The following is a 56,960-nucleotide window of genomic DNA, read 5'->3' on the forward strand; positions in this document are numbered from 1 at the left end:
CGATCAGCCGCTCCTGCACCAGCGGCGCGGCGGCGCGCACGGTGGCGAGCTGCTGCTCGGTCGGCTCGGCCGGGAGCACGCCGCCCTGGACGAGGTAGGGCACCACGCGGTCGACGAACTCGTCGGGCGCGAGGGCGCGCAGGTGCGTGGAGTTGATCGCGTCGGCCTTCTTCTGGTCGAAGCGCGCCGGGTTGGCGCTGACGCGACCGATCTCGAAGGCGTCCACCATCTCCTCGAGGCTGAACACGTCGCGGTCGTCGGAGATGGACCAGCCGAGCAGCGCGAGGTAGTTCAGCAGGCCTTCCGGCAGGAAACCCCGGTCGCGGTGGTGGAACAGGTTGGACTGCGGGTCGCGCTTGGAGAGCTTCTTGTTGCCTTCGCCCATGACGAACGGCAGGTGGCCGAACTCGGGGGTGAAGTCGGTGACCCCGATGCGCTGCAGCGCCTCGTAGAGCGCGATCTGGCGGGGCGTGGAGGACAGCAGGTCTTCGCCGCGCAGCACGTGGGTGATGCGCATCAGCGCGTCGTCGACCGGGTTGGTGAGGGTGTAGAGCGGGTCGCCGTTGCCGCGCACCAGCACGGGGTCCGGGACGCTGCCCGCGGGGAAGGTGATCTCGCCGCGCACCAGGTCGGTGAAGGCGATGTCGCGGTCGGGCATCCGCAGGCGCAGCACGGGCTTGCGGCCCTCGGCGCGGTAGCCGGCGATCTGCTCGTCGGTGAGGTCCCGGTCGAAGTTGTCGTAGCCCAGCTTGGGGTCGCGGCCCTTGGCCTTGTGGCGGGCTTCGACCTCTTCCGGGCTGGAGTAGGACTCGTAGAGCTCGCCGGCGGCCAGCAGTCGCTGCGCGACGTCGGCGTAGATGTCGCGCCGCTCGCTCTGCCGGTAGGGGCCGTAGGGGCCGCCGACCTCGGGGCCTTCGTCCCAGTCGAGGCCCAACCAGCGCAGCGCATCGAGGATCGCCTGGTAGGACTCCTCGGAGTCCCGGTTGGCGTCGGTGTCCTCGATGCGGAACACCAGGGTGCCCTTGTTGTGCCGGGCGAACGCCCAGTTGTAGAGGGCGGTGCGGATGAGGCCGACGTGCGGTGTCCCGGTCGGCGAGGGGCAGAACCGGGCGCGAACGGTCCTGGCGTCGGCTTGTGCTGCGGCTTCTGGCGTGCTCATAACACATCCAGCGTAGTCATTCGCCGTCGGCGGTTGACGGGCGCATCCGGGGAGGGCATCCTGAGTTTATTCAACACCCGTTGAAAAACTGGAGGGGATCGCAATGGAGCGGACCACCTGCTGCGTGATCGGCGGCGGGCCGGCGGGCATGGTGCTGGGGCTGCTGCTCGCCAGGGCCGGCGTCGAGGTGACCGTGCTGGAGAAGCACGGCGACTTCCTGCGGGACTTCCGGGGCGACACGGTGCACCCCACCACGCTGCAGCTCCTCGACGACCTGGGGCTGGCCGAGCGGTTCGCCGAACTCCCGCAGCGCCGCCTGAGCCAGGTGCGACTGCCGATCGGCCCGGCGGGCGAGCTGTTCACCATCGGCGACTTCAAGTCGTTGAAGGTGAAGTACAACTACATCGCGATGGTCCCGCAGTGGGACTTCCTGGACATGCTGGCCGACGCGGGCAAGCAGGAGCCGACGTTCACCCTGCGGATGAACACCGAGGCGACGGAGCTGATCCGGGAACGCGGCCGCGTCAACGGGGTGCGCTACCGCACCGCCGACGGCGAGACCGGCGAGCTGCGCGCCACCATCACGGTGGCCTGCGACGGCCGGAAGTCGTTCGTGCGCGAGATGCCCGAACTCGGGCTGCGGGACTTCCCGACGCCGATGGACGTCCGGTGGTTCCAGGTCCCGCGGCAGGCCGGTGATCCCGCGGGCGGCATCGGCCTGATCCGGGAACGCACCTTCACCGCCATGTTCGACCGCGGCGACTACTTCCAGGTCGCGTCGATCATCGGCAAGGGCACCGACGCGGAGGGCCGCAGCCGGCCCATCGAGGAGCTCAACGAACGCCTGGCCCGCTTCTTCCCGTGGCTGGCCGGGCGGGACCTGGTGCGCAGCTGGGACGACGTCAAGGTGCTGCACGTGACCCTGGACCGGTTGCGCAAGTGGCACGTGCCGGGCCTGCTGTGCATCGGCGACGCGGCGCACGCGATGTCACCGGTCGGCGGCATCGGCATCAACCTGGCGGTGCAGGACGCCGTCGCGGCGGCCCGCCACCTGGCCGGGCCGCTGCGCGACGGTCGTCTGGAGCGCAAGCACGTCGCGGCGGTGCAGCGGCGGCGCTGGCCGACGACGGTGCTGGTCCAGCGGCTGCAGCGGGTGATCCACGAGAACGTGATCTCCCCGGCGCTGCGCGGGGAAATCGACTTCGGCGACACCGCGCGCCTGCCGCTGCCCCTGCGAGCGGTCTCGAACGTGCCGTGGCTGCGCAGGATCCCCGCGTACGTCCTCGCCTACGGCGCGGTCCGCGAGCGCCCGCCCAAGGCGGCCCTCCGCTGACGACCGGACCGCGGACGTCCGCAATTTCCATTGAGGTTTTTCCAGCCTCGTTTTGGGTGGCGGTGCGGGTGGCGGAACCTCAGAGGCTCCCTGGACTGTGGGTGCCCTGACTGATGTATGCCCAATACACGGCGTCAGGGCCGTCCTCGCCAGGAAACCTCTGAGAACCCGCGGCGGTGCACGTGTCGTAGGTGGGCTATGCGCCTGCGGCGCATGCGACACCCCATCTACGTGCGGCTTTGCGGCCCGCGGCTTCGCGGCCGACCAGGATGAAAAACGCTCATTGCAATCGAACCTTCGATTGCAATGGAAATTGCGGACCCTCGAGACCTGGCGGGGTCGCGTCGGCACGTGAACGGGGCCGGGAACCCGGAATCAGCCCTGCTGGACCGGGTTGGTCAGGGTGCCCAGGCCGTCGATGGAGACCGAGACCTTCTGGCCCGCCTGCATCGGGCCCACGCCCGCCGGGGTTCCGGTGAGGATCACGTCTCCCGGCAGCAGCGTCATCACCCGCGAGATCCACGACACGAGCGCCGCGATGTCGTGGATCTGCAGCGACGTCCGCGAGTTCTGCTTGAGCTCGCCGTCCAGTTCGGTGCGGATCGCCAGGTCCGACGGGCTCACCGAGGTGTCGATCCACGGGCCCAGCGGGCAGAACGTGTCGTAGCCCTTGGCCCGCGTCCACTGCCCGTCGGCCTGCTGCTGGTCGCGCGCGGTCACGTCGTTGGCGATCGTGTAGCCCAGCAGCACCTCGGTGCCCCGTGCCTCCGGCACGTCCTTGCACGGCTGCCCGACGACGGCGGCGAGTTCGCCCTCGAAGTCCACCCGCTCGGAGTTCGGCGGCAGCTTGATGGCGGCGTTGGGGCCGATCACCGTGGTCGACGGCTTCATGAAGATCACCGGGTTCTCCGGCGGTTCCGAGCCCATCTCGCGGGCGTGCTCGGCGTAGTTCTTGCCCACGCAGATGACCTTGGTGGGCAGGATCGGGGCCAGCAGCCGGACATCGGCCATCGGCCACTTGCGACCGGTGAACGTCGGGTCGCCGAACGGGTGCTGGTCGATCTCGACCGCCAGGACCTTCTCCTGCGGTGCGGCCGGATCCGGCTCCAGTGCGACGAAGGACACCCCGTCGGAGTGGGCGACACGTGCCAAGCGCAAGACGAACCTCCGGAATCGAAAGTGGACCGTCACCAGCGTAACGCCGCGAAAGCGAATGCCCGTGCGCGGTTGTCGCGGCAAGAGCCGCGCGAGTGTTCGTGGCGACCACCGTCACTCACGACCGGGTGCGATGTGTCGTGAGTGGCAATGGTCGTCACAGCGACCACAACCACTCACGACCGGATCGCTACCGGGCAGCGGCCGCGTTGCGCCGCAGGGCCTTGTACACCAGCGCGTCGCAGAGCGCGAGCCAGCTCGCCTCGACGATGTTGCCGTGCACGCCCACCGTGGTCCACTCCTCCTCGCCGTCGCGGGATTCCACGAGCACGCGGGTGACCGCGTCGGTGCCTGGCGCGTCGATGAGGATGCGCACCTTGTAGTCGGCCAGCTCAACGGATTCCAGCCAGGGCAGGTGCGGGACCAGCGCCTTGCGCAGCGCCGCGTCGAGGGCGTTGACGGGCCCGTTCCCTTCTGCGGTGGCGATCACGCGCTCCCCCGCGACGTGCACCTTGACCGTCGCTTCGGAAACCGTCTCGCCGTCCGATCGGTGGTCGAGCACGACGCGGTAGGACTCCAGCTCGAACGGCGCCTCGACCGGATCGCCGTCGGCCACGGCGGCCATTTCGCCGCGCAGCAGCAGTTCCAGCGACGCGTCGGCCGCTTCGAAGGACCAGCCGCGCGCTTCCAGCTCCTTCACCCGGCGCACCGCGCCGGTGACGGCGGCCGGCGATTCCGCGAGGTCGAGGCCGAGCTCGGCGCCCTTGAGCTCCAGGCTGGCGCGCCCCGCCATCTCGGTGACCAGCACCCGCATCCCGTTGCCCACCAGCGCCGGATCGATGTGGTTGTACAGCTCGGGGTCCACTTTGATCGCGCTCGCGTGCAGCCCCGCCTTGTGCGCGAAGGTCGACTGGCCGACGTAGGCCTGGTGCGTGTCCGGCGCGAGGTTGGCGATCTCGGCCAGCGCGTGCGAAACCCTGGTCAGCTCGCGCAGCTTTCCCGCCGGCAACACCGGCATCTCCAGTTTCGCGGCGAGATTGCCGATCACGGCGAACAGATCCGCGTTGCCCGCCCGCTCCCCGTAGCCGTTGGCGGTGCACTGCACGTGGGTCGCGCCGGCCTGCACGGCGGCGACGCTGTTGGCCACCGCGCAGCCGGTGTCGTCCTGGCAGTGGATGCCGACGCGGAATCCCGTGCGCGACACGACTTCGCGGACCGTCTCGGCCAGTTGCAGAGGCAGCTGCCCGCCGTTGGTGTCGCACAGCACGACGACGTCGGCGCCCGCGCCGGCGGCGGCGTCCAGCACGCGCAGCGAGGTGTCGGGATCGAAGGCATAGCCGTCGAAGAAGTGCTCGGCGTCGAGGAACACCCGGCGCCCCTCCCCCACCAGGTAGCGCACCGTGTCGGCGACCATCGCGCAGTTCTCGGCCACATCGGTGCGCAGCGCCCGCTCGATGTGCCGTCGGTCCGATTTGGCCACCAGGGTCACCACCGGGGCGCGCGACTCCAGCAGCGCCCGCACCTGCGGATCTTCGTCCACTTTGGTCCCGGCCCGCCGGGTGGCGCCGAAGGCGACGAGGGCGGCGTGCTGGAGGTCGAGTTCCCCTTCGGCGGCGCGGTGGAAGAACTCCGTGTCCTTGGGCAGCGCGCCGGGCCAGCCGCCTTCGATGAAGCCGACGCCCAGCGAATCCAGCAGCCGCGCGACGGCGAGCTTGTCGGTGACGGAGTAGGAAATGCCCTCGCGCTGCGCGCCGTCCCGAAGGGTCGTGTCGTAGACGTGGAAGTCGTCGCCCAGCGGCGTTCCGGCCGGGTTGGTGCGGGTCACTGGATTTCTCCCGTCGGCGTCGGAGATGAGGTGGAGCGGCGGCGCAGGCAACAAAAAAGACCCCCCGCAGATGCGAGAGGTCAGCGCGCCGGGGTGCGGAATCGTCTACCCGGCGCGCTCGCCAATAATGATCACACTGCGGAAAGCCACGCACCCATGCTGCCACAACCCGGCACCGGACCACCAGATGGCCGCGCCTTCCCACCATCCGGGCGGCAACCGGCCTACTGCCCGGATTCGGCGCGGCGCTTGATCGCCGCCAGCCGCCGGTCCCACCGCGCGGCGCGGGACGCCAGCCAGCGCGCCGTCGCCGCCAGCGGCTCCGAGCGGATCGCGAAGCGGACCTCCCGCCCCACCCGGTTCGAGGTCACCAGGCCCGCGTTCTCCAGCACCGCCAGGTGCTTGACGACCGCCTGCCGCGACACCGGCAGCGCGGCGGCCAGCGCCGTCGCGCTGGCCTCACCGCGCTCGCCGAGCAGGTCCACGAGCTGCCGCCTGGTCGGGTCGGCCAGCGCCGCCAGCACCTCGTCGACCTCACCGTGCTCCGTCACGCCTGCTGCTTCTCCACCTTCTGCTTGACCTCGTCCAGCACCTGCTCCCAGCCGCCGGTGTTGTCGTCGACCGCGCCGCGCCGCGCTTCCTCCGATGCGGCGAGCGCGGCGAACCCGCTCTCGACCACGCGCAGCCGGGTCGTTCCGTCCTCTTCGGTCAGGGTGAACTCGACCAGCGTCGAGTTGCCCGCCGCGGGGTCCTCGCCGGGGAAGGCGCTCGCCCAGCGGTAGGCGAGGTAGCGGTGGGGTTCCAGCTTCTCGATCAGCTGCGGGAAGGTGCCGTAGTCGGCGTGCTCCGAGACCAGCCGGCTGCCCTCGCCGACCTCGACGCCGGCCGGATCCGCCTCGCCGAGCCAGAACTCGGGTTCCAGCAGCGCCGCCCACACCTGCTCCGCAGGCGCCTCGATGACGATCTCGCGTTCGATCAGGTCGGAAACCATGTCCACTCCAATCCACGGTTGTGCAACCCCAGGGTTGCACTCCATCGTCCCATGCGCAACCCGCAGGTTGCACGTGAGAGCGACGAAGAGGGCGCCCCACCGGGGACGCCCTCGACGCGATGAACGAGATCAGGACTGCGGGGCGACCTCGCGGGAGGAGACCAGCGCCGCGAGGCGGTCGCCGATCGCGAAGGTCGCACCCGGCGACGAGTGGTCGCGGGTGGCCAGGTCGAACGCCACCGACGCCTCGACCCGCTTGGCGGCCTCGGTCAGGCCGACGTGGTCGAGCAGCATCGCGACCGACAGCACCGCCGCGGTCGGGTCCGCCACGCCCTGCCCGGCGATGTCCGGCGCGCTGCCGTGCACCGGCTCGAACATGCTCGGGTTGCGGCGGGTGGCGTCGATGTTGCCGCTGGCCGCCAGGCCGATGCCACCGGTGATGGCGCCGGCCAGGTCGGTGATGATGTCGCCGAAGAGGTTGTCGGTGACGATCACGTCGAACCGGGACGGGTCGGTGACCAGGTGGATCGTGGTGGCGTCCACGTGCTGGTAGGCCACGGTGACGTCCGGGTACTGCAGCGAGACCTCTTCCACCACGCGCGACCACAAGGATCCGGCGTGGGTGAGCACGTTGGTCTTGTGCACCAGCGTCAGGTGCTTGCGCGGCCGGGAGGCGGCGCGGGCGAACGCGTCGCGCACCACCCGCTCCACGCCGAACGCGGTGTTGATGCTGACCTCGGTCGCGATCTCGTGCGTGGTGTCCTTGCGGAGCAGACCACCGTTGCCCACGTACGGACCCTCGGTGCCCTCGCGGACCACGACCATGTCGATCTCGCCGGGGTCGGCCACCGGGCTCTTCACGCCCGGGTAGAGCCGGGCCGGCCGCAGGTTCACGTGGTGGTCGAGCTCGAAGCGCAGCCGCAGCAGCAGGCCGCGCTCCAGGATGCCGCTGGGCACCGTCGGGTCGCCGACGGCGCCGAGCAGGATCGCGTCGTGCTGGCGGAGTTCACCCAGCACGGACTCGGGCAGCAGCTCCCCGGTCGCGTGCCAGCGCGCCGCTCCCAGGTCGTAACGAGTGATCTCGGTATCCGGCACCACCTCGCCGAGGACCTTGAGTGCCTCGGCAATAACCTCCGGCCCGATCCCGTCGCCGGGGATCACAGCGAGCCGCATCTACACACCTCCCGAGAACCACCCCGACCCGCGGGGCTCGAACTGTTGAGCCGAAGGCTACCGGCACGACTGCGGGCAGCGGCATGCCGGGCCCACCAAGTGGATGATATGTCCCGGAGTGTGGGACACCCATTGGAGTGAGATGACCATCGGTCCCTGGTACGACACGGGGGCCATCCCACATCGTGGAACGGCCCCCGTGTCACTCGTCCGAGTTACTCGAAGCTGACGGTGCGCACGATGCGCGCACCGACCGCAGCGCCGATCGGCTCCAGCACGCCCGGCTCGACCGGACGGTCCACGCGCAGCAGCATGATCGCGTCCGAGCGCTCCGTGGTCTGGCTGACCATCGCCGCCTCGATGTTCACGCCGACCTCGCCGAGCAGGGTGCCGACCCGGCCCATCACGCCCGGCCGGTCCGGGTACTCCAGCAGCAGCACGTTGCCCTCGGCCCGCAGGTCGAAGTGCCGGCCGTTGACCTCGACCAGCTTCTCCACCTGGTTCGACCCGGACAGCGCGCCCGAGACCACGGCGGTGCGGCCGTCCGGCAGGCCCGCGCGCACCGACACCACGCTGCGGTGGTTCGGGCTCTCCGAGGAGGTCTTGACCTCCACCTGCACGCCCAGGTCCTCGGCCAGCTGCGGCGCGTTGACGAAGGTCACCTGGTTCTCCACGGCACCGGCGAAAACGCCGCGCAGCGCCGCCAGCTGCAGCACCGAGACGTCCTCGTCGGCCAGCTCGCCGCGGGCCTCGATGGTCACCGAGCTCGGCGTGCTGCCGACCAGTGCGGCCAGCACCTGGCCCAGCTTCTGGGTCAGCGACAGGTACGGGCGGACCTCCTCGCCGACCACGCCGCCCTGCACGTTGACGGCGTCCGGCACGAAGTCGCCGCGCAGCGCCAGCCGCACCGAGCGGGCCACGTCGGTGCCCGCGCGGTCCTGCGCCTCCACGGTGGACGCGCCCAGGTGCGGGGTGACGACCACGTTGGACAGCTCGAACAGCGGGCTCTCGGTGGTCGGCTCGGTCTTGAAGACGTCGATGCCCGCGCCGCCGATCTGGCCGTTGCGCAGCGCGTCGACCAGCGCGTCCTCGTCGATCAGGCCGCCGCGGGCGGCGTTGACGACCAGCAGGCCCGGCTTGGCCTTCTTCAGCTCCTCGGCACCGATGAGGCCGAGCGTCTCGGCGGTCTTCGGCAGGTGGATGGAGATCGCGTCGGCGCGGGCCAGCAGCTCGTCGAGCGTGACCAGCTCGATGCCCAGCTGCGCGGCGCGACCGGCCGACACGTAGGGGTCGTAGGCGATCAGCTTGGTGCCGAAGGCGGCGACGCGCTGCGCGAACAGCTGGCCGATCTTGCCCAGGCCGACCACGCCGACGGTCTTGCCGTTGAGCTCGACGCCGGTGTAGGAGCTGCGCTTCCACTCGCCGTTCTTGAGGCTGGCGTCGGCCTGCGCGACGTTGCGCGCCACCGCGAGCAGCAGCGCCATCGCGTGCTCGGCGGCCGAGACGATGTTGGAAGTGGGGGCGTTGACCACCATCACGCCGCGCTCGGTGGCGGCGGGCACCTCGACGTTGTCCAGGCCGACCCCGGCGCGGGCGACGACCTTGAGCTTCTTCGCCGCCGACAGCACCTCGGCGTCGACCTTGGTGGCGGAGCGGACCAGCAGCGCATCGGCGTCGGCGACGGCGTCGAGCAACGCCGGCCGGTCGGTGCCGTCCACGTTGCGGATCTCGACCTCGTCCCCGAGGGCGTCGATCACGGACGGTGCCAGCTTCTCGGCGATCAGGACGACAGGACGGCTTGCGTTGGTCACGGGCGAACTCCATTTTGAAGATCACGGTCGGCACGGCGATGTGCCCGGACGGGGTCGAAGTTTAACGGGAGTTTGAGAAAGCGTTCACAAGGGTGTAGCCCGGATCACCGGTCCGGAATCGCCCGCCCGTTAAACCCGATTCTTCGGCATTGTCGCAGATCAACCAGGCCGCGAACACAACGCGCAACGCCGCGGGGACGCGTTGTCACCCATGCGGCTGCCGGGCCACCGGTCGCCCCGAGGCACGGCTACCGCCGGTACGCGCGCCGGCCTCCTGGCATCCAACGTGACCGCCGTTTCTTCTGACGCCTGCACGAGCGAGATTCGCCTTCCGCCGAAACGCATCCGCCGCCGCGACGCCGAACTCCACACACGCGGGACGTACCGCAAGCGGCGCAGCCGCTTAGCCCACCCCCGGAACCGGCGCGGGTTCTCAGAAGTCTTCTCGCGAGGACAGCCCCGACGCCGCGTATCGGTCATACACAAGTCGGGGATCCCACAGCCGAGAAGGCTTCTGTAACTCCCGCAGGGGGGCCGCTACCCGCACCGCCACGCAGGACGAGCCGTTCACTCGAAAGATCACGGCTCGTCGAACTCGCCGTCCTTGGCTCCGGCGACGAACGCGTCCCACTCCTCGGGAGTGAAGACCAGGACCGGACCCTCCGGTTCGGCGCCGTTGCGCATGCCGATGTAGCCGTCCACGAAGGCGATCTCGACGCCCGGCTCGTCCGGGTCGTCCGTGCTGGTGATCCACTCCGCGTCGGTGAAGTCGAGCTGGTGGCGGATGTGCGCCTTGTTGTCGACGATCTCGTTGTCTGCACTCACGATGCGTACCTTATCCCTCACTCGCAGCGATCGGTTTCCCCCTTTGGCAACTGGGAAAGCCGCCCCGGGAACCTACCGGGAAGGCCGAGGCCCGGTGATCCCTCGTGGGGCTCACCGGGCCTTTTCGCATCGGCCGGACGCGCGGTCGGCGCGCCGCCGAGGATCGCGGGTCCTTACTTGTTGGTCCAGGACATCAGCGAACGCAGCTTCTTGCCGACCTCTTCGATCTGGTGGGCGTTGCCCTCGGCCTGCAGCTTGGTGAAGTTCGGGCGCCCGGCCTCGTCCTCGGCCACCCACTCCTTGGCGAAGGTGCCGTCCTGGACCTCGCTCAGGATCTTGCGCATCGACTCCTTGACGTGGGCGTCGATCACCCGCGGGCCGCGGCTGAGGTCGCCGTACTCGGCGGTGTCGCTGATCGAGTACCGCTGGCCGGCGATGCCGCCCTCCCACATCAGGTCCACGATCAGCTTGAGCTCGTGCAGGACCTCGAAGTAGGCGATCTCCGGCTGGTAGCCGGCCTCGACCAGCACCTCGAAGCCGGTCTGCACCAGGGCGCTCGCGCCACCGCAGAGGACCGCCTGCTCACCGAACAGGTCGGTCTCGGTCTCCTCCTTGAAGGTGGTCTTGATGACGCCGGCCCGCGCGCCACCGATGGCGGCGGCGTAGGACAGCGCCAGCGCCTGGGCGTTGCCGGAGGCGTCCTGCTCGACCGCGATCAGGCAGGGCACGCCCTTGCCGTCGACGAACTGGCGGCGCACCAGGTGGCCCGGGCCCTTCGGGGCGACCATGGCGACGTCGACGTCCGCCGGCGGCTGGATCAGGCCGTAGCGGATGTTGAAGCCGTGGCCGAAGAACAGCGCGTCGCCCTGCTTCAGGTTCGGCGCGATGTCGTTGGCGTAGATCTCGCGCTGCTTGGTGTCGGGCGCGAGGATCATGATCAGGTCGGCTTCCGCGGCGGCCTCGGCCGGGGTGAGCACCCGCAGGCCCTCCTCCTCCGCCTTGGCGCGCGACTTGGAGCCCTCCGGGAGGCCGACCCGCACGTCGACACCCGAGTCCCGCAGGCTCAGCGCGTGGGCGTGGCCCTGGCTGCCGTAGCCGATGACCGCGACCTTGCGCCCCTGGACGATGCCCAGGTCGGCGTCCGCGTCGTAGAAGATTTCAACTGCCATGGTGATTCAGCGTTTCCTTTCGGGACTTCTTCGTACCCGCCGCCGAATGCGGTGGTCTTCTCGCCCGGGGTACCCGCCAGGACGGCTCCGCGGACGAATTCGGCGACAGGTTCTTCGGTTTTCGGCCCTGTGGCGGGAGCGCCGGATCAGCGCACTGCGGTGGCCGTGATGGAACGCGGGCCACGCCCGATCGCGATCGTTCCCGACTGCACCATCTCGCGGACGCCGTAAGGTTCCAGCATTCGCAGCAGCGCGTCGAGCTTATCGGCGGTACCGGTGGCCTCGATGGTCAGCGCCTCCGGCGAGACGTCCACCACTTTCGCGCGGAACAGCTGCACCGTCTCCAGCACCTGGCTGCGCACCGACGCGTCGGCGCGGACCTTGACCAGCAGCAGCTCCCGCTGCACCGCGGCATCGGTCTCCAGCTCCACGATCTTGATCACGTTGACCAGCTTGTTGAGCTGCTTGGTGACCTGCTCCAGCGGCTGGTCGGAGACGGCGACCACGATCGTCATCCGGGAGATCTCCGGGTGCTCGGTCGGGCCGACCGCGAGCGACTCGATGTTGAAGCTGCGCCGGGAGAACAGGCCGGACACCCGGGCTAGCACCCCGGGGACGTTCTCCACCAGCACGCTCAGCGTGTGTCGGGTCATGGGCGCAGTCCCGCCTCTCCGAGATTCGCAGTTGTGGTTGCGTCCAGCTCGATCGCTCGTTTCGAGGTTCCTTGTGGCTGGTTCGCGTCACGGTCCCCTGAGGTGCGGTTGAGCAGGACCGGGGTTGCCACGGGGCCGCTCATGCTTCCTCCTCGTCGAACAAGGGGCGGATGCCGCGCGCCGCCATGATCTCGTCGTTTCCGGTGCCCGCGGCCACCATCGGCCACACCTGGGCGTCCTTGCCCACCACGAAGTCGATCACGACGGGTCGGTCGTTGATCTCCATCGCCCGCTGGATGACGCTGTCGACGTCCTCTTTGGACTCGCACCGCAGGCCCGCGCAGCCGTAGGCCTCGGCCAGCAGTTTGAAGTCCGGGATGCGGTGCTTGTGGGTGCCGAGGTCACTGTGTGAGTAGCGCTCGGCGTAAAACAGGTTCTGCCACTGCCGGACCATACCGAGGTTGCCGTTGTTGATGACGGCCACCTTGATGGGGATGTCCTCGATGGCGCAGGTGGCGAGCTCCTGGTTGGTCATCTGGAAGCAGCCGTCGCCGTCGATGGCCCACACGGCCTTGTCCGGCGCGCCGGCCTTGGCGCCCATCGCGGCGGGCACCGCGTAGCCCATGGTCCCGAGGCCACCGGAGTTCAGCCAGGTGCGCGGGTTCTCGTAGCCGACGAACTGCGCGGCCCACATCTGGTGCTGGCCGACGCCGGCGGCGTAGATCGCCTCCGGCCCGACCAGCTTGCCCAGGCGCTCGATGACGTACTCCGGCGACAGGCTGCCGTCGGTCGGCCACTGGTAGCCCAGCGGGAACCGCTTGCGCAGGTCGTCGAGGTCCTCCCGCCAGGCCATCAGGTCCGCGGTGCCGTGCTGCTCGGTGGCCGCGGCGACCGCGTCGATCAGCTCGGCGATGACCTCCTTGCAGTCGCCGACGATCGGCACGTCCGCGTAGCGGTTCTTGGAGATCTCCGCCGGGTCGATGTCGGCGTGCACGACCTTGGCCTCCGGCGCGAACGACGACAGCTGGCCGGTGACCCGGTCGTCGAAGCGGGTGCCCAGCGCGATCAGCAGGTCGGCGCGCTGCATCGCGGCGACCGCGGCGACCGTGCCGTGCATGCCGGGCATGCCCATGTGCTGCGGGTGCGAGTCGGGGAACGCCCCGCGCGCCATCAGCGTGGTGACCACCGGGATGCCGGTGCGCTCGGCCAGCTGCCGCAGCTCGGCGTGCGCCTCGGCCTTGATGACCCCGCCGCCGACGTAGAGCACCGGGCGGTGCGCCTCGGTGATCAGCTTGGCGGCCTCCCGAACCTGCTTGCCGTGCGGCTTGCTGGTCGGCCGGTAGCCGGGCAGCTTCATCTCCGGCGGCCAGGAGAACGACATGGTCGCCTGCTGGACGTCCTTGGGGATGTCCACCAGCACCGGGCCGGGGCGGCCGCTGGCGGCGATGTAGAACGCCTCGGCGATGACCCGCGGCAGGTCCTCGGGGTCGGTGACCAGGAAGTTGTGCTTGGTGATCGGCAGCGTGATGCCGCAGATGTCGGCTTCCTGGAAGGCGTCGGTGCCGATCAGGCCGGTGCTCTGCTGACCGGTGATCGCGACGATCGGGACCGAGTCCATGTTGGCGTCGGCGAGCGCGGTGACCAGGTTCGTCGCCCCCGGGCCGGACGTCGCCATGCACACGCCGACCTTGCCGGTGGCCTGCGCGTAGCCGGTGGCCGCGTGCCCGGCGCCCTGCTCGTGGCGCACCAGGACGTGCCGGACCTTCTTCGAGTCGAGGAGCGGGTCGTAGGAGGGGAGGATCGTGCCGCCCGGAATCCCGAAGACGATCTCGCAGCCGACGGCCTCCAGCGAGCGCACCAGTGCCTGCGCACCGGTCATCTTCACTGGAGCACCGCTGGGCGGCGCGGGCTTGGGACGGCGTCCTGGCGGGGGCGCCGGGACCGGATTCTGCCGAGTATTGGCGCTGGTCATCGGGTCTGCCTCGGGGTCGGGAGTTGGACCGGACACGAAAAAACCCCCGCAGACCCCAATAGGCCTGACGAGGGTTGGCGCGTCGACGCTGCGAACTTCCTAGGCGTCGACGCGCCGGGGAAGTACGAGAATGTCGTGCAGTCGCAGCATGGCAAGGACGTTAATCAAAGCGACCCGCGACGTCAAACCATGCGGGACGATCTTCCCGCATGGTGGACGCCCGGGATGGCCCCGCACTGCCCCGGTCGCGACGATAATCCCAGCTCAGCGATGCCGTCCGGGGTGGTCCGCGCCGTGAGATGTGACGTGCGACGCGTGGGCCGTGCGCGTCGCGACCGTCACGCGGACGGCGGATCGCCGGCGGCCTTCGGCCGCTCACGGCCCCGGGAACCGCAGGTGAGACCATCGGGACGTGAGCGAGACCCCGCAGGAGCCCGAGCAGCCCGACGCCAAGCAGCCCGCCCCGGAGCCGTCCGACACCCAGTCCTCCGACGCGGAGCAGGCCGCTGAGCGCTCCGACGCGGAGCGGACCGCCGAGGCCGTCGACGCGGAGCAGGCCGCCCCGGCGGAGCCCGAGGGCCCGAAGTCCCTGACGTTCCGGATCACGCCGGTGGCGCTGCTGGGCGTGCTGGCGGTCATCGTCTGCGCCACCCCGCTGGCCACCACCGCCGGCACCTGGGCGCTGCTGATCTACCTGATCCCGCTCGGTCTGGCGGTGTGGATCCTGCGCACCCGCACCACGTTCGACGCCCAGCAGGTGGTGGCGCGCACCATGTTCGGCCGCACCAAGTTCGGCTGGGACGACGTGGTGTCGCTGCGGCTGGACGAGAAGCGCTGGCTCAAGGCCGTGCTGCGCTCCGGCAAGGAGGTCCAGCTCCCGGCGGTGCGGGTGCGCGACCTGCCGCGAGTGGCGGCGATCAGCGGTGGGCGGCTGCCCGACCCGACCACGCAGGAGTAATGTCGGCCGCACCGCAATTTCCCGCGCCCACAAGGCGCGGTCCGGGGGCGGGCCCGCAACGCCTCGCCGTCAGGCAAGTGGCGAAGCCACTTCCGGTGGTAGACCGCCGCCGCGACGCCCGACTCGCAAGGCCGAAAGCGGCCGCAAGCGGCGAAGCCGCTTAGCCCACCTGAGCAACTTGCACCGCCGCGGGTTCTCAGACGTCTTCTCGCGAGGACAGCCCCGACGCCGCGTATTGGTCATACGCAAGTCGGGGATCCCGGAGTCGAGAAGGCTTCTGAGGTTCCGCTACCTGCACCGCCACGCAAACCGAGTTTGGAAACCTTCACAATGCCTCAGTTGCGTTCCCGCACTACGACGCACGGACGGAATGCCGCCGGCGCCCGCTCGCTGTGGCGTGCCACCGGCATGACCGACGACGACTTCGGCAAGCCCATCGTGGCGATCGCCAACTCCTACACCCAGTTCGTGCCCGGCCACGTGCACCTGCGCGACCTCGGCGACGTGGTCGCCGCCACCATCCGCGAGGCCGGGGGCGTGCCGCGCGAGTTCCACACCATCGCGGTGGACGACGGCATCGCGATGGGTCACAGCGGGATGCTCTACTCGCTGCCCTCGCGCGAGCTGATCGCCGACTCGGTGGAGTACATGGTCAATGCGCACCAGGCCGACGCGCTGGTGTGCATCTCCAACTGCGACAAGATCACGCCCGGCATGCTCAACGCCGCGATGCGGCTGAACATCCCGGCGGTGTTCGTCTCCGGCGGGCCGATGGAGGCCGGCAAGGCGGTCGTGGTGGACGGCGTGGCGCAGGCACCGACCGACCTGATCACGGCGATCTCGGCGTCCGCGAGCCCGGCGGTGGACGAGGAGGGGCTCTCGGAGGTCGAGCGGTCGGCCTGCCCGACGTGCGGTTCGTGCTCGGGCATGTTCACCGCGAACTCGATGAACTGCCTCACCGAGGCCCTCGGCCTGGCGCTGCCCGGCAACGGGTCCACGCTGGCGACCCACGCCGCGCGCCGCGCCCTGTTCGAGGAGGCCGGCCGCACGGTGGTGCGCATCGCGAAGCGCTACTACGGCGAGGACGACGAGTCGGTGCTGCCGCGCTCGGTCGCGAACAAGAAGGCGTTCGAGAACGCGATGGCGCTGGACATGGCCATGGGCGGTTCCACGAACACGGTGCTGCACACGCTGGCGGCGGCGCTCGAGGGCGAGATCGACTTCTCGCTGGACGACATCGCGGAGACCAGCCGCCGGGTGCCGTGCCTGTCGAAGGTGAGCCCGAACTCCGACTACCACATGGAGGACGTGCACCGGGCCGGTGGCATCAGCGCGATCATGGGCGAGCTCGACCGGGCGGGCCTGCTGCACCGCGACGTTTCGTCGGTGCACAGCGCGAGCCTGACCGAGTGGCTGTCCAAATGGGACATCCGCGGCGAGTCGCCGTCCGCGGAGGCCATCGAGCTGTTCCACGCGGCGCCGGGCGGGGTCCGCACCACGAAGGCGTTCTCCACGGAGAACCGCTGGTCCTCTTTGGACACCGACGCCGAGAACGGCTGCATCCGCGATGCCGCGCACGCCTACACCGCCGACGGCGGCCTGGCGGTGCTCAAGGGAAACCTCGCCGAGGAAGGCGCGGTGATCAAGACCGCCGGCGTCGATGAGGATCTCTGGCACTTCCAGGGTCCGGCGCGCGTGGTGGAGAGCCAGGAGCAGGCCGTGTCGGTGATCCTGAACAAGGAGATCCAGCCGGGCGAGGTGCTGGTGGTCCGCTACGAGGGTCCGGCGGGCGGCCCGGGCATGCAGGAGATGCTGCACCCGACGGCCTTCCTGAAGGGCTCGGGCCTGGGCAAGAAGTGCGCGCTGATCACCGACGGCCGGTTCTCCGGCGGTTCGTCGGGCCTGTCGATCGGCCACATCTCCCCGGAGGCGGCCAACGGCGGCGTGATCGGCCTGGTGGAGAACGGCGACCAGATCCTGATCGACGTCCGCGAGCGCAAGCTGGAACTGCTCGTCCCCGAGGAGGTCCTGGCCGAGCGCCGCGCCAAGATGGACGCCGGCGAGCACCCGTGGCAGCCGGTGGGCCGCGACCGCAAGGTCACGGCGGCGCTGCGCGCCTACGCCCGCTTCGCCACCTCCGCCTCCTACGGAGCGGTCCGCGACGTCAACAAGTGATCGACCTGCCGAACGCGAGGGGCATCCGTCACCGGGTGCCCCTTTCGTTTTGCCCGAAGCGGGCGGCCGCCGCTTTGTACTGTTGATCCGTCCGGTCGCGGTTGGGGAGGTTGCGGTGGTTTCGGGTGAGGTTGCCGAGCTGGTGAGCGCGGCGCGGTCGGGCGACGAGCGGGCGTTCGGCGAGTTGGCCGGGCGCTACCGCCGGGAACTCCGGGTGCACTGCTACCGGATGCTGGGGACACCGACAACGGGATCCGTTCGCTCGACCGGCTCGTCGGCACCTGGGAAGTGAGCGGCGAGGCCACCGGCCGCGTCACCTACTCGTGGTTGCCGGGCGGTCACTTCCTGAAGCAGGAGATCGACCTCGAACAGGGCGGCAGGCGGGTGACCGGGATGACCCGGGTCCGGTAGCGCCTCGCGAAAGACGAAGCGGGGGCGCGCACTCGGCGTGCGCGCCCCCGCTTCCGGGTCGTCCCGCGGTCAGGGGTGGTGGAACAAGATCAGGACCGCTGCGGACGCGGCGACCGCGATGATCAGGGCGATGAACCCGAAGATCAGCGGGCGGCGGAACCACACGCGCCCGTAGTCCAGGGCCACCCGGCCGGGGCCGGTGAACATCAGGCCGAGGCCCAGCACGCCGAGCGTCGCCTCGAACTCGAAACCACCGGAGGCGGCGAAGAACCCGGCGCCGAGCTTGAGGAAGATCGCGTTGCCCATCACGCCGACGATGCCGGCGGCGGCCAGCGGCGTGAACAGGCCCAGCACCAGCAGCGCGCCCGCGCCGAGCTCGGTGCCGCCGGTGACGAGGGCCAGCATGGCGCTGTTCTCGAAGCCCATCTTGCCCAGCGCCATGGCGAAGCCGTCCGGGCCGGGACCGCCGAGGACGCCGAAGAGCTTCTGCGCGCCGTGGGCGAGGAAGATCCCGCCCAGCGCCAGTCGCAGGATCAGCAGGCCGAGGTCGGTGCCCGCGTTCCAGCCGAAGGGCTTGCGCGGGTCGCCGCCGAGGTCGTCGTAGTAGTCGCCCGCTGCCGCGCCGCCGCGCTGGTCGACCATGGACGTGGCTTCGGCGTCGCTGTAGCCGTCATCGTCGTCGTAGTAGTTGTACTTCTGCGCGCTGAGGCTCTGCGTGCTCCGCGCACCGGATGCGCCTTGCGCGGCACTCGGTGCACCCTGCGAACCCGCTCCGGGTTGCTGGGCGTGCGCGCCGTAGTTGCGATCGTCGGGGTAGCCGCCCGCACCGCCGGGGCGATCGTCGTGAATCCTCACGCCGGACGAGGCTAGGGCATGGTCACCCCAACGTGCGAGCCTTTCCGGCAAAAGCTTCCCGACACGTGATTTGTTCGATACTGCGCACACCCGGCTGGGGGAAAATGGTTCGATGGCCGATCAGCTGTTCCGGGAGTTCGACGTTTTCGCAGGTGGCGCGCGGCCCCGGGAATGGGCGTCCGCGCATTGGGCGCCGGAGACCGCAGCGCCGCAGGCGGTTCTGATGTGCCCGGAGCTCGGTGCCGCGCCCGAAATTCTTCCGGTGGATTCGTCGGCCCGAATGCTGGGCTGGACACCGGAGAACAACCATTCCGGCACGCTCGGTGATCAAGTGGACGACGCTTTGGCCGTGCTCGACGACGCGGAGGTGAAGGACTGCACCGTCGTCGGCTGGTCGGCGGGCACGGTGGTGGCGGTCGAACTCGCCCGGCGGTTCCCGGACCGGGTCCGCGGCCTGATGCTCCTCGCCGGGCCGCCGACGGCGGCCGCGGACGCGCTGCTCGGGGCGCTCGGCGTGCCGGAGCTCGCCCGGCGGCTGCTCGCCGCGGGCGGCTCCGCCTCGCTGCAGGTCTTCGGCGGCCTGCTGACGTCGATCACGTCCCGGCTGCCGGTCACGGAACTCGCGACGCAGCTCGTGCGGTGCAGCGGTCTGCTGCGCCCCGAGGCGAACCGGGAGGTCGCCGCGGCGGTGCTCCGGCAGCTGCTGCCCCAGGACTGGCAGTGGCACCTGGCGATGGGCCTCGTGTGGAACGCATCGGCCCGGAACCAGGTGACGGGGCTGAGCTGCCCGCTGACCGTCCTCACTGGACGGCACGACGTGCTGGCGGACTTCGCCGGCACCGCCAGGGCGGTCGGGGCGCTGCCGCAGGCGAGGGTGCGGCAGCTGGCGACGTCGCACTTCATCCCGTTCGAAGCCCCCGACGTGGTGCGCGAGGAGCTGGCCCTGCTGCTGCGCCGGGTGGAAGCGGTCGAGTGCGCCCGGCTCGGCATCGACCCGCCACCGCCACCGGTCCGGCGGATCAGCCTGCGCCTCCCGGAACCGGGCCCGCGCCGCCGCGCCGAACACCCCGACCACTGAACCCTGAACTTCCACATCCCGGAACAAGAGACCCGTTCACCGCAATTTCCATTGAAATCGAAGGTCCGATTTCCATTGAAATTGCGGACCGGCACCGCGGGCCGGAGCCGGGAAGGGTGTTGCGCACCGTCTCACCCTGGGTTCACCCGTCGGCCGATAGGGTCGGGCGTCGTGGCCGCCTCGTTTCGCATGCGTCGTCTTCTGCTGGGCATGACCGCCGTGCTCGGCACGCTGCTGGCCGGCTGCGCGCAGTTCCCCGACGAGCACCCCCGGCCGTGGGGCGACCCGCCCTCGCTGGAGCCGCAGGCCGGCCCCCAGCCCTCCTTCGAGAACGAGTCCTCGCCGCCGCCGGAATCCGGCAACTCGCCGCAGAAGCCGAACGCGCCGGTCGGGTGCGAGGACCCCGATCCGGCCGTGGTGGCCACCTGCCTGGATCCGGTCGGCGCGATCGCGGTGCTGCCCGGCGGCCAGGCCGCGCTCGTCGGCGAGCGCGCCACCGGGCGGGTGCTGCGCGTGCAGCGCGGCACGAAACCCGTTGAACTGGCCCGGATTCCGGTCGATCCGAGCGGCGGTGGCGGGCTCACCGGCCTCGCTCTCTCCCCCACGTACCACGAGGACGAGCTGTTCTACGCCTACGTCACGACCAGCAGCGACAACCAGGTCGTCCGGGTCGCGGCCGGGGACCGGCCCAAGCCGGTGCTGACCGGCATCCCGAAGGGTTCGACGGGCAACGCGGGGGCGATGCTCGACGACGGTCAAGGCTCGCTGCTGATCGCCACCGGCAACGCGGGCAGCCCGGCCAACGCCGCGAATCCGCAGTCGCTGGCGGGCAAGGTCCTGCGCATCGACAGTTCCGGCAAGCCCGCGGCGGGCAACCCGAACCCCACGTCGCCGGTGGTCGCCGCCGGGCTGACCTCGCCGGGCGGGCTGTGCGGCACGCCCGCGCTGGGCATGTACTGGGTGACCGACCGCAGCGGCGGCCAGGACGCCCTGTACCGGGTGCAACTCGGCGAGCCGCTGGGGTCGCCCGCGTGGACCTGGGCGGAGCGGCCCGGCGTGGCGGGGTGCGCCGCCGACCCGGCGCAGGTCGTGGTGGCGCTGACCGACGCCGCGGCGCTGTACACGCTGCACCCGGCGCCGGACGGCAGCTTCACCGGCCAGCCGACGAAGGTCATGGAGAAGACCTACGGGCGCTTCTCCGCCGCCGCGCTCGGCCCGGACGGCCTGATCTGGCTGGGCACGGCGAACAAGGACGGCGGCCAGCCGATCTCCAGCGACGACCGCGCCCTGCGCATCGAGTCGCCGTCCGCCGGCTCCGCGGGCAAGGACTGACCCCGGCAACTCAAGACCCGGCCGGCCTACTTGCCGTTGAGGCCCCGGTGCGTCAGGTCGGTGAGCAGGTCGATGGCCTGTTCGTCCGCCAGCCCTTCGGCCAGCGGGCTGCGTTCGACCAGGACCGCGTAGGCGAACTGGTGCCAGAGCGAGGACAGCGCGAGCGCCGTCGCCTCCGGCCGCTGGGCCGTGCCGCGCAGGTGATCCGCCAGGTGCCGGAGATCCGGTTCGAGCAGCGCTGACAGGCGGTCCGCGAACCGCTGGTCGACCAGCGACGCCTGGTGCAGCGCGATCATCACCGCCCGGTGGCCGCGGAAGAACCGCCAGTACTGCTCGACGTGCCAGCGGATCGCGTCGCGGCCGCCGAGGTCCGGATCGTGCGCAGGGTCGGCTTCGACGGCCTGGTCGCCGGCCGCGAGCATGTCCGCCAGCAGCGACTCCAGCAGCTCTTCCTTGCCGCGGAAGTGGTTGTAGAACGACCCGGCGGCGCGGCCCGCCTCGGCCGTGATGTCGGTGATCTTGGTGTTGAGGTATCCGGCGCGCTCGAACACCCGCGTCGCCGCCGCCTTCAGCGCGGCCTCGGTCTCGGCGGCCTTCGCCTTGCGGCTGCCCGGCATCGCACTCCTCCCACTGCTTGACAGGAACGCTAGCAAGCCGCATTCTGAATTTGAATTCACTGAATCTCAATTCACCAAGGAGTGGCGCATGGACACCCGGGTGCTGATCGCCGGCGCGGGACCGACCGGCCTGACGCTGGGCATCGAGCTCGCCAGGCGCGGCGTCGGATGCCGGATCGTGGACGCGGCGCCGGAACCGCCCAGGGGCTCGCGAGGCGACGGCCTCCAACCCCGCACGCTGGAGGTCTTCGACGATCTCGGCGTGCTCGACGAGGTGCTCGCCGACGGCGCGCCACCGGCCCCGATCCGCGCCCACCTCGACGGCGAGTTCGTCGGCGAGCGGCGGATGGCCGAGCACGTCGAGCCGACGCCGGACATCCCGCACCCCAACCCGTGGGTGCTTCCGCAGTGGCGCACCGAGGAAATCCTGCGGAACCGGCTGGCGCGACTCGGCGTGCGAGTCGAGGCGGGCACCGAGTTCCTCGGCTGCAGCCAGGATTCCCGGGGCGTGACGGCGGAGCTGAGCACCGGCCCGGCGCGAGCCGAGTTCCTGGTCGGCGCGGACGGCGGGCGCAGCGCGGTCCGCAAGAGCGTCGGCATCGACTTCGTCGGCGAGACCGACGAATCCGTTCGCATGCTGCTGGCCGACGTGCGGGTCGCCGGGCTCGACCCCGACCGCGGGCACTGGTTCGGCACCGCGGCGGACCTCGCCCACGGCATCGCCTTCACACCGCTGCCCGGCACGGACTCCTTCCAGTGCGCCGCCCCGCTGCCCGACGACCAGGACGCCGCGCTGCCCGCCCTGCAACGCCTGCTCGACGAGTTCTCCGGTCGCACGGACCTCCGGCTGCACGACCTGACGTGGTCCACCGCGTGGCGGGCGAACATGCGGCTGGCGCGGCAGTTCCGGCGCGGCCGCGTCTTCCTCGCCGGCGACGCAGCGCATGTGCACCCGCCGACCGGCGGCCAGGGTCTGAACACCGGCGTGCAGGACGCCTACAACCTCGGCTGGAAGCTGGCCGAAGGGGATCACGACCTGCTCGACAGCTACGAAGCGGAACGCCTCCCGGTCGCCGCCTCGGTACTCGGGATCAGCACGGCGCTCCTGCGCAAGCACACCGATGGCGACGAGGACGCGTACCGCCGCGGGGCCGAGACCCGGCAGCTGGACATCTCCTACCGCACCGGGCCGCTGGCGCACGACGAGCGGGCGGAGCGCGGCCGCGTGCAGGCCGGCGACCGGGCGCCGGATTCGCCCGTGGGCGACGGCGTGCGCCTCTTCGACCTGTTCCGGGGCCCGCACTGGACGCTGCTGGCATTCGGCGCGGAGCCGCCGGAAACCGGCCCCGACGTGCACGTCCACCGGGTCGATCGGTCCCATGTGGACGCTTGGCGGGCCTACGACGTGGCCGCCGGGGCCCTCGTGCTGGTCCGGCCGGACGGCCACATCGGCCGGATCACCGAGGCCGCGGGCGCTCGCCCATCCGGCCGGTGACGGATCCCGCCGCGCCGTGCCACCCTCCGTTGAACGATCGTTCAGCGAAGGGTGGAGAGATGTTGCGGTTACAGGACAGGGTCGCGCTGATCACCGGCGGTGCGGGCGGAATCGGCCGGCAGACCTCCCTCCGGCTGGCCGCGGAAGGCGCGGCGGTCGTGGTCACCGACATCCAGGACGATGCCGGGGCCGCCGTCGCCGCCGAGATCCGCGACGACGGCGGGAGGTCGCTTTTCGTGCACCACGACGCCGCCGACGAGGCCGAGTGGGCGGCCGCGGTCCGCACCGCCGTCGACGAGTTCGGCGGCCTGGACATCTTGGTCAACAACGCCGGGATCGCCGACCGCGGCACCATCGAGGACACCACGGCGGAGAGCTACGAACGCACCATCGCGGTCACCCAGACCAGCGTGTTCCTCGGCATGCGGGCCGCCGCCGAGGCGCTGCGCGCCTCCGGGCACGCGTCTGTGATCAACATCAGTTCGATCTTCGGCGCCAGCGGCGGCTTCGGCACCAGCCCGGCCTACCACGCGGCGAAGGGCGCGGTCCGGCTGCTCACCAAGAACGCCGCGCTGCAGTGGGCCGATGCGGGGATCCGGGTGAACTCGGTGCATCCCGGCTTCATCGACACCGCGATCCTGGACGGCGCCCGCGGCACCGACCGGGAGGCGGCGATGCTGGCGGTGACCCCGCTGGGCCGCCTCGGCCGCCCGGCCGAGGTCGCGGCGGCCGTCGCCTACCTCGCCAGCGACGACGCATCCTTCACCACGGGTTCCGAGCTCTACGTCGACGGCGGCTACCTAGCCCGCTGACCCCAACCCGCAGTTTCAATTGAAACTGCACCCCAGCCGGGCCTAGGTCCGCAGTTTCCATTGAGCCTTTTTCATCCTGGTCGGCCCGCAGTCGCGGGCCGCAACGCCGCACGTCGATGAGGTGTCGCATGCGCCGCAGGCGCATAGCCCACCTACGACACTCGCACCGCCGCGGGTTCTCAGAGGCTTCCTGGCGAGGACGGCCCTGACGCCGTGTATTGGACATACATCAGTCAGGGCACCCACAGACCAGGAAGCCTCTGAGGTTCCGCCACCCGCACCGCCACGCAAATTTAGGTTGGAAAAACCTCATTGAAACTGCGGAGATGCGAAGTGGGGAACCGGAAAGTTCCGGCTCCCCACTTCGGTTTTCGCAGTTCGCTTCCGGCGCCCGTTACTGGCCGCAGGCCGCGAGGACGAGCTCGCGGACCCGCTTGGCGTCCGCCTGGCCCTTGGTGGCCTTCATGACCGCGCCGACGATCGCGCCCGCCGCCTGCACCTTGCCGCCGCGGATCTTGTCCGCGATGTCCGGCTGCGCCGCCAGCGCCTCGTCGATCGCCGCCTGCAGCGCCGAGTCGTCGGACACGACCTCCAGGCCGCGGGCCGCCACCACGTCGTCCGGCTCGCCCTCACCGGCGAGCACCCCGTCGACGACCTGCCGGGCCAGCTTGTTGGTCAGCTTGCCCTCGGCGACCAGCGCGATCACCCGCGCCAGCTGCTTCGGCGCGATCGCCAGGTCGGCGAGCTCGACGCCGCGGGTGTTGGCCTGCTGCGCCAGGTACGAAACCCACCAGGAGCGGGCGTCGCCGGAGGGCGCGCCCGCGTCGACGGTCTGCGCCACCAGCTCCAGCGCCCCGGCGTTGACCAGGTCGCGCAGCTCCTCGTCGGAGAGGCCCCAGTCCTCCTGCGCGCGCTTGCGCCGCTCCCACGGCATCTCCGGCAGGGTCTTGGACAGCTCCTCGACCCACTTCCTGGCCGGCGCGATCGGCACCAGGTCGGGCTCCGGGAAGTAGCGGTAGTCCTCGGAGGTCTCCTTGCGGCGGCCCGCCGACGTGGTCCCGGTGGACTCGTCGAAGTGCCGCGTCTCCTGCAGGATCGAGCCGCCCGAGGTCAGCACCGCGGCGTGCCGCTGCATCTCGAAGCGCACCGCGCGTTCCACGCTGCGCAGCGAGTTGACGTTCTTCGTCTCGGTGCGGGTGCCGAACTCCGTCGTGCCCTTCGGCATCAGCGACACGTTCGCGTCGCACCGCAGCGAGCCCTGGTCCATCCGCACGTCGGAGACGTCCAGCGCGCGCAGCAGGTCCCGCAGCGCCGTGACGTAGGCGCGCGCGACCTCGGGAGCCCGCTCCCCGGCGCCGACGATCGGCTTGGTGACGATCTCGATCAGCGGCACGCCGGCCCGGTTGTAGTCCAGCAGCGAGTAGTCCGCGCCGTGGATCCGGCCGGTGCTGCCGCCCATGTGCGAGGACTTGCCGGTGTCCTCCTCCATGTGCGCCCGCTCGATGTCGACCCGGAAGGTCTCGCCGTCGTCCAGCAGCACGTCCAGGTAGCCGTCGTGGACGATCGGCTCGTCGTACTGCGAGGTCTGGAAGTTCTTCGGCATGTCCGGGTAGAAGTAGTTCTTCCGGGCGAACCGGCACCACTCGGCGACCTGGCAGTTCAGCGCCAGCCCGATCCGGATGGCGGCCTCCACGGCCTTGCCGTTGAGCGCCGGCAGCGCACCCGGCAGGCCCAGGCACACCGGGCACACCTGGGTGTTCGGCTCGGCGCCGAAGGCGTTGGCGCAGCCGCAGAACATCTTCGTCCTGGTGGACAGCTCCACGTGCACTTCGAGCCCGAGCACCGGGTCGAACCGCGCGAGGACCTCGTCGTAGTCCATGATCTCGGCGACGGCGGTCACTTGTCGTCCTCCCCCTTGCGCAGGGCCCGCACGGCCAGCGCGGTGCCGGTGATCAGGCCGAGCGCGGTGATGACCGCGTCCGCCAGCGCGAGCTTGTCCTTCTCCTCCCGCGCCGAGCGGAAGCTCGCCCGCAGCCCGAGGGCGGCCGACAGCACCGAGGCGAGCTGGAACGCTGCTTTGATCTTCGGGTTCATCGCGCGACCTCCAGCTGGGGAACACGGTTGATGAGCGGGCCGTCCTGGCTGGCGTTGCGCGCCGCCTCGTAGGCCGCGCCGACCCGGTAGAGCCACTCGTCGGCCATCGCCGGGGCCATGATCTGCAGCCCGACCGGCAGGCCGTCCTCATCGGACAGTCCACACGGGACGCTCATGGCGGCGTTGCCTGCCAGGTTGGACGGGATGGTGCACAGGTCCGCCAGGTACATCGCCATCGGGTCGTCGACCCGCTCGCCGATCTTGAAGGCGGTGGTCGGCGTCGTCGGCGACACCAGCACGTCGACCTGCTCGAACGCGGCGGTGAAGTCGCGGGTGATCAGCGTCCGCACCTTCTGCGCCTGGCCGTAGTAGGCGTCGTAGTAGCCCGACGACAGCGCGTAGGTGCCGAGCATGATGCGCCGCTTCACCTCGGGCCCGAACCCGGCCTCGCGGGTCAGCGACATGACCTCCTCGGCGCTGCGCGCGCCGTCGTCGCCGACGCGCAGGCCGTAGCGCATCGCGTCGAAGCGGGCGAGGTTGGAAGAGCACTCGCTCGGCGCGATCAGGTAGTAGGCCGGCAGCGCGTAGCTGAAGTGCGGGCAGGAGACCTCGATGACCTCCGCGCCCAGCGCGGACAGCTGCTTGACGGCGGCGTCGAAGGCCCGCTGCACGCCCGGCTGGTAGCCGTCACCGGAGAACTCGCGGACCACGCCGACGCGCACGCCCTGCAGGCCGCCCGAAGCGCCCTGCTCGGCCGCGGCGACGACCTGCGGCACCGGCTGGTCGATCGAGGTGGAGTCCATCGGGTCGTGCCCGGCGATCACCTCGTGCAGCAGCGCGGCGTCCAGCACCGTGCGCGCGCACGGGCCGGGCTGGTCCAGCGACGAGGAGAACGCGACGAGGCCGTAGCGGGAAACGCCGCCGTAGGTCGGCTTGACGCCGACCGTGCCGGTCACCGCGCCGGGCTGGCGGATCGAGCCGCCGGTGTCGGTGCCGATGGCCAGCGGCGCCTCGAACGCGGCCAGCGCCGCCGACGAACCGCCGCCGGAACCGCCGGGAATGCGCTCCAGGTCCCACGGGTTGCGGGTCGGGCCGTACGCGGAGTTCTCGGTCGACGAGCCCATCGCGAACTCGTCCATGTTCGTCTTGCCGAGGATGACCACGCCCGCCTCGCGCAGCCGGCGCGTCACGGTCGCGTCGTACGGCGGAACCCAGCCCTCCAGCATCTTGGAGCCGCAGGTGGTGGGCATGTCGGTGGTGGTCAGCACGTCCTTGAGCGCCAGCGGCACGCCGGCCAGCGGCGACGTGGTGTTCCCGGCGGCGCGCTCTTCGTCGGCCCGCCGCGCGGCGGCCAGCGCCCCGTCGGCGTCGACGTGCAGGAACGCGTGCACCTCCTGGTCCACGGCGGCGATCCGGTCCAAGTGCGCCTGCGTCACCTCGACCGACGTGACCTCGCCCGCCTGCAGCTTGGCGGCGAGCTCGGATGCGGTCAGCCCGGTCAGGCTGCCGCCGGATGCGGTCGTCATCAGGCCTCCTCGGTCAGGATCCGCGGCACGCGGAACCGGTCCTCTTCGGCAGCCGGCGCCGCGGCGAGCGCCTGCTCGCGCGACAGGCCCGGCCGCACCTCGTCATCGCGGAAAACGTTGGTCACCGGCACGGCGTGGGAGGTCGGCGGGATGTCGTCCGCAGCGACCTCGCCCACCTTGGCCACCGCATCGAGGATCTGGTCGAGCTGGCCGGCGAAGGTGTCGAGCTCGGCCTCGGTGACGGCCAGCCGCGCCAGGCCGGCGAGGTGTGCGACCTCGTCGCGGGAGATCTTGGACACTGCGAAGGCTCCCTGGTCATGTCCGGTTTCACGGGTACAGCTCAGTCTATGGCGGTGCCCGGGTCCGCTCCTGGAGGGGGCGCGGGCGCCGCCTCCGCCACCCGGGCCCGCGGCGATTCCACTGCGGATCAACGCGCCGACCGCCCCCGAAAATGCCGACGACGCGACGGAAAACCGCAGGTACTTCCACTCCGTGGACGCCGGGCGCACCGCGGGGGCGTCGCGTCTGACACAATTTCAACCGCCAGTTCCTCGCACGAGGAGCCGCTGCAGTGCGGCCTCGTGCGGTAGCGAGAGCGCGGCCGGCGAGGTGTCGCGCACGAAACTGGAGGCGTTGAGTCCGGTGTCCTTCCTCATCCGGGTGCAGATACCGGACCGGCCCGGCAACCTCGGGTCGGTGGCGAGCGCGCTCGGCGAGATCGGTGCCGACATCCTCAGCGTCGACGTCGTCGAGCGCAGCAACGGCGTGGCGATCGACGACCTGGTCGTGGAGCTGCCGTCGGGCCGGCTGCCGGACGTGCTGATCACCGCCGCCGAGTCGGTCGACGGCGTGGAGGTCGACGCGGTCCGGCCGTACGCGGGCGTGCTGGACACGCACCGCGAGCTGGAGCTCGTCGAGGAGATCGCGGCCGAGCCGGCGAACGGGTTGCAGATCCTCGCCGAGGGCGTCCCGAAGATCATCCGATCCGGTTGGGCGGTCGTCTTCGGGCACCGCTCGGGCGGCGCGGAGCAGCTGGCGGCGAGCACCTCGGCCCCGCAGGAGGGCTACCTGGAGCTGCCGTGGCTGCCGCTGGCGCGGGCGACGATCCTCGACAGCGACGAGCCGTGGGTGCCGGACACCTGGAAGGAACTGGGCACCGAGCTGGCGGCGACGCCGATCGGCAAGCCGGACCGGGTGCTGCTGGCGGGCCGCCCGGGCGGCCCGATGTTCCGCACCGCGGAGCTGGCCCGCCTGGCCCACCTCGCGGGCATCGTCTCGGTCGTCCTCGACAGCTGACCATGCCGCAAAACCCTTTCAGGTCCGCAATTTCCATTGAAATCGAAGGTTCGATTTCAATGGAAATTGCGGCGGAACGAGTCCGGGCGTCGGCCTGACTTCCGTCGGTCACAGTTCCAGGGCGTAGCCGAGCAGGTGGACGTCGGGTGCCGGGTGCCAGTCCCGGTCGGGGCGGCGCTCGAAGCCCAGCCGCTCGTAAAGGCGCCGGGCGGGCATCACGGAATCCCGCACGCACAGCACGACGCGCTCCATCCCCTCCGCGCGCGCCCGGTCGATCACCGCCTCCACCAGCTCCCGGCCGACTCCGTTGCCCACCACCTCCGGCGCCACGGCCAGCATCCGGAACTCCAGCTCGCCGGGCCGCGCGAGGTCGGCGTAGGAGCTGTCGTGCCGCACCAGCGTGACCGTGCCCAGCACCTCGTCCCCCTTGGCGGCGACGAGCAGTTCGGCGTGCTCCGCCCGCCCGGCGGCGTCGCGCAGCACCACGGTGTAGTCGATGTCGTCCGACAGGTTCCCGCTCTCGGCGTAAGCCCGGGCCGAGATCTCGCCGATGGCCTCGTACTCGGCCGGCCGGGCCGCGCGGATCGTCGTCACGCCGCAGATCGTGTCACCCCCGACCGACAGCGATCACTCCTCCTCGGTCGGCAGCGCGACCTCGGTGGCGGCCTCCGGGCCGTCGTCGAGCAGCACCTGGAACCCGCTCTCGTCGAGCACCGGGACCTTGAGCTGCACGGCCTTGTCGTACTTCGAGCCCGGCGAGTCGCCGACCACGACGAACGCCGTCTTCTTCGACACCGATCCCGCCGCCCGGCCGCCGCGGGCCATGATCAGCTCCTTGGCGTCGTCCCGGGAGAACGTCTGCAGCGTGCCGGTGACCACGATGGACAGGCCTTCGAGGGTGCGCGGGATCGACTCGTCGCGCTCGTCGGCCATCCGCACCCCGGCGTCCCGCCACTTGCGCACCACCTCGCGGTGCCAGTCGACCTCGAACCACTCGCGGACGGCCGTGGCGATCGTCGGCCCGACGCCGTCGGCGGCCGCGAGCTCCTCCTCCGACGCCGCCTCGATCCGGTCCAGCGAGCCGAACTCGCGGGCGAGCGCCTGCGCGGCGGTCGGCCCGACGTGCCGGATCGACAGCCCGACCAGGACCCGCCACAGCGGCTTCTGCTTGGCCACCTCGAGGTTGTCGAGCAGCTTGGCGCCGTTGGCCGACAGGCTGCCCTCCTTGGTGGTGAACAGCGGCGTCTTGAGCAGCTTCGGCTCGTCGAGGTCGAAGATGTCGCCCTCGTCCTCGATCACGCCGGCCGTCAGCAGGGCTCCCGCTGCCTCGTAGCCGAACGCGTCGATGTCCAGCACCTTCCGGCTGGCCAGGTAGAACAGGCGCTCACGGCGCTGCCCCGGGCAGCCCTGGGCGTTCGGGCAGCGCAGGTCGACGTCGCCCTCCTTCTGCTGCGCCAGCGGCCACCCGCACTCCGGGCACACGGCGGGCATGACGAACTCGCGCTCGTCGCCGGTGCGCACGTCGACCACCGGGCCGAGCACCTCGGGGATCACGTCGCCGGCCTTGCGGATCACCACCCGGTCGCCGATCAGCACGCCCTTGCGGCGGACCTCGTCGGCGTTGTGCAGGGTCGCCATCGACACCGTGGAGCCGGCCACCTTCACCGGTTCCATCACGGCGAACGGCGTGACCCGGCCGGTGCGGCCGACGTTGACCTGGATGTCCAGCAGCCTCGTGGTGGCCTGCTCCGGCGGGTACTTGTAGGCGATCGCCCAGCGCGGCGCGCGGGAGGTGGTGCCGAGCCGGCGCTGCAGCGGCACCTCGTCGACCTTGATCACGATGCCGTCGATCTCGTGCTCCGCGGAGTCGCGGTGCTTGCCCCAGTAGTCGATGTGCGCGACCAGTTCATCCACAGTGGACAGGACGACGGTGTGCTTCGAAACCGGCAGGCCCCACGCCTTCAGCGCCGCGTAGGACTCGGACTGGAGGTTCGGCTCGAAGCCGTCCCGCTTGCCCAGGCCGTGGCAGATCAGCCGCAGCGGCCGGCTGCGGCTGACCCGCGGGTCCTTCTGCCGCAGCGACCCGGCGGCGGAGTTGCGGGGGTTGGCGAACGGCGGCTTGCCCGCCTCCACCAGCTTGGCGTTGAGCTCGGCGAACTCGTCCACCCGGAAGAACACCTCGCCGCGCACCTCGACCAGCGCGGGCACCGGGTACTCGTCGGTCCCGGTCAGCTGCTCCGGCACGTCGCCCATGGTGCGGACGTTGAGCGTCACGTCCTCGCCGGTCCGGCCGTCGCCGCGGGTCAGGGCGCGCTCCAGCCGCCCGTCGCGGTAGAGCAGGTTGATCGCCAGGCCGTCGATCTTCAGCTCGCACAGGTAGTGCACGTCGGTGCCCACCTCGCGCTCCACCCGGTCGACCCAGGTCTGCAGCTCCTCGGTGCTGAACGCGTTGTCCAGGCTCAGCATCCGCTCCTGGTGCGCGACCGCGGTGAACTCGGTGGAGAAGGTGCCGCCCACCACCTGCGTCGGCGAGTCCGGCGCCTGCAGCGCCGGGTGCTCTTCCTCCATCTGCTGCAGTTGCGCGAACAGCACGTCGAACTCGCCGTCGGAGACCGTCGGCGAATCGAGCACGTAGTAGCGGAACTGGTGGCCGCGGACTTCTTCGGCCAGTTCCGCGTAGCGCTCGCGCACGTCGGCGGGTACGTCTTCGACGCCTTCCGCCGAGCGGCCGGCGGCCGGGTCGTCGGGCACGACCTCCTCGGCGGCGGCCACTGCGTCGTTCGGGGCGAGATCCACGTCCTTGCTGGTCACGCCCCGAGACTAGCGAGCGCCCCCGACAACGGCACGCACGACGCGTCGTGAGTGATGAATCCGGTAAGAACCGGACACAGCACTCACGACTCGGGCGGCGCGCCCGCGGTGCGGTCCAGCTCGCGGACCAGTTCGCGGAGCTCCAGCAGGCCGATCGCGCCCTCCGGTTCGAGTTCCGCGGTCTCGACCCGGCCCAGCCGGTCGGCGGCCAGCCGCTCGCCGAGGGCGGCGTCCAGCGGCAGGAACGTCAGGGCCCGGCGCGCGTTCTCCTCCAGGCCGCTGAAGCCGGGGTGGTAGACGGCGACGTCGACGAGCCCCTCCGCCTCGTCGACCTGGGCGACGACGCGGACGTCGGCCAGCGGGTACTGCTCGCCCCGCAGGTTCACGGTGACCTCGGTCGGATCGGGCACCGGCGGCACCGAGTCGTGGTACTCCCACAGCGTGTCGCCCTGCGGCGCGGCCGCCATCCAGGCGTCGGTGTAGGGGCGCAGCTCCGGGTCGGCCTGGCCGCTGACGACCAGCGCGTACACGGCCTTCTCGCCGTGCTCGATGGCGAAGGTCAGGTTCGGATGCATCTCGGCGAACGCCTCGGCGACCAGGCTCTCGATCCGCTGCGGCACGCTATCGCCCAGCGCGGAGGCGATCTCCGGCAGCAGGTCGTCCCACCGCTGCCAGAACCGCTCGGCGGCCTGGGCGTGGACATCGACCTCGGCGGCCTCGGCGTTGCCCGGGGCTTCGGCGTCGCGACGACGGAGGAACCTGAACATGCCCACCATTGTGCCGGGCGGGCCGCGGTCTCCGGGCCCGATCCCGCGGACTCACCGAGCCGGCCGGCCACCCAGCTCGGCGGCGACGATGCCGACGAGGTCGCCGACGTCGACGCCGCGCACCTGCCGGGCCTCGGCCAGCGTGCCGACGAGCGCGTTCAGCGGATCTTCGTGGGTCGCCCGGCGCAGCGCGTCCGCAGCGCGCAACTGGTTGCGGATCTTGCTGTTCGGGCGGTCCCAGGTGCTCTGCCAGGCCCATTCCCGGACCACCGCGCAGAGCACGCCGCGGTCGATCGCGGGCCCGCCGCTGAGCGAGGACAGGCCCTCCTGCACGACGGGGTGGTCCGCGCAGTCAGCGGCGACGACGGCGTGCCGCGCCACCGCGGCGACCGCCCGCCGCAGGTCGGTCTGGGTGGCGGTGCCCAGCGCCGCGATCAGTTCGGGCGGGAAGCCGGTGATCTTGTCCAGCGGATCGGGCACCGTCACCAGGTCGTCGGGCCACGGTGCGACCGGGAAGGTCTGGAAGTCGCCGGCGAGCCAGGCCGGGCTCGGCGACAGCCCGGTCAGCCGCCCCGACAACGCCAGCATCAGCGCCACCGGATCGGCCTGGGACCAGGGCAGGTCGGCGCGGGCGGCCTCCAGTTCGTCCGGTCGGCTGCCCTCCCGGTACTCCGGAAGCACTGCCTCGAAGGACGTCCGGACGTCGCCGCGAACCGCGTGGGAGAAGCGCGTGAGGGTGCTCGCGTCCCAGAACACCGACACGGCGGCCTGCCGCGCGACCTTCCGCAGCACCTCCGGCCGCTGCCCCTGCCGGCCGTTGTCCTCGACCACCAGCACCCAGTCGCCGATCCGCCGGAGCGCGATCATGGGGTGTTTCTCCTGGTGGGCGAAGGCCTCCTCGCAGAAGTCATCGATGTCCAGCACCCGGCCGAGCCTGACGACCGCACCGAAGTCCTCGGCCACCTGGCCGATGTCGGTGCCCCGCACGAAGGTCAGGCAAGCGGCCTCCTGGATGGTGCTCCGCCGAATCCAGCCGGCCCGCTCGAGCTCGCTGACGCAATGACTGCCCACGCGTTCTTCCTACCAGCGCAAAGACTTCCGCACTGCGGATTCCGAAAAACACGTCCAGGCAGGAAATCGCCACGGCGACCACGGGCCACCGAGGTCCACTGAGGACTATGCGGACGGCGGCATCTCGGCCACCTGGATCATGTCGTTCCTCCCGCTCCGAACGAACCGCCCCCGCCCCGGCGGCCGCGGCATCGACACCACGCCCGGCAGCAGCTCACCGTCCCGCGAGTCGCCGCCGAGCACCACCGTTGCGCAGCCGGCCGCTCGCAGCTTGCCGAGGAATCTGGTGGTCAGCGCGTCGCCGATGTTGACCGAGTTCCGGGTGACGATCAGATGCACCCCGACCTCGCCGCCCTGCACCAGGTGGTCCGCGTAGCGCTGCAGCGGGTCGGGGCGGCCCGATCGCGGGTCCGCCGAGATCAGCTCGCAGTCCTCGATGATCAGGAAGACCTCGCGCGGCCGCTCGGCTCCGCTGCGGGGCCGGGACAGGCGTTGCTCGATCCGGAACGCCATTTCCGCGAGGATGCGCTCGAACTCCCCGCGCACCCCGGCGTAACCGAACTGCGGACCGTCCGTTTCGCCGAGCAGGCCGCGCTTCGGATCCAGCACGATGATGTCGCACTCGTCCGCCGCGTACAGCCGCTTGATCTCGGCGATCACCAACCGGACCAGATTCGTCTTGCCGGAGCCCCGCTCCCCCAAGCACAACAGGTGCGGATGCGCCGCCAGGTCGAGCTCGGCCCACCGCTCGACACCGGTCACTCGGCCGAGGACGAGGTGCGGGCTCGCCAAGTTCTCGATCTCCCGGTGAGCGACCGCCGCAGGCGGCAGGCTGATCCCGAGAGCGGGCGAGCCCCGCCAATCGTCCGCGATGCGCCGCGCCAGTGCGCGGGTGCTCTTGATCGCGGGTTCCAGGTCGGGGTGCATTCTCGGTTCGGCGGCGCGGAACTCCCGTCCACCGACGGTCCCGGCGGCTTCCTGCGCGCCGCCGAGTTCCAGGTGGGTCGGGCATCGCGCAAGCCAGTCCTGGTCCTCCTCCAGCCAGCGATCGGCCGAGACGATCACGTGCACGCCCCGGTCGGCGCCGCCGCGGATCAGCTTCCGGACGCCGGCGACCAGTCCCGGCAACAGGTCGGCCAGAAAGCTCCACTGCTCGACCACGAGGTAGACCGGCCGGAACGTGCCCCCCTGGTCCGCCCGCCGCGTTTCCACCAGCTCCTGGAGGTGGGCCACGATCGCCGCCGCGAGTTCCTCGTCCCGGGCCTTCGCGACCGAGCCGACGTGCGGCAGTTCGGACAGCGCGTCACCGCAGGCGTGCCCGTCACCCAGGCAGATGAAGTGGAAGCTCACCTCCTCCGGCGTGTGAGTCAGGGCCGTAGCGAGGACGATCGTGCGCGTCACCGCGGACTTGCCGGTGAACGGATCGCCCCTGATCGCGATGTTGCCGCCAAACGGCACGGTCAGCGGCTCGGTATCGCCGATCTCCGGGATGTCGACCAGCCCGATGGGGACCTCCGTGCACCGCTCGTGGCTCGCCGCGGAAAGCCCGCGCTCGGTGGGGACCACTCGCCCGAGCACGTCGCCCAACGCGATCGGGTCCGCCAACGGGCTCCGGAGTGCCGCTGCCCGGGCCGAGGCCGCATTACTGATCCGGGCGGTCTGCTCGTGCCAGCCACCTCCCGGTGGTTCCCAGGCGCGGAACCGGATCGGCCAAGCCCCGGCCTGTTTCAGCGATCCGGCACCCGCCTCGGGATCGGCTCCGTGGTCGATCCGGAAGCGGCAGAGCTCGTCGATCTCCGGGAAGCGGTCCGCCACGTCGTCCCGCGCCAGCAGGATGACGTGAACGCCCACCTCCACGCCCGAGGTCATGATCTCCAGCAGCTGCCCGGCCGCTCCGGGTTGGTGCGACGTGGTTTCCGCGTAGTTGTGGATGAAGACGAAGAGCTCTGGCCGGGGTTCGGCGCCCCGGCGGCGGACGATCTCGCGGCGAACCGCCCTCAGCTCCGGGACCGCGCCGGAGCTCGCGACCAGCGGGTCTTCCGAACACATCGCGACGTGCGGGAGATCGGCCAGATCGTGGAAGGGCGCCGAGGGCGAGCCGGTGAGCAGGACCAGGTTGACATCTTCCGGCGAATGGGTCGACGCCAGCAGGAACACGAGCGACCGCAACGTTTCCCGGGCACCCGTCCCGTGCCGCCCGATGATCAGCCCGTGCGATCCGCCGTCCGGATTCAGGTCCAGGTGCACGGTTCGCCCGAACGCGTCGCGGCCGATCGGGAGGCGCAGCCAGTCGGGTGCGGTTCTGCGCCGCCAGGTGCTCACGGGATCGGAGTCGGCGCGGGGGATCCGCTGCGGATGCAGCAACGGATCGGCCGGCTCCTCGCGGTCGGCGATTTCCGAGACGAGCGCGAGCATTCCCCGGTGCTGCGCCTGGGGTTCGGCACCTCCCGGAGCGGGGACCGCCGCCTGGAACGGCCCGGCGTGCGAGGAGGCTTCCGGGGATCCCGGGGTGAATTCGACGTGTCCGCGCAGGTGTTGGCGAATCGCGTCCGGGATCTTCGACCAGAACCGCGCCGCCACGACCAGGTGCACTCCGAAACTCGTCCCCTGGTCGGCGATCCGCTCGACCCGGGCCACCAGCCCGGGGTTCTCGTCGGCGAATGCCTCCCAGCGGTCGATGACCAGGAAGACGTCCTGGTGGTCGGCGTCGCGCGGGAGTTCGCGGTTGCGCCGCGCAGCCCGGAACGCCTCCAGGGTTTCGATCGCGGCGTCGCGGAACATCGCTCGCCGGGCGGTGATCTTCCGCTCCGCGGCGTACACCAGCTGTTCGACCTCGCTGCGCTGGTCTGGTCCGAGCACAGTACCGACGTGCGGTAGTCGCGCGAAGGCGCCGAACCGGCTCTCGGAGTCGACGAGGTAGAACCGCACCTCGGCCGGATCGGAATCCAGCGCCAGGGCGAGCAGCAGCGTGCGCAGGAACTGGCTCTTGCCGGACTGGGCGGGGCCGATGACCGCCAGGTGGTTCTCGGGTCCGGCCAAGCTCAGCAGGAACGGTTTCCGATCCGCTCCCGTGCCCACCGGCACGTTCAGCGTGCTGCCCGCCGGAAGATTGGTCCCGGGCAGCTCAGCCCGCAACGGTCCGAGCGCGACCGGCCCGGCCGGCGCCGGCTTGGGCCACCGGATCTGCGCCGAGGCGGTCCGGGCGATGAAGAAGTCGCCGGCCATCCGGGTCTCGCGGGACGGGGTCTGCCGTTGCCCTTCGAGCTCGCGGAAAACGTAGTTGTAGAGCTCATCACCGGTGATCAGGCCGTCGCCGTCGATGTCGGCGGCGCCGGTGCGGATGCCCTTGAGCACCGCGCGGGTGAACAGCGACGAAGGCACCGGGTCGCTGGAGGTGAATTCGTTGCCCTCGTAGGCGTACTCGACCGCGCTGGTCGCGGTCATGATGTAGGTGCCCCGGCCGGCCAGCTGGCGAAGGTCGATCCCCTCGGCCGACTTGGGCACCAGGCCGTGCGAGAAGGCCCCGCTGTAGCAGCAGTCCAGCAGCACCACCTTCGTCCCGGCCTGGGATGCGCTCAGCTGGTGCTGGACGAACACCGAACCGACCGCGGAGGACTCGATCCGGTCCAGCTCGGTGTTGCAGGCGGCGAACAGCAACTGGCCACGGTCGTTCTTGATCCCGTGGCAGGACAGGTAGAGCAGCACCAGGTCGTCCGGCCCGGCTTCCTGGAACGCCTCCTCGATGCCGCGCTCGATCTGGCGCTTGGACTCGTTGCGCAACACCTCGACCTGGTCGAAGCCACCCTGCGACCGCAGGACCTGTTGCAGCTCCTCGGCTTCCCCCGCAGGCGCGCGCAGCTCGCGCAGCCCCGGGTCGCCGTACATCGAGGTCGCGATCAGCAGCGCGGTCCGGCGGCCCACCACGCCGCCTACCGCTGGTCCGAGGCGCCGCCGTCGGGGTCCTCGTCGAGGAGTTTCGCCGCGATCGCTTCCACCAGCAGGTGCTGGTCCTTCGCGGTCAGGGCGTCGAATTCGGCCTTCTCGCCGTTCCTTTCGATGCTCACCCGGCGGGCCTTGGCCTGGTCGAAGCGGGCGACCATCACCTTCGCGCACGCCGCGGCAGTGGCCGCGGAGAAGATGCCGCTCAGCACGAGTTGCCCGATCGCCAGCGCCGCCCCGGATTTCGCGCCATCCGGACCCTGACCGCGCACCCGGTCCACCCGGACCGCGCCCAGCTCGCGCAGCTCGGCGAGCAGCCGTTGCGTCAGGTTCTCCAGGCGCTCCGGGGTGTCCTCGGACAGGTCGAAACCGACCAGCCAGCGGGCCATTTCGCCAACCTTCCGCAGCTCGGCATCTCGATCTTCCTCACGGTAGCCGATCGATCACGCTGCGGAGGACGGTTCGCTACTGCTCGGCTTCGTCGGCGAAGAGCTTCGCGAGGTCCCGGGCGAGGCTGATCGCGCGGCGGGACCACGCCGGTGTCGCGCCCGCGAGGCCGCAGGTCGGCGTCGGGACGCTGCGCTCGGCCAGCGCCCGGCGGCCGAAGCCGAGGCGGGAGGCCAGGCCGAAGGCCGGCTGGGCGAGCTGGCGCAGCCGGGTCTCGCCCGCCGGTTCGGTGCTCGGGACCAGGCCTAGGAACAGGGTCGTGCCCTCCTCCCACGTCTCGCCGAGCTCGTCGGCGAAGGAACCGGACACGTCGCCGAGCTTCGTCGCGTCCAGCGCGATCGCCCCGGCGCCGGCGCGACGCAGCAGCGCCACCGGCGGGCGGGCGGCGCAGCAGTGCACGACCACGGGCGAGTCCGTTGCGGCCGCGAGCTTCTCGATCACCTCGGTCAGCAGGCGCTGCGCGTCCGGTTCCGGGACGGCGGGCACCTTGCCGTAACCGGAGGGCGTGGGCAGAGCCCCGGCCAGCACCGCGGGCAGGGCGGGCTCGTCGAGCTGCACGACGACCCGGGAGCCGGTGCGGGCGGCGACCTGCTCGGCATGCCGGATCAGGCCTTCGGTCAGCGACTCGGCGAAGTCGCGCAGCGCGCCCTGGTCGGTCAGCACCCGGTGCCCGCGGTGCAGCTCGACCCCGGCCGACAGCGTCCACGGGCCCGCCGCCTGCACCTTCACCGCGCGCGGCGCGCCCGCTTCGGCCGCCGCCTGCTCGACGGCGTCCAGGTCCCAGCGCAGCAGGTCGATGGCGCGGCGCTGGTCCCGGCCGGGCCGGGAGGCGACCCGGTAGCCGGAGGGCACCACTTCGACGGCGAGGTCGACCAGCAGGCCGGCGGTGCGGCCGAGGATGTCGGCACCGACACCGCGCCCCGGCAACTCCGGGAAGGGCATCAGGCCCGGCAGCTCGCCGACGACCGTGCGCGCCACCTCGACCGGATCGGCCCCGGGCATCGAGCCGATGGCGGTGGCGATCCCGGGACCCCAAGCTGCGTCACTCACCCCGCCATTATCGACGGACCCCCGGCACCCGCCCGACCGGCCACCGCGCCCAGTGCCGCTGCGCACGCCCAGGCCCACGAGCACCGTCCGGCGCAGTCGCCCGCTGAGCTTTCCGGCGCGCTGGTCACCGGCCGTGCGTCTTTTCTGCTGCTATGGCGACACAAAACACGCACGGACCCTGACCTGCGAAAACGCCGCTCCTGGCCCCGAGTCAGCCGGTGAACTTGTCGCGGAGGACGCGCTTGAGGAGCTTGCCCGAGCTGTTGCGCGGCAGGTCGTCGACGAAGCGGATCTCCTTCGGCACCTTGAAGCCCGCCAGGCCGGCTCGCGCGTGCTCCAGCAGTTCCGCCTCCGACACATCGGCCTTGGCGACCACCACGGCCGCGATGCGCTCGATCCACTTCGGGTCGGGCACCGCGATCACCGCCACTTCGGCCACCGCCGGGTGGGTGTACAGCGCGTCCTCCACCTCGCGGGAGGCGACCAGCACCCCGCCGGTGTTGATCACGTCCTTGATCCGGTCGACGACGAAGCAGTAGCCCGCCGAGTCGCGCCGCACGAGGTCGCCGGAGTGGAACCAGCCGCCGCGGAACGCCTCGGCGGTCTCCTCGGGCTTGTTCCAGTACCCGGTGCACAGCTGCGGCGAGCGGTAGACGATCTCGCCCAGCTCCCCCGGCGCGACCTCGTCGCCTTGCTCGTCGACGACCTTCGCTTCCACGAAGAGCACCGGCCGGCCGGCGGAATCCGGCCGCTCGTCGTGTTCTTCGGGCCGCAGCACCGTCGCGAGTGGAGCGATCTCGGATTGCCCGAAGCAGTTGTAGAAACCGAGCTCGGGCAGTCGTTCCCGCAACCGCTGCAGCACCGGTCCGGGCATGATCGAGGCGCCGTAGTAGGCCTTGCGCAGGGTCGTCAGGTCGCGGGTGGCGAACTCGGCGTGGTTGGCCAGCGCCACCCAAACCGTTGGCGCGGCGAAGAACGAGCTGATCCCCTCGTCCTCGATCCGCCGCAGCACGTCGCCCGGATCGGGCACTTCCACCAGCCGGTTGGTGGACCCGATCATCAGCTGCGGCAACAGGAACACGTGCATCTGCGCCGAGTGGTACAGCGGCATCACGTGCAGCGGCCGGTCGTCCTCGCTGAAGTCCAGCGCCACCACGCAGGACACGTACTCGTGCAGCAGCGCGCGATGCGTCATCATCGCGCCCTTGGGCTGCGAGGTCGTGCCCGAGGTGTAGAGCAGCTGGACCAGCGCGTCGTCGGCGACGGCGACCTCCAGCTCCGGCACCGGGCCGTCGATGCACTGCGCCAGCAGCGAATCCGGGCTGTCCCGCAACGGGATCACGCGCTGGACCGACGTCTGCGGGCGGACTTCGCCGAGCCGGTCCGCCAGGGCCGGGTCCACCAGCGCGGTGCTGCTGCCGGACTGGTGCAGCAGGTAGGCGAGTTCGCCGGAGGTCAGGTTGTAGTTGATCGGCACGTGCACCAGGCCGGCGCGGGCGCAGGCGAGGAATCCGATCAGGTAGGCGTCGGAGTTCTTGCCGTAGGCCGCGATCCGGTCGCCTTGGCGCGCCCCGGCGGCCAGCAGTGCGGCGGCGGCGCGGGTGACGGCGGCGTCGAGCTCGGCGTAGGTCCAGGCCCGCTCCTGCCCCGCACCGTCGACGAAGCGCAAGGCCTCGCGATCCGGGACTCGCGCGGCGCTGCGCCGCAAGACGTCTGCGACCGTGCTGGCACGAAGATCGAGCACAGGACCTCCCCGTTCGCGGCGTGATGCCAGACACTAACCGCGAAACCGGTCCCGCACTAGACCGTCAACGACGCCCACAACTCGCGCAGCGCGTCGTTGACGACGTCGGGCTGCTGGCTGTGCGGCCAGTGCGACGCGCCCGGCGCCTGGAGGCGATCGGCGCCGATGCGCCTCGAAGCCCACGGGTTCGAAGTCGAGCCGAACCAGGTCCTCATCGGACAGATCCGGCGGCACCAGGCGGAATTCCCCGGCCAGCGGGAGCTGGCGCCGAACCCCGAATGTCTCGTGCACGGCCCAAGCGCCGGAGCCGTGCACGAAAACCGCGCGAACACCGTCACCCAGCTACGTCACGTGCAGTGCAGTCATGCGCACATCCTGCGGCAGCGCGACTGCGACCGACAAGATCACGAGCCCAGCGCGGCGACGGCCGCTTCCAGCGCGGCGTCGCGAAATTCCTCCACCGGGCCGTCGGTGGTCGCGCAGTCCTGCAGGCCACCGATCGCGACGGTCGCCCGGGCGATCCGGGCCGGCGACGCGCCGGGACCGACCAGCAGGGCGTAGGTCCGTTCGCGCCAGGCGAGCATCTGCCGCATCAGGTCGAGCTGCGCCAGCGCCGAAACATCCCGCAGGACCATCTCGAACACCTGCCGGTACCGCAGCACCACGTCGAAGTAGTCGGCGAGGAACTGCCGCGCGTCGACGTCGGCGGCCGCTTCGCGGTCGGCCAGCAGGTCCTCGACCTCGTCGACGAACGGCTGGACGATGCCGCGCACCAGGTCCGCCTTGGACGGGAAGTGGTAGTACAGCGCGGCTTTGGTGATGCCGAGCCGCTCGGCGACCTCCCGCAGGCTGGTCTTCTCGAACCCCTGGCGGGCGAACAGCTCCGCGGCGACCGCGCGGATCTCGGTGCGGGTGTCGACCCGTGTCCTCGGCATCGGCGTCCTCCTCCCGGCGGATCCTACTACCTGCCGCCCGGTAATTTACTTGCCGACCGGTAAGTAGGCGCGCTAGCTTGGGGCGCATGGACATCCTGATCTCCGGCGCCGGCATCGCCGGGCCCGCACTCGCGTTCTGGCTGCGCAAGCACGGCTTCAACCCGACCGTGGTGGAGCGCGCACCCGCGATCCGCCACGGCGGCTACGCCATCGACGTCCGCGGAGCAGCGGTCGAGGTCGCCGAGCGGATGGGCGTCCTCGCGGACCTGCAGGCGGCCCGCACCGACAATCGCGGCATGACCGTCGTCGACGCACCGACGACACCGAGTACCTGCTGGGCGACTCCATCACCGGCATCGAGCAGCACGCCGACGCGGTCCGCGTGACGTTCGAGCACCACTCGCCGCGCGAATTCGACCTCGTGGTCGGCGCCGACGGGATGCACTCCACCGTCCGGCAGCTGGCGTTCGGCCCGGAAGCCGGCTTCCGCCGCTACCTCGGCTACCACATCTCGATCTTCAGCGTCGAAAACTTCCTGGACCTGGACCGCTGGACCGAGGTCTACAACACGCCGGGCAGGCTCGCCGGGCTGTACCGGGCGCGCACCGACGCCGGGGCGAAGGCGATCCTCGGCTTCAAGTCGCCGGAACTGCGCTTCGACCCCCGCGACCCGCAGACCCAGTTCGCCTTGCTGGACAAGGCCTTCACCGGCGGCTGGGAGGTGCCCAGGCTGCTCGAAGAGGCCCGCCGGGCACCGGACTTCTACTTCGACTCGATCTCCCAGATCCACCTGGACGACTGGGCACGAGGCCGGGTGGTGCTGCTCGGCGACGCGGGCTACTGCCCGTCGCCGCTGTCCGGCCAGGGCTCCAGCCTCGCGCTGGTCGGCGCCTACGTGCTGGCCGGCGAACTGCTCGCGGCCGACGGCGACCACCGGACCGCGTTCCGCCGCTACGAAGCGGAAATGCGCAACTTCGTGACGCAGAACCAGAACGTGGCGACGGACGGCGCGAAGGCGCTGATCCCGAAGACGGCCACCGGCCTGTGGCTGCGCAACCAGATGTTCCGCCTGATGAGCCATTTCCCGCAGCTGAACGGCATGTCCAAGGGAATCCAGAACGCGGCCAACGCGATCAGCCTCCGCGACTACGCACCGACCCCGTGAACAGCGACATCTACCGAAGCGCCCGGGGACGAGACGCCATTGCGCGGTGGTGCACCGAACGGCTCGACGCGTGGCCGGTACCGCACCAACGCCTGATGATCACCGCCGGCGGTGCCGCCACCCACGCGGTCGTGGCCGGCGGAGGTCCACGAACCGTGGTGTTCGTGCCCGGGACGAACTTCAACGCGGCCAGCTGCCTGCCGCTGGCCACCGCGCTGGCCGCGCGGTCCCCGGGGGGCTGCCGGACGTTCCCGGCCAGCCCGGCCTCGGCAGCCCGGTGCGAGTCCCCGCCCCGTCCGCCGGGCACTTGAGCACCGACGAACAGCCGGACCGGATCGCCGCGCTCGCCCACATCAGCGATGAGCCGAAAGCCCCCAAAAGCCCCTTTCCTCAACTCTTGATCAGTACACTGCGAGAGCCGATCTAGAGCGGTAGGGGGAAGACCATGGGCAACACGGACGAGTTCGAGGAAAGACTTGCGGAGCAACGACGACTGCTCCAATCCGTCCGCAACGGAGGCAATGCGGCCGAAGCCGGCGATGTCCAATCCAGCGGCCGGGCCAGCGACGGATCGGTAACGGTGACCGTTCGCAACCATCGGGTCACCGCGGTGGTCGTGCAGCAGACCGTGCCTGGGCGGCCGGCTCCCGAGATCAAGGAACTCCTCTCGGGAGCGGCGAATTCCGCCCTCACCGAATACCGGGCGAAGGCGCCTTCGGACACCGCCCCGCTGCCGGACATCAGCGCCATGCGCGATCAGCTGCGCGAGGTCGAGGAACGCGGCGGGCAGATGATGAGGATGATCGGCTCGGCGCTCGAAGACGTGATGGCCAAAGTCGGCCAGCGGACCGGCATGCACGGCGACCCATCCCCGAACCGCGTGGACCTCTTGTTCAGCGACGCCACCGAGACTCTGCAATCGGCGCAGAACACGTTCGCGGGCCTAGGAGGTCCGCAGGTCACCGGATCAGGCAGCGACGGGGGAAACGAGATCCACGTGGCAGTCGGCCCCGATGGCTTGGTGTCCATCGACTCGCTGACGGCGGTAGCCCGGCACATGTCGTGCGAAGACCTGGGCAACGCAGCGCGCGAGGCGATCAACGCGGCGCTGGACGATTGGGAGGCGCAGCGCCGCGAAGACGCGCGCCCGGCCGGCGACGCTGATGCCTTGCAGCGGTTGTCCGCGCAGGCAACGGCGCTCCGGGAACACAGCATGGAGCACCTCAGCGGGTACACCGCGAACCTGAACTCGATCATGCGCAGCATCGGCAAGCCGTAGCGGAGGGAGAACCATGTCCGGGGAAATTCAGTTCACGGTCGACGCCGTGAGCCAGTCCGGAGAACGCATGACCGGAACCGCCGACCAACTCCGCGACCAGATCACCGCGCTCCAGTCGAAACTGGAGGGCTTCGGGAATCCGTTCGGCGGCGACGATCTCGGTTCCGCGATGCAGATGATCTACGACACGATCCGCGAGGTCGCGATGGAGAGCTTCGAGGACAACGCCGCCGGCGTCGCGGAGACCGGCGGAGAGATCGTCGCGATGGCGGAAACCTATGCGGAAATCGACAGATCCAACAGTGAAATGCTGAGTCGGTTACTGGAGGACATGGGCCGATGACCACTGGAATCATGTTGCCGTCCGAGCTCAGCGGCCTGCTCAACACGCTGGGCTTCACCTGGCCCGAAGGCGACGAGGGCAAGATTTTCGACATGGCCGGCGAATGGATGTCCTTCGCCGACCAGCTTCGACCCACCGTAGATGAGGCACATCAGCACGCCGAAGACGTGTGGAGTCAGAACCACGACAAAGCAATCGAGCAGTTCCAAGCCTTCTGGAACGGCGACGAGGCACCGAAGCAGAACCTCGAAGACGGCTCCACTGCCGCCTCCATGATCGGCGCCGGCCTGTACGTTTGCGCCGGGGCGCTGGTGGCGCTGAAAATCGCCGTGATCGCCCAGCTCGTCGTCCTCGCCGTCCAGATCGCCCAAGCCATCGCCACCGCCGCGCCGACGTTCGGCGCATCGCTGGCGGAAATCCCGATCTTCCGCGAGATCACGAAGATCCTGCTCGACCAGGCCCTCGACGTCGCCATCAACGCGGTGCTCAATGGGTAAGCGCGGAACAGGCAACGCGGGCGTCTTCCGCCCCATCGTCGAATGGTTGCGCAAGTCCATGCGCAAGGGCGGCGGAAACGGCCCGGGGCCCTCGCCGAATGCCCCGGGCCCCGGTCCGCTCCGGTACCCGAATCAGCGGCCCATGCTGGACAAGTACCGAAACGAGACCGACCCGAACAGCGACCCCTTCCTCGGGCAGTCGGTGCGCCGGTTGACCCCGGAACAACTCGAAGCGCACCGCGTGTACATCGACGGCAACGGTCTCATGCGCAACGCCAAAGACGATTTGCCCTTCGACACCGGCAAGGGGACCTCGGTCTGGGGCCAGGACCCCAGAGCGATCTTCGTCATGGACGGACACGGCAACATCTACGCCTCGAACTACCAGAAGGTCGGCGACTTCCACCATTCGACACTCGCCAACGGCGGGCCCGTCGCGGCGGCCGGTGAGCTCTCGGTGACCAACGGACAGGTCAACTTCGCCACCGCGGCCAGCGGGCACTACCAGCCCGAACCGCAGCACATGGCCAACCTCGCCCAGGAGTTCGGCCGCAACGGCATCCGGCCGCCCATTTATGATTTCAACGGCCCCGGCCCGAGCGCACATCCGCTATTCAAGTAGGAGCAACATGACCATCGAATTCCGCGGCGAGATGGATGCGCTCATCTACCCGCTGTTCAGCGCCCCAGGCCTCGGGCAGGAAGCAGCTGCGGCTCTGGTGCGCACCATGCTCGCCGGAGAGTACTTCCCGCACAGCCCAGCGGCGTATTCGAAAGCCATCGAACAGGCTTTGGCGCAGTCGGATCCGGTGACCGAATCCCTGGCACCGCCGTACAGCGAGGCCGAGGTGCGGGATTTCCTGCGCCTCGTCCACGGCGAACTCGACAAGGCCAAGCCGTGGCCGGGCGCGAACGAGTGACCACCGGCTTTCTTCGCCGGCTCGGTGGCTGATCTTCGCGGCCCGGCCGACTTCCCGCCGCCCGATCGGGCGGCGGGAAGTCGGCCGGTGAGACGTCAGCGGGTGGCGGAGATGATGGCGCTGCCGAGGACCAGGTCGCCCGCCGCGTCCGGGCGGTACAGGACGATCGCCTGCCCCGGCGCCACGCCGCGCAGCGGCTGGCGGAGCTGGACGCGGATGCCGTCCTCGTCGGCCTCGGCGACCGCCTCCGCCGTGCCGCCGTGCGCGCGCACCTGGATCACGCACTCCGTGGGCCCGTCCAGCGGCTGCTCGGACGGCCAGATCGGCCGCTTCGCGTCGATCTCGGTGACCGACAGCCGGTCCGCCGAACCCACCTTGACGGTTCCCGACACCGGCTCCAAGGAGAGCACGTAGCGCGGCCTGCCGTCCGCGGCCGGCGCGTCGATGCCGAGGCCCTTGCGCTGGCCCACCGTGAACCCGTGCACCCCGGTGTGCTCACCGAGGACCGCGCCGGTCTCGTCGTCGACCAGCTTGCCCGGCGCCTGGCCGAGCTTGTTCTCCAGGAACTTCTTGGTGTCGCCGTCCGGGATGAAGCAGATGTCGTGGCTGTCCGGCTTCTTGGCCACCGCCAGGTCCTGCTCGGCGGCCTCGACCCGCACCTCGGACTTCAGCGAGTCGCCGAGCGGGAACATCGAGTGCCGCAGCTGCTCGGCGGTCAGCGAGGCCAGCACGTAGGACTGGTCCTTGCCGTCGTCCCTGCTGCGCCGCAGCTCCGGCACGCCGTCCACGATGGACAGCCGGGCGTAATGGCCGGTGCAGACCGCGTCGAAGCCCAGCGCCATCGCCTTGTCCAGCAACGCCTCGAACTTGATCTTCTCGTTGCAGGTCAGGCACGGGTTCGGGGTGCGGCCCGCGGCGTACTCGCCGACGAAGGTCTCGATGACCTCCTCGGTGAACCGCTCCGCGAAGTCCCACACGTAGAACGGGATGCCCAGCAGGTCCGCGGCGCGACGCGCGTCCCGGGAGTCCTCGATGGTGCAGCACCCGCGGGCGCCGGTGCGCAGCGTGCCGGGCTTCGCCGACAGCGCCAGGTGCACGCCGACCACGTCGTGGCCCGCGGCGACCGCCCGGGCGGCTGCGACGGCGGAATCCACCCCGCCGCTCATGGCTGCCAGTACTCGCACGCCTCACACCTCCGTGGCGGTGCTCGTCGGCCCCGCCGAAGATCGGCGCAACCCGGCCAGACCGGCGCTACGCGCTCGTTGCACCACCGGCCCGATGGCCTCGGTGAGTGCCTGTACATCGGCCGCGGTCGAGGTGTGCCCCAGCGAGAAGCGCAGCGACCCCCGCGCGGCCTTCGGGTCCGCCCCCATCGCCAGCAGCACGTGGCTGGGCTCCGAGACCCCCGCGGTGCAGGCGGAGCCGGTGGAGCACTCGATCCCCTTGGCGTCCAGCAACATCAGCAGGCTGTCGCCTTCGCAGCCGGGGAACGTGAAGTGCGCGTTGCCGGGCAGCCGCGACGGCCCGCCGCCCACGACGTCGTGCCCCGGATCGCCGTTGAGCACCACGTCCGGCACCACGGCGCGCACTCCGGCGACCAGCTCGTCGCGCAGCTTGATCAGCTGCGGCGCATGCGATTCGCGAGCGTCGACCGCCTCGCGCACGGCCGACGCCAAGCCCAGCACGCCGGGCGTGTCCAGGGTGCCGGACCGCACCTCGCGCTCCTGGCCGCCGCCGTGCAGCACCGGGGTGCATTTGACGTCCCGCGACAGCAGCAGCACGCCGACCCCGTACGGTCCGCCGACCTTGTGCCCGGTCATGGTCAGCGCCGCCACGCCGGAGGCCGCGAAGTCCACCGGCAGCGTCTCGACGGCCTGCACGGCATCGGTGTGCAGCGGCACCCCGTAGCGGTCGGCGATCGCGGCCAGCTCCGAGATCTCGTTGACGGTGCCGACCTCGTTGTTGGCCCACATGACGGTGGCCACGGCCACGTCGTCCGGATTCTCGGCGAGTGCCGCCTCGAACACCTCCGGGCGCACCCGGCCGTGCGAGTCGGCCGCCAGCCAGGTCACCTCGGCGCCCTCGTGCTCGGCCAGCCATTCGACGGCGTCCAGCACCGCGTGGTGCTCGACGGTCGAGGCCAGCACGCGCCGCCGGGCCGGGTTCGCGGCCCGCCGCGCCCAGAAGATCCCCTTGACCGCCAGGTTGTCGCTCTCGGTGCCGCCCGCGGTGAACAGCACCTCCGACGGCCGCGCGCCCAGCGCGTCGGCGATGTCCTCGCGCGACTCCTCCACCGCACGGCGCGCCCGGCGACCCGAGGTGTGCAGGGACGAGGCGTTGCCGATCCTGGTCAACGCCTCGCTCATCGCTGCGACCGCCCCAGGCCGCATCGGTGTCGTGGCTGCGTGGTCGAGGTAAGTCATCGCGCTGTCCAGGGTAATGCAGGGCGAACCCGAGCCCACCTCGCGGTCCAGCGGAAGGCGCAGGTCAGGACGTTCGGCCGCGGGCCGAACGGACGAGCAGCAGGGCCCCCAGCACGGCGCCCACCACCAGCACCAGATCCAGCGGCACGACGCCCCTGGTCGGCGCGGTCGCGGTGGCCAGCGCACCGACCACGACACCGCCGAGGCCCACCATCGACGCCTGCCCCAGCATGTCGGAGATCTGCAGCGCCGCCGAGTTGAACCCGCGCTCGCCCTCCGGCGACAGCGCGAGCACCCGCACCGCGGTGCTGGCCACCGCGATGCCCATCCCGCCGCCGGCGATGAACCAGAAGGCGAACAGCAGCCAGTGCGGTCCCCACGCGGGCAAGGTCAGCGCGAGCCCGGCGATCCCGAAGCCGACCAGCAGGAATCCGGCCGCGACCACGTACTCCCGGCGCAGGTTGCGCTGCCTGCTCTGCCACAGGGCACCGACGCTCCAGCCCAGCGACCCGACGGTCAGCGGCAGTCCCGCGGTGGTCGGCGAATAGTGGTGCACCACGGACAGCGTCAGCGGCACGAACGCCTGTGCGGTGAAGAACAACCCGGCGAGGAACCCGCGCGACAGCACCATCACCGGAAGCCCGGGCCGCGCGAGGAGCGTGCCCTTGGGCAGCAGCAGGCGGATCGACGGCGCTACCACCACGATCCCGGCCAGGCCAACGAACAACGACGGCAGCGAGGGGTTCTGCGCGGCGAAGTTCAACGCCACCACACCGGCCGCGGCGCCCACCGCCGCAAGCGGCAGCCCGCGCCGCTGCGGCGACGGTTCGCCCGAGCGGGCACCGAAGCGCCGCACCGTCGGGACCAGCAAGAACGTGCCGATGCACACCAGCGGAGCGAGGCCGAGGAACACCCAGCGCCAGCTCGCATGCTCGGTGAGGAATCCCGCGACCAACGGCCCCACCAGCGCGGGCACCACCCACGCCGACGACAGCGCGCCGAACGCCGCGGGCCGGTCCTCCTCGGGGAAGACCCTGCCGATCATCACGTAGAGCGCGACGATCAGCACCCCGCCGCCGAGGCCCTGCAGCACCCGCGCGACGAGCAGGACCAGGATGTTCGGCGCAGCGGCGGCGACGACCAGCCCGACCGCGAACGTCGGCAGGGCGAGCAGCAGCGGAAGCGCGGGCCCGCGCCGGTCCGACTGCCTCCCGCCGATCACCGTGCCGATGGCGGCGGCCGCCAGGAAGACCGTGAACGGCCAGGAATACCAGTGCTGCGCATCGAGCTCGGCGACGATCGTGGGCAACGCGGTTCCCAGCCCTATGGCTTCGAAGGCGACCAGGGTGATGACCAGGATCAGTCCGGCGGTGAAGGTCCGTCGTTGGGGATTCCACAGGGCGCTCTGGGACTTCTCGACAGTGGCCACCCGGCTAGCCTGCAACCTGCACCCCGGTCGAGGTCCAGCATTTGTCGCCAAAGCGGCGATTTCCACACTCGTTCTGCGTAAGCGGATCAAGACCCGTGCGTGCTTTCGGGTGTCATGGCACCCGAAAGCACGCACGGGGTGGTCAGGCGGCGAGGTGCAGGGCGGCGAGGTGCTCCGCCGGCACCTGGTGGCCCGGGGCGGAACCGGTGGCCGCGGCGATCGCGTCCTGCGCCTGCCTGGCCAGCTCACGGCGGTCGGTGCCGACCAGCTCGGGCAGCACCACCAGCTCCACGACCAGGTCCCGCATCCTCGCCACCGCGAGGACCGAATCGACCAGCGTGGCATCGCCCAGGAACGCCGCCGCGGTGGTCGGTTCCCCGGCGGCGGTCCTGAACCGCAGCGCAACCGGCTGCATCCGCACGCCCGCGTCGATGGCGGCCTGGAAGACGGCTGGCCGGAACCGTCCGGAAGCCCGCCCGCACCAGGTCGTCCCTTCCGGAAAGGCCCCGATCACGGCCCCGGCGCGCAACCCGTCGGCGATGGTCCGAACCGCGCCGGGCAACGCCGAGAGCCGGTCGCGATCGATGTACACGGTGCCTACCCGGCCGGCGAGCGGCCCCAGGAACGGCCACGACCGGACCTCGACCTTGGCCAGCATCCGCATCGGGCGAAGCGCCTGGAGCGCGACGATGTCCAGCCAGGAGACGTGGTTGCTGACGACCAGCGCACCGCCCGGCGGGATCCGCTCCCCGAACACGAGACCGATCCCCAAGGTGCGCAACAACATCCGGAACCACAACGCCAGCGCCCGATCGCGCCACGCCGCCCGCAACACCGAGAGCGCCAGCACGAGGAAGCACCCGACCAGCAGCAACCCGGCGGTCCCGCCCAGCCGCAGCACAACCCGGGGCAGCCCGACCTCGGCCTGCTTGTCCCGCGGCGGAAGGCAGCCCGGCCCGCACGGCGAGGTGGGCATCCACTGGCTCATGCCGATTCGCCCAGGAAGAACCGCAGGTAGCGCTGGTCGGCGCGCTTGAGGTCCAGGAGCACGAAGTAGTCGGCCACCCCGAAGTCCGGATCGTGCGCCGGACGACCGCACACCTGTGCACCCAGCCGCAGGTAACCCTTGAGCAGCGGCGGCAGCGGCGCGCGCCCGGCGACCTCGAAGGGCTCCCAAGGCCGGTAGGGGTGCACGCGCTGGTCCTCCGGCGCGTAGTGCTTCGCCGACACGGCGTTCCAGACGTGCGAGGCCTGAACGCCTCCGTCGTCCAACGCCACCGACGCGCAGCCGGCGAGCATCGTGTGGCCGTGCAACAGCATGTACCGCGCGATCCCCGTCCACACGAGGCTGACTACGGCGCCGTTGCGGTGGTCCGGGTGGACGCACGACCGGCCGGTCTCCACCAGCGAGGGGCGCAGCTCGTCGAGCGCGGAGAGGTCGAATTCGGTTTCCGAATACAGCATTCCGGCTGCCTTCGCCCGATCCGGCGGCAGCATCCGGTAGGTCCCGACCACCGCGCCGGAACGGTCGTCCCGGACGATCAGGTGGTCGCAGTGCTCGTCGAAGGAATCCCGGTCGACGCCGAACTCGCGACCGGTGACCGTGGCCCCCATCTCCTCGGCGAACACCTGGTAGCGCAGGCGTTGCGCGGCGTGCACTTCATCGGAGTCTCTGGCGAACAGCAGCGAGTAGTGGGCGTCGGCCGCCGCACTCGGTGTGGCGCTGGCCAGCAGCTGCGTCTCGGACATGCCGCAGGTGTATCGCCGCGCGGCGAACACCCAACACACCAGTCGATGACACGGAGCAGGAACTTTCGGTGAATCCCCGGTGCGACGCCGGACCATTGCCCCGAACGGAGCCCTGAAACCCCACCCGAACAGCAGATATTCGACGACGCGACCCCGAGGAGCCGGACCCGGCGCGAGGGTCGGCTCCTCGGGACGGACTCATGCGCCGACCAGCGGGACCACTCGCTCGATGATCGACGAGGGGCCGGGCTGGGTGGCCATCTCCTCGCTCACCTCGCGTGCCGCCGCGCGGAACCCGGGCTCGGTGAGCAGCCGCTCGGTCATCGCCCGCACCGTGACGACGTCCACAGTGGCCGGATCGTGGGAGAGCCCCACGCCCCGGGCCACCACGCGCTCCGCGGACATCGGATTGTCCGCGAAAGCGGGCAGAACCAGCTGCGGAACGCCGTAGTGCAGCGGCGCGGCCGTGGTGCCGGAGCCGCCGTGGTGCACCATCAGCGAAGCAGTCGGCAAGAACGTCGACAGCGGCAGGAAGCCGGCGGAACGCACGTTGGCCGGCAGCGTCCCGAGATCGGCCAGATCCGTCTTTCCCGCGGCCAGCACCACCTCCACGTCCATCCCGCCGAGCGCCTCGATCACGGCCGAGAGGTTGCTGGTGCCGCTCATGACCGGCACCACGGTGCCGAGGGTGACGCCGACCCGCGGCCGCGCCGGCCGCCGCAACGCCCAGTCGGGAACCACGGCACCGCCGTTGAACGGCACGAACCGCATCGACCACCACGGGACGCCGTCCAGCGGATCAGGCTCGTCCGCGACGAGCCCGCCCATGCTGGGCGCCCGCGGATCGATCCGCGCGATCACCCGCGGCGGACCGCCGGGGATGCCGAGCTTGTCCCGCAGGGCAAGGGTGACGTCGTCATCGTCGTAGAGGTTGCGCCCGTTGCGGAACTCGGGGTCCCGCGACGACCAGGAAATCCGGTTGCCGACCTCCAGCACCGGCACCCCGAGCGCGGCAGCGGCCAGCCGCCCGGCCGCGTGATCGGTGGTGTGCACGACGAGGTCCGCACCGAACGCCCGGCCCGCGTCGATGGTGCCTTCGGTCATGGTCAAGGTGAACAGCCCGAACGGATTGCCCGCCTGGGACACCTTCTCGTATGCCTCGGACAACCCCGTGGCAGCGGCCACCCGCTGGACCTCGGGTGAATCACCCTCCGACGTGATCCCGCGCAGCAACGCGTCCCACACGTCGTGCTCCGGGAAGACGTCCACGACGGGAAGCCCGGCCCGCGCAACGACATCGGGCATTTCGGCAGTGGTGGCGACCAGCACTTCATGACCGGCGATCCGAGCAGCCCAGATCAACGGGACGATCGGCAGCATAAGCCCATAACCGGGCCCGGCGGTGAACAGTATTCGCACGCCCGCCGAGCATGCCACTCCCCACCCACCCCCGCACCCGATTTTCGAACCCCCGAAAGCAGGGGAACTTTCCTGTCACAGGCGCCACCGAACGCGAGCAAGGGAACCTTTCTGCCACAAGCGCGAGAGCAAGGGAACTTTCCTGTCATCCGCCGACCCCGGAATGCGGAGCAAGGAAACCTTTCTGCCATTACCCCGAGCGCCGGGCGCGAGCATGGGAACCTTCCTGTCACCCACCACCGGACCGACGCAGCGGCGCCGGCGATTAGATTCCGGGTATGCAGCGAACGACGGACCACGTCGACCTCTACACCGACGGCGCATGCAGCGGAAATCCCGGCCCGGGCGGCTGGGGCGTCGTGCTGCGGTACGGCGACCACGAGCGGGAGCTCTACGGCAAGGACGCGGCGACGACGAACAACAAGATGGAGCTGATGGCGGTCATCGAGGGCCTGGCCGCGCTGACCCGGCCGATGCCCGCCGTGCGCATCTTCACGGACAGCACGTACGTGCTCAAGGGCATCACGCAGTGGGTGCACGGCTGGAAGCGCAACGGCTGGCTGACGTCGGCCAAGCAGCCGGTCAAGAACGCCGATCTGTGGCAGCGCCTGGACGCGGAATGCGCGCGCCACGGCGACGTGCAATGGGAATGGGTCAAGGGGCACAACGGCCACCCGGAGAACGAACGCGCCGACCGGCTCGCCTGCCAGGGCCGCGACGAAGCTCGCGCGGGCTGACGCGCAGAAGGCGGGCCGCACCTGGGTGCGACCCGCCTTCTGCGTCAGATCAGCTCGGGGCTCAGCCCTTGCGCTTGGTGATTTCCTCGGTGAGTTGTGGGGCGACCTTGAACAGGTCACCCACGACGCCGAAGTCGGCGATCTCGAAGATCGGGGCTTCGGGGTCCTTGTTCACCGCGACGATCGTCTTCGACGTCTGCATCCCCGCCCGGTGCTGGATCGCGCCCGAGATACCCAGCGCGATGTACAGCTGCGGGGACACGGTCTTGCCGGTCTGCCCGACCTGGAACTGGTGCGGGTAGTAACCGGAGTCCACCGCCGCACGCGAGGCACCCACCGCGGCACCCAGGGAGTCGGCGAGCTTCTCCACGACCTCGAAGGACTCCGCCGAACCGACACCACGACCACCGGAGACCACGATGCTGGCCTCGGTCAGCTCCGGGCGGTCGCCGGCCTCGGCGGGCTGCCGGCCGGTGATCTTCGCACCCGAGGAGGCCGGAACCTCCACCGACTCCACCGCCGCGGCACCCGCGGCCTGCTCCGGCTCGACCGCGCCCGGCAGCACCGTGACGATCGGAACGCCCGTGGTGACCTTGGCCTTCGCGTCGTAGGTGCCACCGAACAGCGAATGCGACGCCACACCGTCGGCGTCGAGGTCCACGACCTCCGACAACAACCCGGAACCGATGCGGATCGCCAACCGGCCCGCGATCTCCTTGCCGTCGATCGACGCCGGTACCAGCACCGCCGCCGGCGACACGCTGCCCACCAACGCGGCGAGCACGTCGACCTGCGGCGTCACCAGGAACTGCGCGGCCTCGGCCGATTCCGCGGCGTAGACCTTCGCCGCACCATAGGCCGCCAGCGCATCGGTGAGCTTCCCAGCGGTACCCGGCTCACCGACCACCACCGCCGACGGCTCACCCAACCGACGCGCCGCGGTCAGCAGCTCGTAAGTGACCTTCTTGACCTCGCCGTCCACGTGATCGACGAGGACCAGAACCTCAGCCATGAATCAATGCCTCCTCGAAAACCCGTGAACGACTCAGAGCAGCTTCTCGCCGGCCAGGAACTCCACGACGGCCACGCCGCCCTCGCCCTCGTCGGTGACCTTCACACCACCGGACTTCGGCGGCTTCGGCGCGGACTCCACCACCTGCGACCCCGCCGCAGCCAGACCGACCTCGCCCGCGTCGATCCCCGCATCCGCCAGCGACAACACGGCCACCGGCTTCTTCTTCGCGGCCATGATGCCCTTGAACGACGGGTACCGCGGCTCGTTGATCTTCTCCGTCACGCTGACCACCGCCGGCAACGCGGCCTCGACGTTCAGGATCCCCGCGTCGGTCTCCCGCTCGATCGACACCGAAGCACCATCGGTGACGACCTTGCGCGCGAACGTCAGCTGCGGCCAGCCCAGCACCTCGGCCACCATCGCCGGCACCGCACCCGTGCGACCATCTGTGGCCTCGTTACCCGCGATCACCAGATCAACACCCTCCACGGTGCCGATCACCTTCGCCAACGCCCGCGCGGTCGACGGCGCGTCCGTGCCGTGCAACGCCTCATCAGAGAGGTGCACCGCCTTGTCCGCACCCATCGACAACGCCTTGCGAATCGCATCCGTCGCGCGATCCGGGCCCATGCAGACGACGGTCACTTCGCCGCCCTGAGCCTCCTTGATCAACAGCGCTTCCTCCACCGCGCGCTCGTTGATCTCATCCAACACCGCATCGGCCGACTCACGATCCAACGTGTGATCCGCCGCAGACAGCTTCCGCTCGGAATACGTGTCGGGCACCTGCTTGACCAGGACGACGATGTTCATGGGCCCTCTTCGACCTCCTGCGGACAGACGACGCTCGCTGGTCCTCCAGCGGCTTTGCTTGTGGACCCGGCGCTGTTTTGTCCGGGTAGGTTGACCTTGCCACGTCCCTGTTCGAAAAGCACAGTGACGCCAACCACCCAGAATGTTACTAGCCGGTAGCACCGGTGCAACCAGGCCCCTGACGTGACGGTACTCACCTCGCCGTACCCCAGAACGCCGGGTGCCGGTGACGTTATTTCTGCCGGGGCACGCACGCCGACCGCCTACCAGTTAGTAGCCTGGCCCGCATGAGGCAACGCGTCGCCATCGTGACCGACTCGACGGCTTCCATACCGCACGACGTCGCCGAACAGCTGGGCATCTCCGTCGTCCAGCTGGAGCTCAAGGTCGGCGACGAGTACAACGACGAGCGCCGGGTGCCGCACCCGACGCTGGCCCAGGCGATGCGCGACGGGATCCCGGTGGCTACCGGCGAACCGCCACCACCTGCCTTCTTCTGGAACTACACGGACGTCGCGTCCTCCGGCGCCGAGGCGATCATCTCCATCCACATCTCCGAAGGGCTCTCCCGGACCTGCGAATCGGCCCGCACCGCCGCGGCGGAGATCGGCATCCCGGTCTACGTGGTCGACTCCCGGCTGGTCGGGCTCGGCCTCGGCTTCCCGGTGATGGCCGCGGCCGAAGCCGCGGTCTCCGGCGCGACCCCGCAGGGCGTGATGAGCGTGCTGGACCGGCGCCTGCGCACCACCACGCAGCTGCTCTACGTGGACACCCTGGAATACCTGCAGCGCGGCGGCCGGATCGGGCGCGCGCAGGCCTGGCTCGGCCAGACCCTGTCGATCAAGCCGGTGCTCGCCCTCAAGGAAGGCATCATCGACCAGCTGACGAAGGGCATCGGGCCGGACCGGGCGCTCAAGAAGGCGGTCGCGAACGCGGTCCAGCGAGCCGGCAGCGGACCGGTCGACATCGGCGTCGAGCACTTCCAGTTCGCCGACCGAGCTCAGCGCGTGCTGGACGACCTGCGGTCCCAGCTGCCCCAGATCCGCCGCGTCACCCTGGAGGAGACGAGCGCGGTCCTGGGCGCCCACGCGGGGCCGGGCGCATTGGGCGTGACCGTCTCCCCCGCTACCTGAGCGGCACGACAGCGCTCCGCCGCGTTCGCCGCCGCGTTCGCCGCCGAGTTCGCGGCGGACGCGGTTCTTCCCCATTCCCAACGGGTTTTCCGGCTGCGGCCGCGCGCGAGGAGTCGAATCCGCGATCTCGCAGCGGGTTCCACCCCGTCGAGTGATGCGAACGACAGTTCGAGCGCGAATACTCGATGTTGGGCGGCCTGAGGCACCCTTCTCCGAAACTCCGGCCCTGCAAAACCTTCGCCGAACGGCGACTTCGCAAAGCACACGGCTTGCAGGCACACGGCGGGGCAGACATGCGGCCTTTGCAGGCACATGACCTTGCAGAGCACGGCTTTTCGGGGATCACGGCCGTTTCGAGCACGCAATTCCCGATGAATCACGCGAGCTCGAAGCGGTCGCGCCTCGGATGCACCGAACCAGGCCGACGGCCGCGGTGCCCGCCCGACGCACCAGTTCGCACCCCGGAGGGGCCAGCCATGCATGTCACGACCCTGCTCAAGCACTTGTCCGGCTCGCCGGCAGTCGCGGCGAGCGCCGGATCAGCGCTCCAACTTGTCCA

At 70.6% G+C, this 56,960-nt stretch carries 56 protein-coding genes (2 of these 56 only partly in view); 20 read left to right on the top strand and 36 right to left on the bottom strand.

The annotated features are described in order from the left end of the window. Positions 1-1,159, bottom strand: partial view of a glutamate--tRNA ligase gene (gene gltX, locus AC07EQ_RS24835; RefSeq protein WP_478390286.1) — the 5' portion only. Its footprint begins 338 nt before the window's first position; 1,159 of the gene's 1,497 nt are visible here — the first part of the coding sequence; the start codon lies at positions 1,157-1,159; the stop codon falls past the left edge of the window. A 103-nt stretch (positions 1,160-1,262) separates the two neighbouring features. On the opposite strand from gltX, the gene AC07EQ_RS24840 reads away from it, so the two are divergent. Then, positions 1,263-2,492, top strand: a complete 1,230-nt coding sequence (locus tag AC07EQ_RS24840; RefSeq protein WP_478390287.1) for an FAD-dependent oxidoreductase — start codon at positions 1,263-1,265, stop codon at positions 2,490-2,492. Between the two features lie 375 nt (positions 2,493-2,867). On the opposite strand, the gene AC07EQ_RS24845 is transcribed toward AC07EQ_RS24840, so the two are convergent. From AC07EQ_RS24845 to AC07EQ_RS24890, 10 genes are all read right to left on the bottom strand, one after another. Then, entirely contained in the window at positions 2,868-3,650 is a 783-nt protein-coding gene (locus tag AC07EQ_RS24845) for a fumarylacetoacetate hydrolase family protein (protein WP_132484708.1), read from the bottom strand. Between the two features lie 187 nt (positions 3,651-3,837). After that, a complete protein-coding gene (gene cimA, locus AC07EQ_RS24850; protein ID WP_478390288.1) occupies positions 3,838-5,472 on the bottom strand; it encodes a citramalate synthase in 1,635 nt (544 codons plus the stop codon). 224 nt (positions 5,473-5,696) lie between these two features. Next, entirely contained in the window at positions 5,697-6,023 is a 327-nt protein-coding gene (locus tag AC07EQ_RS24855) for an ArsR/SmtB family transcription factor (RefSeq protein WP_132484704.1), read from the bottom strand. Then, the gene (locus AC07EQ_RS24860; protein WP_478390289.1) at positions 6,020-6,463 is read right to left on the bottom strand and encodes an SRPBCC domain-containing protein; all 444 of its coding nucleotides are present in this window, start codon (positions 6,461-6,463) and stop codon (positions 6,020-6,022) included. The genes AC07EQ_RS24855 and AC07EQ_RS24860 overlap by 4 nt, the downstream gene beginning before the upstream one ends. A 129-nt stretch (positions 6,464-6,592) precedes the next feature. Then, positions 6,593-7,636, bottom strand: a complete 1,044-nt coding sequence (locus AC07EQ_RS24865) for a 3-isopropylmalate dehydrogenase (RefSeq protein ID WP_478390290.1) — start codon at positions 7,634-7,636, stop codon at positions 6,593-6,595. A gap of 215 nt (positions 7,637-7,851) precedes the next feature. Continuing rightward, entirely contained in the window at positions 7,852-9,447 is a 1,596-nt protein-coding gene (gene serA, locus AC07EQ_RS24870; RefSeq protein WP_358575678.1) for a phosphoglycerate dehydrogenase, read from the bottom strand. A gap of 579 nt (positions 9,448-10,026) precedes the next feature. Beyond that, on the bottom strand, positions 10,027-10,272 hold the full coding sequence (locus AC07EQ_RS24875) for a DUF397 domain-containing protein (RefSeq protein WP_478390291.1): 246 nt from the start codon (positions 10,270-10,272) through the stop codon (positions 10,027-10,029). 173 nt (positions 10,273-10,445) lie between these two features. Then, positions 10,446-11,441 (bottom strand): ketol-acid reductoisomerase, encoded by a 996-nt coding sequence (gene ilvC / locus AC07EQ_RS24880; protein ID WP_132484696.1) that lies wholly within the window; start codon positions 11,439-11,441, stop codon positions 10,446-10,448. Between the two features lie 146 nt (positions 11,442-11,587). Then, complete coding sequence (gene ilvN / locus AC07EQ_RS24885; protein ID WP_093262582.1) at positions 11,588-12,094, bottom strand: acetolactate synthase small subunit; 507 nt, start codon at positions 12,092-12,094, stop codon at positions 11,588-11,590. A 139-nt stretch (positions 12,095-12,233) separates the two neighbouring features. Further along, positions 12,234-14,066 (bottom strand): acetolactate synthase large subunit, encoded by a 1,833-nt coding sequence (locus AC07EQ_RS24890; protein ID WP_478390292.1) that lies wholly within the window; start codon positions 14,064-14,066, stop codon positions 12,234-12,236. A gap of 412 nt (positions 14,067-14,478) precedes the next feature. On the opposite strand from AC07EQ_RS24890, the gene AC07EQ_RS24895 reads away from it, so the two are divergent. From AC07EQ_RS24895 to AC07EQ_RS24910, 4 genes are all read left to right on the top strand, one after another. Beyond that, a complete protein-coding gene (locus AC07EQ_RS24895) occupies positions 14,479-15,024 on the top strand; it encodes a PH domain-containing protein (protein WP_478390293.1) in 546 nt (181 codons plus the stop codon). A gap of 330 nt (positions 15,025-15,354) precedes the next feature. Beyond that, on the top strand, positions 15,355-17,199 hold the full coding sequence (gene ilvD / locus AC07EQ_RS24900) for a dihydroxy-acid dehydratase (protein ID WP_478390294.1): 1,845 nt from the start codon (positions 15,355-15,357) through the stop codon (positions 17,197-17,199). 115 nt (positions 17,200-17,314) lie between these two features. Next, positions 17,315-17,491: a hypothetical protein gene (locus AC07EQ_RS24905; protein WP_478390295.1), complete on the top strand. Its 177-nt coding sequence runs from the start codon at positions 17,315-17,317 to the stop codon at positions 17,489-17,491. Next, complete coding sequence (locus tag AC07EQ_RS24910) at positions 17,488-17,610, top strand: hypothetical protein (protein ID WP_478390296.1); 123 nt, start codon at positions 17,488-17,490, stop codon at positions 17,608-17,610. Before AC07EQ_RS24905 ends, AC07EQ_RS24910 begins: the two co-directional genes overlap by 4 nt. A gap of 69 nt (positions 17,611-17,679) precedes the next feature. On the opposite strand, the gene AC07EQ_RS24915 is transcribed toward AC07EQ_RS24910, so the two are convergent. Then, positions 17,680-18,465: a DoxX family protein gene (locus AC07EQ_RS24915; protein ID WP_478390297.1), complete on the bottom strand. Its 786-nt coding sequence runs from the start codon at positions 18,463-18,465 to the stop codon at positions 17,680-17,682. A gap of 112 nt (positions 18,466-18,577) precedes the next feature. On the opposite strand from AC07EQ_RS24915, the gene AC07EQ_RS24920 reads away from it, so the two are divergent. Both AC07EQ_RS24920 and AC07EQ_RS24925 read left to right on the top strand, forming a co-directional pair. Further along, positions 18,578-19,543, top strand: a complete 966-nt coding sequence (locus AC07EQ_RS24920) for an alpha/beta fold hydrolase (protein WP_478390298.1) — start codon at positions 18,578-18,580, stop codon at positions 19,541-19,543. Between the two features lie 189 nt (positions 19,544-19,732). Beyond that, complete coding sequence (locus AC07EQ_RS24925; RefSeq protein ID WP_478390299.1) at positions 19,733-20,875, top strand: PQQ-dependent sugar dehydrogenase; 1,143 nt, start codon at positions 19,733-19,735, stop codon at positions 20,873-20,875. A gap of 26 nt (positions 20,876-20,901) precedes the next feature. Here the strand turns inward: AC07EQ_RS24925 and AC07EQ_RS24930 are convergent, their stop codons facing one another. After that, the gene (locus AC07EQ_RS24930; RefSeq protein ID WP_478390300.1) at positions 20,902-21,492 is read right to left on the bottom strand and encodes a TetR/AcrR family transcriptional regulator; all 591 of its coding nucleotides are present in this window, start codon (positions 21,490-21,492) and stop codon (positions 20,902-20,904) included. Positions 21,493-21,580: 88 nt separating this feature from the next. Between AC07EQ_RS24930 and AC07EQ_RS24935 the strand changes: the two genes are divergently transcribed. Both AC07EQ_RS24935 and AC07EQ_RS24940 read left to right on the top strand, forming a co-directional pair. After that, positions 21,581-22,987 (top strand): FAD-dependent monooxygenase, encoded by a 1,407-nt coding sequence (locus tag AC07EQ_RS24935; protein WP_478390301.1) that lies wholly within the window; start codon positions 21,581-21,583, stop codon positions 22,985-22,987. A 59-nt stretch (positions 22,988-23,046) separates the two neighbouring features. Next, positions 23,047-23,799: an SDR family NAD(P)-dependent oxidoreductase gene (locus AC07EQ_RS24940; RefSeq protein WP_478390302.1), complete on the top strand. Its 753-nt coding sequence runs from the start codon at positions 23,047-23,049 to the stop codon at positions 23,797-23,799. Positions 23,800-24,193: 394 nt separating this feature from the next. Here AC07EQ_RS24940 and gatB read toward each other — a convergent pair whose 3' ends face one another. Genes gatB through gatC form a run of 4 tightly spaced genes read right to left on the bottom strand, consistent with a single transcriptional unit; the run spans position 24,194 to position 27,718 of the window. Then, the gene (gene gatB, locus AC07EQ_RS24945) at positions 24,194-25,699 is read right to left on the bottom strand and encodes an Asp-tRNA(Asn)/Glu-tRNA(Gln) amidotransferase subunit GatB (protein WP_478390303.1); all 1,506 of its coding nucleotides are present in this window, start codon (positions 25,697-25,699) and stop codon (positions 24,194-24,196) included. Continuing rightward, positions 25,696-25,893, bottom strand: coding sequence for a hypothetical protein (locus AC07EQ_RS24950; RefSeq protein ID WP_132484676.1), 198 nt, complete (start codon positions 25,891-25,893; stop codon positions 25,696-25,698). The genes gatB and AC07EQ_RS24950 overlap by 4 nt, the downstream gene beginning before the upstream one ends. Beyond that, on the bottom strand, positions 25,890-27,419 hold the full coding sequence (gatA, locus tag AC07EQ_RS24955) for an Asp-tRNA(Asn)/Glu-tRNA(Gln) amidotransferase subunit GatA (protein WP_132484674.1): 1,530 nt from the start codon (positions 27,417-27,419) through the stop codon (positions 25,890-25,892). The genes AC07EQ_RS24950 and gatA overlap by 4 nt, the downstream gene beginning before the upstream one ends. Continuing rightward, on the bottom strand, positions 27,419-27,718 hold the full coding sequence (gatC, locus tag AC07EQ_RS24960; protein ID WP_093262568.1) for an Asp-tRNA(Asn)/Glu-tRNA(Gln) amidotransferase subunit GatC: 300 nt from the start codon (positions 27,716-27,718) through the stop codon (positions 27,419-27,421). Before gatC ends, gatA begins: the two co-directional genes overlap by 1 nt. Positions 27,719-28,061: 343 nt before the next feature. On the opposite strand from gatC, the gene AC07EQ_RS24965 reads away from it, so the two are divergent. After that, positions 28,062-28,715 carry an ACT domain-containing protein gene (locus AC07EQ_RS24965; RefSeq protein WP_478390381.1) on the top strand — a complete coding sequence of 218 codons (654 nt, stop codon included), beginning with the start codon at positions 28,062-28,064 and terminating at the stop codon, positions 28,713-28,715. Positions 28,716-28,823: 108 nt separating this feature from the next. Here the strand turns inward: AC07EQ_RS24965 and AC07EQ_RS24970 are convergent, their stop codons facing one another. From AC07EQ_RS24970 to AC07EQ_RS25015, 10 genes are all read right to left on the bottom strand, one after another. Next, the gene (locus AC07EQ_RS24970; RefSeq protein WP_478390304.1) at positions 28,824-29,309 is read right to left on the bottom strand and encodes a GNAT family N-acetyltransferase; all 486 of its coding nucleotides are present in this window, start codon (positions 29,307-29,309) and stop codon (positions 28,824-28,826) included. A 33-nt stretch (positions 29,310-29,342) separates the two neighbouring features. Then, a complete protein-coding gene (gene ligA / locus AC07EQ_RS24975) occupies positions 29,343-31,487 on the bottom strand; it encodes an NAD-dependent DNA ligase LigA (protein ID WP_478390382.1) in 2,145 nt (714 codons plus the stop codon). A gap of 122 nt (positions 31,488-31,609) precedes the next feature. Further along, the gene (locus AC07EQ_RS24980; protein WP_478390305.1) at positions 31,610-32,293 is read right to left on the bottom strand and encodes a hypothetical protein; all 684 of its coding nucleotides are present in this window, start codon (positions 32,291-32,293) and stop codon (positions 31,610-31,612) included. Positions 32,294-32,344: 51 nt separating this feature from the next. Beyond that, positions 32,345-33,364: a DUF6461 domain-containing protein gene (locus tag AC07EQ_RS24985; protein WP_478390306.1), complete on the bottom strand. Its 1,020-nt coding sequence runs from the start codon at positions 33,362-33,364 to the stop codon at positions 32,345-32,347. A gap of 105 nt (positions 33,365-33,469) precedes the next feature. Beyond that, a complete protein-coding gene (locus tag AC07EQ_RS24990; protein WP_478390307.1) occupies positions 33,470-37,285 on the bottom strand; it encodes a caspase, EACC1-associated type in 3,816 nt (1,271 codons plus the stop codon). Positions 37,286-37,293: 8 nt separating this feature from the next. After that, positions 37,294-37,692, bottom strand: coding sequence for a hypothetical protein (locus AC07EQ_RS24995; RefSeq protein ID WP_478390308.1), 399 nt, complete (start codon positions 37,690-37,692; stop codon positions 37,294-37,296). A gap of 76 nt (positions 37,693-37,768) precedes the next feature. Further along, positions 37,769-38,800, bottom strand: a complete 1,032-nt coding sequence (locus AC07EQ_RS25000) for a methionine synthase (RefSeq protein WP_478390309.1) — start codon at positions 38,798-38,800, stop codon at positions 37,769-37,771. A gap of 211 nt (positions 38,801-39,011) precedes the next feature. Continuing rightward, the gene (locus AC07EQ_RS25005; protein WP_478390310.1) at positions 39,012-40,544 is read right to left on the bottom strand and encodes a fatty acyl-CoA synthetase; all 1,533 of its coding nucleotides are present in this window, start codon (positions 40,542-40,544) and stop codon (positions 39,012-39,014) included. A gap of 56 nt (positions 40,545-40,600) precedes the next feature. Further along, positions 40,601-40,759: a hypothetical protein gene (locus AC07EQ_RS25010; protein WP_478390311.1), complete on the bottom strand. Its 159-nt coding sequence runs from the start codon at positions 40,757-40,759 to the stop codon at positions 40,601-40,603. A gap of 189 nt (positions 40,760-40,948) precedes the next feature. Next, complete coding sequence (locus AC07EQ_RS25015) at positions 40,949-41,479, bottom strand: TetR/AcrR family transcriptional regulator (RefSeq protein WP_358575649.1); 531 nt, start codon at positions 41,477-41,479, stop codon at positions 40,949-40,951. Positions 41,480-41,565: 86 nt separating this feature from the next. On the opposite strand from AC07EQ_RS25015, the gene AC07EQ_RS25020 reads away from it, so the two are divergent. From AC07EQ_RS25020 to AC07EQ_RS25055, 8 genes are all read left to right on the top strand, one after another. Then, positions 41,566-41,865 (top strand): FAD-dependent monooxygenase, encoded by a 300-nt coding sequence (locus AC07EQ_RS25020; protein WP_478390312.1) that lies wholly within the window; start codon positions 41,566-41,568, stop codon positions 41,863-41,865. Beyond that, positions 41,862-42,644 carry an FAD-dependent monooxygenase gene (locus AC07EQ_RS25025; RefSeq protein WP_478390313.1) on the top strand — a complete coding sequence of 261 codons (783 nt, stop codon included), beginning with the start codon at positions 41,862-41,864 and terminating at the stop codon, positions 42,642-42,644. The genes AC07EQ_RS25020 and AC07EQ_RS25025 overlap by 4 nt, the downstream gene beginning before the upstream one ends. Beyond that, positions 42,641-42,955 (top strand): hypothetical protein, encoded by a 315-nt coding sequence (locus AC07EQ_RS25030; RefSeq protein WP_478390314.1) that lies wholly within the window; start codon positions 42,641-42,643, stop codon positions 42,953-42,955. Before AC07EQ_RS25025 ends, AC07EQ_RS25030 begins: the two co-directional genes overlap by 4 nt. Before the next feature lie 134 nt (positions 42,956-43,089). Next, positions 43,090-43,923 carry a hypothetical protein gene (locus AC07EQ_RS25035; protein ID WP_478390315.1) on the top strand — a complete coding sequence of 278 codons (834 nt, stop codon included), beginning with the start codon at positions 43,090-43,092 and terminating at the stop codon, positions 43,921-43,923. Positions 43,924-43,990: 67 nt separating this feature from the next. Then, positions 43,991-44,266 carry a hypothetical protein gene (locus AC07EQ_RS25040; protein WP_478390316.1) on the top strand — a complete coding sequence of 92 codons (276 nt, stop codon included), beginning with the start codon at positions 43,991-43,993 and terminating at the stop codon, positions 44,264-44,266. After that, positions 44,263-44,763, top strand: coding sequence for a WXG100-like domain-containing protein (locus AC07EQ_RS25045; protein ID WP_478390317.1), 501 nt, complete (start codon positions 44,263-44,265; stop codon positions 44,761-44,763). Before AC07EQ_RS25040 ends, AC07EQ_RS25045 begins: the two co-directional genes overlap by 4 nt. A 142-nt stretch (positions 44,764-44,905) precedes the next feature. Next, positions 44,906-45,385, top strand: coding sequence for a hypothetical protein (locus AC07EQ_RS25050; RefSeq protein WP_478390318.1), 480 nt, complete (start codon positions 44,906-44,908; stop codon positions 45,383-45,385). Between the two features lie 7 nt (positions 45,386-45,392). After that, positions 45,393-45,683, top strand: coding sequence for a hypothetical protein (locus AC07EQ_RS25055; protein WP_478390319.1), 291 nt, complete (start codon positions 45,393-45,395; stop codon positions 45,681-45,683). A gap of 95 nt (positions 45,684-45,778) precedes the next feature. Here AC07EQ_RS25055 and mnmA read toward each other — a convergent pair whose 3' ends face one another. The 6 genes from mnmA to AC07EQ_RS25085 form a co-directional block, all read right to left on the bottom strand. After that, on the bottom strand, positions 45,779-46,867 hold the full coding sequence (gene mnmA / locus AC07EQ_RS25060; protein ID WP_132492033.1) for a tRNA 2-thiouridine(34) synthase MnmA: 1,089 nt from the start codon (positions 46,865-46,867) through the stop codon (positions 45,779-45,781). Positions 46,868-46,870: 3 nt separating this feature from the next. Continuing rightward, on the bottom strand, positions 46,871-48,106 hold the full coding sequence (locus AC07EQ_RS25065) for a cysteine desulfurase family protein (RefSeq protein WP_478390320.1): 1,236 nt from the start codon (positions 48,104-48,106) through the stop codon (positions 46,871-46,873). 64 nt (positions 48,107-48,170) lie between these two features. Continuing rightward, positions 48,171-49,535 (bottom strand): MFS transporter, encoded by a 1,365-nt coding sequence (locus tag AC07EQ_RS25070; protein WP_478390321.1) that lies wholly within the window; start codon positions 49,533-49,535, stop codon positions 48,171-48,173. Between the two features lie 142 nt (positions 49,536-49,677). Further along, complete coding sequence (locus tag AC07EQ_RS25075) at positions 49,678-50,523, bottom strand: lysophospholipid acyltransferase family protein (RefSeq protein ID WP_478390322.1); 846 nt, start codon at positions 50,521-50,523, stop codon at positions 49,678-49,680. Beyond that, positions 50,520-51,284: a GNAT family N-acetyltransferase gene (locus AC07EQ_RS25080; RefSeq protein ID WP_478390323.1), complete on the bottom strand. Its 765-nt coding sequence runs from the start codon at positions 51,282-51,284 to the stop codon at positions 50,520-50,522. Before AC07EQ_RS25080 ends, AC07EQ_RS25075 begins: the two co-directional genes overlap by 4 nt. A gap of 198 nt (positions 51,285-51,482) precedes the next feature. Next, entirely contained in the window at positions 51,483-52,703 is a 1,221-nt protein-coding gene (locus AC07EQ_RS25085) for a glycosyltransferase (RefSeq protein WP_478390324.1), read from the bottom strand. 278 nt (positions 52,704-52,981) lie between these two features. Here AC07EQ_RS25085 and rnhA point away from each other — a divergent pair, with 278 nt between their 5' ends. Beyond that, positions 52,982-53,440, top strand: coding sequence for a ribonuclease HI (gene rnhA / locus AC07EQ_RS25090; protein WP_452617602.1), 459 nt, complete (start codon positions 52,982-52,984; stop codon positions 53,438-53,440). Between the two features lie 61 nt (positions 53,441-53,501). Here the strand turns inward: rnhA and AC07EQ_RS25095 are convergent, their stop codons facing one another. After that, entirely contained in the window at positions 53,502-54,452 is a 951-nt protein-coding gene (locus AC07EQ_RS25095) for an electron transfer flavoprotein subunit alpha/FixB family protein (protein WP_478390325.1), read from the bottom strand. 33 nt (positions 54,453-54,485) lie between these two features. Then, positions 54,486-55,268: an electron transfer flavoprotein subunit beta/FixA family protein gene (locus AC07EQ_RS25100; RefSeq protein WP_478390326.1), complete on the bottom strand. Its 783-nt coding sequence runs from the start codon at positions 55,266-55,268 to the stop codon at positions 54,486-54,488. Positions 55,269-55,555: 287 nt separating this feature from the next. Here AC07EQ_RS25100 and AC07EQ_RS25105 point away from each other — a divergent pair, with 287 nt between their 5' ends. Next, on the top strand, positions 55,556-56,401 hold the full coding sequence (locus AC07EQ_RS25105) for a DegV family protein (RefSeq protein WP_478390327.1): 846 nt from the start codon (positions 55,556-55,558) through the stop codon (positions 56,399-56,401). A 539-nt stretch (positions 56,402-56,940) separates the two neighbouring features. Here the strand turns inward: AC07EQ_RS25105 and hrpA are convergent. Beyond that, positions 56,941-56,960, bottom strand: partial view of an ATP-dependent RNA helicase HrpA gene (gene hrpA / locus AC07EQ_RS25110; protein ID WP_478390328.1) — the end only. The gene runs 3,937 nt beyond the window's last position; the window shows 20 of its 3,957 coding nt (coding positions 3,938-3,957); the start codon falls outside the window, past its right edge — the gene reads right to left on this strand; it ends in the stop codon at positions 56,941-56,943.

This window comes from Saccharopolyspora sp. NPDC045839 (genome assembly GCF_056431645.1).

Coding starts and splice junctions, on each gene's coding strand:
- AC07EQ_RS24840 (WP_478390287.1), top strand. CDS start 1,263: ATGGAGCGGACCACCTGCTGCGTGATCGGCGGCGGGCCGGCGGGCATG.
- AC07EQ_RS24860 (WP_478390289.1), bottom strand. CDS start 6,463: ATGGTTTCCGACCTGATCGAACGCGAGATCGTCATCGAGGCGCCTGCG.
- AC07EQ_RS24865 (WP_478390290.1), bottom strand. CDS start 7,636: ATGCGGCTCGCTGTGATCCCCGGCGACGGGATCGGGCCGGAGGTTATT.
- ilvC (WP_132484696.1), bottom strand. CDS start 11,441: ATGGCAGTTGAAATCTTCTACGACGCGGACGCCGACCTGGGCATCGTC.
- ilvN (WP_093262582.1), bottom strand. CDS start 12,094: ATGACCCGACACACGCTGAGCGTGCTGGTGGAGAACGTCCCCGGGGTG.
- AC07EQ_RS24890 (WP_478390292.1), bottom strand. CDS start 14,066: ATGACCAGCGCCAATACTCGGCAGAATCCGGTCCCGGCGCCCCCGCCA.
- ilvD (WP_478390294.1), top strand. CDS start 15,355: ATGCCTCAGTTGCGTTCCCGCACTACGACGCACGGACGGAATGCCGCC.
- AC07EQ_RS24920 (WP_478390298.1), top strand. CDS start 18,578: ATGGCCGATCAGCTGTTCCGGGAGTTCGACGTTTTCGCAGGTGGCGCG.
- AC07EQ_RS24925 (WP_478390299.1), top strand. CDS start 19,733: ATGCGTCGTCTTCTGCTGGGCATGACCGCCGTGCTCGGCACGCTGCTG.
- AC07EQ_RS24930 (WP_478390300.1), bottom strand. CDS start 21,492: ATGCCGGGCAGCCGCAAGGCGAAGGCCGCCGAGACCGAGGCCGCGCTG.
- AC07EQ_RS24935 (WP_478390301.1), top strand. CDS start 21,581: ATGGACACCCGGGTGCTGATCGCCGGCGCGGGACCGACCGGCCTGACG.
- AC07EQ_RS24940 (WP_478390302.1), top strand. CDS start 23,047: ATGTTGCGGTTACAGGACAGGGTCGCGCTGATCACCGGCGGTGCGGGC.
- AC07EQ_RS24950 (WP_132484676.1), bottom strand. CDS start 25,893: ATGAACCCGAAGATCAAAGCAGCGTTCCAGCTCGCCTCGGTGCTGTCG.
- gatA (WP_132484674.1), bottom strand. CDS start 27,419: ATGACGACCGCATCCGGCGGCAGCCTGACCGGGCTGACCGCATCCGAG.
- AC07EQ_RS24980 (WP_478390305.1), bottom strand. CDS start 32,293: ATGTTCAGGTTCCTCCGTCGTCGCGACGCCGAAGCCCCGGGCAACGCC.
- AC07EQ_RS24995 (WP_478390308.1), bottom strand. CDS start 37,692: ATGGCCCGCTGGCTGGTCGGTTTCGACCTGTCCGAGGACACCCCGGAG.
- AC07EQ_RS25010 (WP_478390311.1), bottom strand. CDS start 40,759: ATGAGGACCTGGTTCGGCTCGACTTCGAACCCGTGGGCTTCGAGGCGC.
- AC07EQ_RS25015 (WP_358575649.1), bottom strand. CDS start 41,479: ATGCCGAGGACACGGGTCGACACCCGCACCGAGATCCGCGCGGTCGCC.
- AC07EQ_RS25020 (WP_478390312.1), top strand. CDS start 41,566: ATGGACATCCTGATCTCCGGCGCCGGCATCGCCGGGCCCGCACTCGCG.
- AC07EQ_RS25035 (WP_478390315.1), top strand. CDS start 43,090: ATGGGCAACACGGACGAGTTCGAGGAAAGACTTGCGGAGCAACGACGA.
- AC07EQ_RS25040 (WP_478390316.1), top strand. CDS start 43,991: ATGACCGGAACCGCCGACCAACTCCGCGACCAGATCACCGCGCTCCAG.
- AC07EQ_RS25045 (WP_478390317.1), top strand. CDS start 44,263: ATGACCACTGGAATCATGTTGCCGTCCGAGCTCAGCGGCCTGCTCAAC.
- AC07EQ_RS25050 (WP_478390318.1), top strand. CDS start 44,906: ATGCTGGACAAGTACCGAAACGAGACCGACCCGAACAGCGACCCCTTC.
- AC07EQ_RS25055 (WP_478390319.1), top strand. CDS start 45,393: ATGACCATCGAATTCCGCGGCGAGATGGATGCGCTCATCTACCCGCTG.
- AC07EQ_RS25065 (WP_478390320.1), bottom strand. CDS start 48,106: ATGACTTACCTCGACCACGCAGCCACGACACCGATGCGGCCTGGGGCG.
- AC07EQ_RS25075 (WP_478390322.1), bottom strand. CDS start 50,523: ATGAGCCAGTGGATGCCCACCTCGCCGTGCGGGCCGGGCTGCCTTCCG.
- AC07EQ_RS25080 (WP_478390323.1), bottom strand. CDS start 51,284: ATGTCCGAGACGCAGCTGCTGGCCAGCGCCACACCGAGTGCGGCGGCC.
- rnhA (WP_452617602.1), top strand. CDS start 52,982: ATGCAGCGAACGACGGACCACGTCGACCTCTACACCGACGGCGCATGC.
- AC07EQ_RS25095 (WP_478390325.1), bottom strand. CDS start 54,452: ATGGCTGAGGTTCTGGTCCTCGTCGATCACGTGGACGGCGAGGTCAAG.
- AC07EQ_RS25100 (WP_478390326.1), bottom strand. CDS start 55,268: ATGAACATCGTCGTCCTGGTCAAGCAGGTGCCCGACACGTATTCCGAG.
- AC07EQ_RS25105 (WP_478390327.1), top strand. CDS start 55,556: ATGAGGCAACGCGTCGCCATCGTGACCGACTCGACGGCTTCCATACCG.